Below are 50,696 nucleotides of genomic sequence, written 5' to 3' on the forward strand. Positions count from 1 at the left end.
TTTTTGCAATTTTATTTCGCGTCGGCGCATTTTTCTCGGAAATCCGCCGCTTTGCGCCCTCAAGCACCATTCCAAGGTGGGGAGTTGGCGCCGCAATTCAAGCTCGCGTTAACGATTGAGACGCGCCGACGGTTGGCTTTCGGCCACGAATCCGCGGGTCACACCGACCAAATCTTCACCTTTTGGGCCTATCGCGCCCGCAATGGATACTCGCCCTCCCGTCTCTGATGCCCTTCACGGCGATTCGGGCTCGCTCCCTGATTCGGGAGCGCCCGCCCGCGAGCGCGTCCAGGGGACCGACGGCGACGGGAGCTTCGCATTGCGCGTACGCAGCGCTGTCATGTGGCGCTGGGGAGCGCAGGTGGCGGCGCAGATCATCACCTGGACTTCCACCATCTTGGTGGTCCGTCTGCTCGATCCTTCGGATTACGGCCTGTTCGCGATGACGCAGGTTGTGCTCACCGCACTCGCTTTCCTCAACGGGCAAAGCTTTGCCACCTCGCTGGTCCAGACAGAGCGGATCGACGAACGGCGGATCGGACAGGTGTTCGGCCTGCTGCTGATGGCTAACGGCACGCTTGCCGCAGTGCAATTTCTGTTCGCGCCCTACGCCGCGGCCTATTTCGGCGAACCGATGGTAGCGACCCTGCTCAGGGTGCAGGCGATCATATTCCTCACCATCCCGTTCATCGCCCTGCCGTCCGAATGGCTCGCGCGGCGGCTCGAGTTCCGCAAGCAGGGTCAGGTCAACATGGCGACGGCCGTCGTCGGGGCTGTTCTCGCGCTTACACTGGCGTGGCTCGGATACGGGGTCTGGGCACTGGTCTATGCCCCAATCGCGATGTTCGTCACCCGCGCGATCGGTCTGACGATCGCCTCGGGGCTGCGCATCCGTCCGATCTTCGATCCGCGCGGCGCATGGGACCTCGTGACATTCGGCGGCACGCTGACCCTGTGCCAGCTGTTCTGGATCATCCAGAGCCAGAGCGACATCGTGATTGCCGGTCGCCTGCTGCCGACTCACGACCTCGGCCTCTATTCGGAGGCCCTGTTTCTCACTCTTGTCGTGACCGGCCGTTTTATCCCGCCGATCAACGAGGTCGCGCTCGCCGCCTATTCGGAGCTCCATCGCGCAAGGAAGCCGCTGGGCCCCTACTTCCTGAAGACCGCGCGCATGGTGATGATGGTAACCGCACCGATTTATATCGGGCTATCGCTCACCAGCGACGCGGCGATCCGCACCCTGTTCGGAGAAAAGTGGGTGGAGATGATTCCGGTCGTTCATGGCCTGGCGCTGGTGATGCCGGCCTTTGCCTTGCAGCTGATCTGCTCCCCCGTCACCAATGCCATGGGCCGGCCCCGCATCTATCTCACCACGTCTATCTGCGGTGCGATCATCATGCCGACCGCATTTCTGCTCGCTGTGAACGGCGGCCTGTTCGAAGGCGAAGCCGCGGCAATGCGTCTCGTCCACGCGTGGTGGGTCGCCGCGCCGATGCTCCTGGCCTTTACGCTGGCAATGACCCTGCCGCGCATCATGGTCTCTCCGCTCGCGCTCGCCCGCGAGCTTTTCCCGACCGCGCTGGCCTGCGGCCTGATGGCTTTGGCGGTGCTTACTGTCCAGCGGATCGCCCCGATGGGGGCTGTGTGGCTCGACCTGATCTGGAATGCCGCTGTTGGCGCGATCGTATACGCCGCCACTTTCTGGTTCGGTTTTCGCGCGCTGGTCGAAGAGACATGGGCCATGCTCCGACAGCGCGAGGCCGGCACGCCCGGAATCGCCGTCCACAGCGGCGGGTAAGGCGCCTGCAGAATTTTCGGCGCTCCCGATTTGGGGGTGAGACACGCTTCTGGTATCCTCCACGCCCCAGAGAGAGGAACACATATGTCGCGTACCCTTGCGCTCGCAGCCCTGCCCATGGCCATGATGGCTGCGCCATTGGCCGCAAACACGACAGCAGCCGTAGAACCACCCGCGCCGATTCAGAGCCTGAGCCAGGAATCGATTGCCCCCGACCTATCGAGTCCGGAAACCGAAATTCTTGCGCTGGAGGAAGAGCGCCATCGCCGTATGACCATCCCGGTGACGATCGGCGGATCGGGCCCGTTCAATTTCATGATCGACACGGGCAGCCAGGCGACCGCCGTGACCCATCAGATCAATCAGGGGCTGAGCCTCCCTCGACTCGGGACTGCCACCGTTGTCGGCATGGCCAGTTCGAGGATTGTCGATCTCGTCGAAGTGAACGACCTGATGGTGGGCACCCACACCATTCACAACATCAGCGCGCCGGTGCTCAATCGCGCGCACCTCGGGGCCGACGGCATTATCGGCCTGGACAGCCTGCAGGATTTCCGCGTGCTGATCGATTTCCGCAAGGACACAATCGCTCTTGAAGATGTCACCACGAAATTTTCGAGCCGTGGTTTCGAGATCATCGTCAATGCCCGGCAGAGGCTCGGGCAGCTGCTGATTACCGATGCTGTCGTCGAAGGAGTGCGTGCGACGGTCATCATCGATACCGGCGCACAGGCGAGCCTCGGCAACCTCGCCTTGCAGGAACGCATCAAGGCGCGTCGACGTGAGGAGGTGCTCACGATGGACGTCAACGGTGTGACGATGATGGGCGATCTTGCCTATGTGCGCTCGCTCGAAATCGAGGGCTTGCAGATGAGGAACGTGCCACTGACCTTTGCCGATGCGCCGGCGTTCGAGGCACTGGGGCTGAAAGACCAGCCGGTCCTGTCGCTCGGCATGCAGCATCTCAAGATCTTCGACCGGATCGCAATCGACTTTTCGAACCAGCGCATCCTGTTCGATCTACCTCGGGACGTCGCCCGCGCCCTTCGCCGTGCACGGTCCAGCAATTACTACACACCGATGAGTCGCTGAGGGAAAGCAACCGCGCGACCTTGCCTTAGTCTGGGGCCGCGCCCACATGCACGGGCGCAATGCCGCCCGACACAGCCTCTTCCGACCGGCCCACAAGCCCGCCCGACGCCGAAGGCTGGGCAACGCTCCGGCGGTTTCTTCCCTATCTCTGGCCCGCCGGAAACTGGCCGCTGCGGCGGCGCATCATTTTAGCGCTGATTTTCGTGCTCGGTGCGAAGGCCACGATTCTCGCCCTGCCTTTCGCATACAAAGGAGCCGCCGATGCGATGGCGGGTCCGGTGGCCGACGGGGCAAGCGTGGCGCTCGCACTGGTAGCAGCGTACGGCCTCGGGCGTTTCACCTCGGTGCTGTTCGACAACCTGCGAAACATCGCCTTCGAACGGGTCGGGCAGGCTGCCACGCTCAACCTAGCCGAGGACGTGTTCGGACGTCTCCACCGGCTGAGCCTGCGTTTCCATCTCACGCGTCGGACGGGCGAAGTCACAAAGATCATCGAGCGCGGCACCAAAAGTATCGACTCGATGCTGTATTTCCTGCTGTTCAACATCGCGCCCACTGCGATCGAACTGATCGCGGTCGGGGTTATCTTCTATCTCAATTTCGGATGGGAATTGGTCGCGGCGACCGCCTTTACCGTAGTCACCTATATTCTGGTGACGCGCTGGATCACAGAATGGCGCACCAAGCTTCGGCGCGAGATGAACGATCTCGACGGGCAGGCGCTCCACCGTGCGGTGGATTCGCTCCTCAACTTCGAGACGGTCAAATACTTTAACGCGGAAACGCGCGAGGAAGCGCGGTATGCCGGCGCAGCGCGCGCCTATGCCGAGGCCGCGATAAAGTCGGAGAATTCGCTCGGCCTGCTCAACATTACCCAGTCGCTCATCACCAACCTGCTGATGGCCGGCGCTATGGCCTACACCGTGTGTGGATGGAGCAAGGGCGAATTGACGGTGGGCGACCTCGTTTTCGTCAACACCTACCTGATGCAGCTCTTCCGCCCTCTAGACCTGCTCGGCTGGGTCTATCGTACGATCCGGCAGGGGCTGGTCGATATGGCCGCGATGTTCAAGCTGATGGACACCGATGTCGAGGTGAAGGACGCGCCGGGCGCTCGCCCGCTTGTGGTGAAGCAACCGCATGTCACCTTCGAAAACGTTACCTTCCAGTATGAGGACGGTCGAACGATCCTCGACAATCTCAGCTTCGAAGTCCCCGCAGGATCATCGCTCGCAATCGTCGGACCTTCGGGCGCGGGCAAGAGCACCATCGGGCGGCTGCTGTTCCGCTTCTATGATCCGCAAGGCGGGCGCATCCTGATCGACGGGCAGGATATCCGCGAAGTCACGCAAGACAGCGTCCGGGCCGCAATCGGGATCGTCCCGCAGGATAGCGTGCTGTTCAACGATACGCTGGCCTACAACATCGCCTATGGAGCCGAAGGCGCGAGCGACGAGCAGGTGGAACAGGCAGCAGCGGATGCCGCGCTGATGCCCTTGATCGAGCGTCTGCCCGACCGGTTCCAGACCACGGTCGGAGAGCGCGGCCTCAAGCTTTCCGGTGGCGAGAAGCAGCGTGTGGCAATCGCCCGCACGCTGGTGAAGAACCCCCCGATCCTGCTGCTGGACGAGGCCACCAGCGCGCTCGACACGCGCACCGAGCAGGAAATTCTCGGTACGCTCAAACGCCTCGAACAGGGACGCACGACGATCGCCATCGCGCACCGGCTTTCGACCATCGCCGATGCAGATCGCATTCTCGTGCTCGATCACGGTAGCCTCGCCGAAAGCGGGACCCATGCCGAACTGCTAGCGAAAGGCGGACTCTACACCGAGATGTGGGCGCAGCAAGCAGCCGAACGCCGCGAGGATAGCGAGACCGAGGCGGCGGAGTAGGCGCTACTCGCCGCCTGCGGCATCGACGCTCTCGAGCGACTTGAACAGCCGCGCGGTCGCAAGATCGAGCTTGCTCGCCGGTACGACTTCGACATTGTCGCGAATCCGCTTGAGGCCATCGAGGAACTGGTCGGCATCGCCGACGATAACGATGGTCGCCTTTGCCGGGTCGACATAGGTCTGCGCCGCCAGACTCGCTGATTCGGCATCGACCGCGCCAAGCCGTTCGGCGAAGCGCACCGCTTCTCCCGGCTCGAGCCCCTGCTGGAGCAGGGTCGCGACGATCCTGTTGAATCCGCCGCTCGTCTCGAGCGCGCGGGCATAGCTGCCGGTCATATACAAACGCCGTTTGGCGAGGAGGTCCTCCGAAAGCGGCTCCGCGCCGAGGCGCTCGAATTCGTTGAGGAAGATCTGCGCGACCTCGTCTGCGGTTTCGTTCTTGGTTTGCGCGCTCGCCTGCAGGATCGATTCGTCCTGGCGGTCGGCAAAGCCCGAATAGGCTCCGTAGCTGAGCGAACGCTTGGTCCGCACTTCCTCGAACAGCCGCGCGCTCGATCCGCCACCGAGGACACTGTTGGCGAGCTCGAGCGAATAGAAATCCGCATCGGTGCGTGCCGGGGCGCGAACCGCCGCGATGACGGATGCCTGTCCGGCGTCGGGCATGTCGACGACGATGGTGCGAACCGGTTGCGATTCGCCCGCAGCTTTCTCGGGCACGGCACCGGGAGTAGCCTGCACTTCCCAGCTTCCGAACATACCTTCGGCGAGCGCGATTGCGTCTTCGGAATCGATCCCGCCGCTCACGACGATCTGCATCCGCTCGGGATGGAAATAGGCCGCCCGGTGCTCCATCAGATTCTCGCGGGTGATCGCCGCAAGCGTCTCGGGCGTACCGTCGGGCTGGGTGCCATAGGGAGCATCGCCGTACATCGCCACGCGGGCGACATAGCGCGACAGACTGCCCGGCTCCTTCATGCCGACCTGCAAGCCGTTGATCGCGCGATCGCGCTCGCGAATGAATTCCTCGTGAGGGTAGGTGGCATAGCGCACGATCCGCGCGGCCATCTCGCCCGCTTCATCGAGATTTGCGACCGGTGCGGTGAGGCTGAAACTCGTGCCATCGCTGCCCGCACCGCCGCCGAATGAAGCACCGAGGCTTTCGAAGGTTGCAGCGATCGATTGCGCGTCGATACCGAGCACGCCTTTGTCGGCGAGTGAAGCGGCGAGTTGTGCTATCCCCGCCTTGGCGCGCGGATCGGTCTTGCTCCCACCGGGGAACAGCATCGAGATGGTTGCGATCGGCACTTCGCCGGTCTGCACCGCCACGACGCGAATGCCGTTCGAAAGGGTGCCCTCCACAATCTCCGGAGTCGCAACCTCTGGAGCTGCGCCCGGCCCCGGAGGCGCCATGCGCTCGGCTTCGGGCTTTACCTGCCTGATCGTGCCCTGCGCAGGCGGCAGGGTCCGGAATTCGGGCATGGGAACCGGATTGGCGTATTTCGACGCATCGTCCGGACCGGCGGTGTAGGTGATCGAAACCCGGCGCTGGGGATCGAGATATTTCGAGGCGACACGCCGGACGTCTTCCGCCGTCACCTGCGTGATTTGCTCCAACCGCTTGTCGGCGAACTCGGGATCGCCCGAGGACACAAGCGCCTCGCCAAGCTCGAACGCGCGACCACGCGCCGTTTCGCGGCGGCGCAGCGTGCTGGCGACGATCTCGCTCTTGGCTTCGACCAGTTCTGCTGGCGTGACCGGCTCGTTACGAAGTCGTTCGATTTCCGCCGCGAGCGTTGCTTCGGCTTCGGCCATCTTGTCCTCGCCCGAGACCACCGCATAGGCGGCGATCTGGCCGGCCTCGCGGAACATCAGGACGCTTGCGGCGGTCTGGACCGCCTGCCCGCTGCGCACCAGCGCATTGTTGAACCGGCTGTTGTCGCCGCGATCCATGATCGCTTCGAGCACCTCGAGAGCGGGGGCATCGGGATCGGTCGTCGGAGGAGCCTTCCACACCGCGCCGACCACCGGGAGCGGAACGTTCGGCGCCGTTGCGTTGACCACTCTGGGCGACGAGATTTCAGGCTCGCGCGTCTCGATCGCGAGTTCCACCGGGTTGGCGCGCGGCGGGATGTCACCGAAGTATTCGTCGACCAGCGTACGCAGGCTAGCCATCTCGAAATTGCCCGCGACGATCAGCGTCGCAGTGTCGGGGCCGTAATAGGCTTCGTAGAACGCCCGCGCGTCGTCGAGCGTGGCGCTGTCGAGATCCTCGATGCTGCCGATCCCGGGGCGGCGATGCGGCATGACGTCGTAGGCATTTTCGGGGATCACGAAGCGCTGCAAGCGGCCATAGGGCGGCGCGAGTACGCGCTGGCGCAGTTCTTCCTTCACCACCCCGCGTTCGGTTTCGAACACTTCTTCGTCGACAACGACCTTGGCCATGCGTTCACGGTGGGTCCACAGCATGGTCTCAAGATAGGCTGCAGGAACCTGCTCATAGTAATTCGTACGGTCGACCCAGTTGGACGCATTACGCGTGCCGCCGATATCCGCCGTCAGGCCGTAGATCATGTTGTAGGGCATGTTCTCGGTCTTGCGGCTGAGGATATGCTCGAACAGGTGTGCGAAGCCGCTGCGGCCCTCGGGATCGAGTTTGGAACCAATGTCGTACCACAAGGACGTGGTGACGGTGCTGGTCGTGTCGTCGGGGATGGCGATGACGCGGAGGCCGTTATCGAGCGTCCACATCGTGTATTCGATCTTGGGTGCGCTCAGAGTGGTCGCGCTCGCTTCTGCGTGATCGTCGGCCATAAGCGGCGCGCTCGCAAGAATGGCGGCAGCGGAAGCACCCGCCAGCATCATCTTCCTGATCATGTTCTTCAATCCCCGTTTGAATTCATGCACGCGGGTTAAAGCGTGCCCGTTTTCGATGCTCAAGAGGGGGAACGAGAAAGGCGCTATGAAGTGCCGAAAATTATCGACGCGCGTCTTTGGACAGTTGCCTCAGGATCGAAAGCGCCTCTAAACGGCGGTCCCAGGGCACGAACAGGTGATCGTGATAGAAGCCGGCGATAATGTTGCAGGCGACCCCGGCATCGGCGAGCGCGGAGGATACGGTAGCGGTCAGCCCCACCCCTTCCAACGCAGAATGCACCATCAGCGTGATCCGCGCGAACAACGGCGCATCCTCGACAGGATCGTGCACTGCGGCAACGATTGTAGCGCCTTCGCTCTCGCGGATCAGAGCGAAAGGTTCGCCGATCCAGTCGGCTTTCGCATCCTCCAACGGGACCGAAAGAAACCGGTAGGCTTCGCTGTGGAGCTCGGGCTGCATACCCGCCAGCATGCCTTGAAGGTCGCTGACGGGCTTTTCGCTCACAGGATGTATTTCGAGAGATCGGTGTTGCCGGCCAGTTCGTCGAGCCGTTCGCGGACATAGGCCGCGTCGACCTTCACGGTCTCGCCGGCATGGTCCTCGGCCTCGAAACTGATTTCCTCGAGCAGTTTCTCCATCACGGTCTGCAAGCGCCGTGCGCCGATGTTCTCGACGCTTTCGTTGACCTGCGCGGCGATCTTGGCGACTTCGCGAACGGCTTCTTCGGCGAAATCGAGTTCGACCTTCTCGGTACCGATCAGTGCCTTGTACTGCTGAACGAGGTTGGCTCGGGTCTCCGACAAGATCCGCACGAAGTCCTCTTCGGTCAGAGCGCGCAGATTGACCCGGATCGGCAGGCGACCCTGAAGCTCTGGCAGCATGTCGGAAGGCTTGGCGACATGGAACGCGCCGGACGCGATGAACAGAACGTGGTCGGTCTTCATCGGCCCGTATTTGGTTGCCACGGTCGTGCCTTCGATCAGCGGCAGCAGGTCACGCTGCACGCCCTCGCGGCTCACCGAGCCGCCCCGCACGTCGGAGACCGCGATCTTGTCGATCTCGTCGAGAAAGACGATCCCGTTGGTCTCGGCATTCTGGAGCGCGACGCGGGCAACGTCGTCCTGGTCCATGCGCTTTTCGGCCTCTTCGTCGACCAGCTTGTCCCATGCTTCGGGAACGCGCAGCTTGCGACGCTTGCTCGGAGCCTTGCCCATCGCCTTGCCGAGCATGTCCGATAGATCGATCATGCCGATATTGCCGCCCGCACCGCCCATGTCGAAGGGCATGTTGGGAGCTTCCTGCACTTCGATCTCGACTTCGGTCTCGTTCATCGAATTGTCGACGATTCGCTGGCGGAAACTCTCGCGGGTCGCCTCGGACGCGTTCTGTCCGACAAGCGCGTCGAGCAGGCGCTGCATGGCGGCTTCGCTGGCTGCCTCGCGCACAGCTTCGCGGCGGCGGTCCTTTTCGAGCCGGATCGCTTCCTCGACGAGGTCGCGCGCGATCTGTTCGACATCGCGGCCGACATAGCCGACCTCGGTGAACTTGGTCGCCTCGACCTTGACGAAGGGGGCCTCGGCAAGCTTGGCAAGGCGGCGGCTGATCTCGGTCTTGCCGCAGCCGGTCGGGCCGATCATCAGGATGTTCTTGGGCGTGACTTCGTCGCGCAGTTCCGGGCCGAGCCTCTGGCGGCGCCAACGATTGCGCAGCGCAACGGCCACCGCGCGTTTGGCCTCCTTCTGGCCGATGATGTGTTCGTCCAGCGCAGCGACGATCGCCTTGGGGGTGAGATTTTCCATATCGATCTATTCTCGTCAGACGGTTTCGAGCGTGACGTTGCCGTTGGTGAAAACGCAGATGTCGGCAGCCACGGCCATCGCCTTGCGCGCGATCTGTTCGGCATCGTCCTCGTATTCGGCAAGAGCGCGCGCCGCGGCCAGCGCGTAATTGCCGCCCGAACCGATCGCCGCGATCCCGCCTTCTGGTTCGAGCACATCGCCATTTCCGGTCAGGACCAGAAGGACTTCGCTATCGGCGACGATCATGAGCGCTTCGAGGTTGCGGAGATATTTGTCGGTGCGCCAGTCCTTGGCAAGTTCCACTGCGGCGCGCATCAGTTGGCCGGAATATTGTTCGAGCTTCTTTTCGAGCCGTTCGAAGAGGGTGAAGGCATCGGCAGTCGCGCCCGCGAACCCGGCGATCACCTTCTCGCCATCGCCGATCCTGCGAACCTTGCGCGCGTTGGGCTTCATCACCGTGTTGCCCATCGAGACCTGGCCATCACCCGCGATGACCGTCTTGTCGCCGCGCTTTATGCCGACAATGGTGGTGCCGTGCCACTGGGTCAGGCCGTGGCTCGCCGTATCGTTGCTCATGCGCCGGGATATGGGCGCTGAATGGTGCGGGTCAAGCGCGACCCGGCAGGCTCACTGCCCGCCAGCCGGTCCCGCGCCGCCGACCTGGCCGATATTCCCGAACAGATCTTCGAGGAAACCGCGTTCGCGGCCCAGCGTCGGGGTCTTGTCGCCATCGGGCTGGAGATAGACCACCTGGTCGATCCCTCTGCGATCGACCGCAGCGACATTGCCCGCGTCGTCAAACTTGATCGCCAGCACGTTGTGAGTGCGAATGCGCGGCCGCACGAACGGGCGTCGCCCGGTTACGCTCGAGACGTAATACCAGGTCGGCTCGCCATACTGGCTGGTGAAGGTCGGACGACCGAGCGTGCCTTCGACAGAACGCTGGTTGTCGATGCCCGGCTGGATCGATTGCAGCAGCACCTGATCGACCACATAGCCGCGCGATTCGCGAATCGAGGAGCAGGCTCCAAGCGCCAGTACGGCCCCCGCCAGCAGCGCCGCCTTGGCCGTCTGCTTGCCGACCAGACCCCGAAGAAGTTTCGATTGACCCATGGTACCCGTCAATTCCCGTATTTGCTTATTCGTTGCCGCAGCGGCGCGACATCCTATATCTGTCGCGCACGGCCTTAAGGCGAAGCTTGCAGCCTTGCAACGTCACTCGGGCACCCAGCTGGGGTGAACCGCTTTAATTGCGGCTGAATGACCCCTGCATCAAACCGGAACGCTCGTCCCGATCAAGGGTTGGCTGCACTAGAGACCAAACCGAAAGAACCAGAATCCCGATGTCCTTCCTTTCAAAGCTCCTTGGTACCGCGCCCGATCCGCGCGAAGGCGTAAGGCCGCTATGGCACCGCGTGATCGAACTCGCGCGGGAACCGAGCTTCTACACCGACTGCAAGGTTGCGGATACGGTAGGCGGGCGGTTCGACCTGATCACCGCCGTGCTGTGCACCGTGATCGTGCGCATCGAAGCGAGCGACATGCGGTCCGAAAGTGCCCTCCTGGCCGAGCTCTTCGTCGAGGACATGGACGGGCAGCTGCGCGAATTCGGCGTGAACGATGTGGTGGTCGGCAAGCATGTCGGTCGTCTGATGAGTGTTCTCGGTGGCAGGCTCGGGGCGTATCGCAGCGCTCTTCTCGATAGCGATCGCGAGAAGCTGGTCGCGGCGGTCACCCGCAACGTCAATTTTGCCGAGGACGCCGATGAAGATGCCGGAGCGCAATGCGTTGCCGACAAACTGCTCGCGCTGTCCGACCGGCTTACGGGCTTCAGCGACGAGGAGATGCTGAAAGCGAGCGGGATCTGGTGAGCGCGCCGGAACTCTCTCGCCTCATCAAGCTCCGGCCGCTGCCGGGCGATGCGGTTATCGTCGAGGCCGACGAGGCCGAACGTGCTGCGCTTGCCGGACGCTTCGACATCCCGGCGGTGAACAGCCTCCGCGCCGAGATCGAACTCGATGATGCGGGCAAGGCGATCCGCGCCAGCGGTCATCTCGACGCCGAGATCGTCCAGGCATGCGCAATTTGCGCCGAAGATTTCCCGGTGACGATTTCGGAGCCGATCGACCTGCGCTTCGTGCCCGAAGGCTCGCTTAGCGCAGCCGTGTCCGAAGACGAGGAAATCGAGCTCGAAGCCGACGATTGTGACGAGATCGAATATTCGGGCGACAGCTTCGACCTTGGCGAGGCGGTTGCGCAGACACTGGGTCTCGCGATCGATCCCTACGCCGAAGGGCCGAATGCCGATGCAGCGCGCAAGGCCGCCGGGATTGTCGAGGAAGGCCAGCAGGACGGCCCGCTCGCTGCAGCGCTTTCGGCGCTCAAGAAGGACTGATCACCCTGCCTCGTCGTCCTTGGACGATTTGGCATGCTCGACGATCATCAAGACCAGGCCAAGGAAAACCAGACCGAACCCTGCAAGGTGGACCCACCGGAATTCCTCTCCAAGCAGGATATAGGACAAGGCCAGCGCGGTGAGCGGCATGATCGCCATCGCGCCTGCAGTCAGCGCTCCGGGAGCCTTGCGGACACCATTGTACCACAGCACGGGCGCGAGACCGCCGGTCGCTGCGCCCCAGAACGCCAAGGCAGCGAGCGAAGACACGCTGGCATCGGCCACGTCGAACGGCCGATTGTCGAACATGAGGGCCAGCACGACGAACAGCGGTATCGCCATGAGCGAGGCTGCAAGCGTGGCTTCGAGCGATGTAATCCCGTCGGAAAGCTTGCGCGATAGCAGAGTGTAGGCCGCTTCGAGACACACCGCACCGCTCACCAGTGCCGCTCCGAGAATCACCGCATCGCCTCCGCCGCTGCCACCGCCGCGAAAGAGGTTGATCACTGCGATCCCGAAGACCGCGAGCGCCAAGGCCCCCGCCTTGCGCCAGTTCATCGCCGCGCCGAAAAAGATGACCGCGGCCGTGGCGGTAACGGCCGGCGACGCGCTCATGATCGTCGATCCGATCACGCCGGTGGTAAGGCGCATTCCGAACAACATCGTCGCGGTGAAGCCGACCATCCCGAACGCCGAAATGGCCGCAATTACCTTGAGATCGGACCGCTTGGCATCGGCATAGCGATCGGTCAGCAACCAGACGAACGGGGCCAGCACCACGCTCGCGATCACCATCCGCAAGCACGACGCGGTGAAAATGGAAAAATTCTCGCCGATGATCTTGCTGAGCGGCGTAGCCGTGCCGAAGAGCGCCATCCCCGCCAAGAGCTGGCCTACGGTGCGCGGAGAGGCAGACTGATTGCCGGATGCCATGATACTTCATTCAACGAGACAGACTAAGCGTCGTTCCTGCCGATTACCGCCTTGGTGACCGAAGGACCGACCAGCCGCGACAGCTTGCCGCCACGGCATTGTGCTGCCATGAATCGATGGGGGCAAGCGCAGCGGGATGCGCACAAGGGGGTACATTCGATGACAGGCACGATCCGCTCGGGCGGCTTCTTTCACGTCATGGCCTGGATACTTGCGCTGATGGTTCTGGCCGGCTTCGCGCTGTTCAATCTTCTGATGCCCGAACAGGCAAGCCCGCTGCGTCCCGCGCTGATCGTGCATGCGCTGGTCTTTTTCGGGTGGTATGTCGTGCTTATCATCCAGACCCGGCTGATCGCGCAGAGGAACTATTCGCGGCACAAACAGCTTGGCACCGCCAGCATTGCACTTGCCACCGCGCTCGTGGTGATGGGGACCATCATAACCCGCGAAGCCTATCTTCGAGCCGGATGGTCGATTGCCGGGATGAGCCCGCAAAGCTCAGTCATGTTTCCGTTCACGGATATCCTCTTCTTTTCCGCCGCGTACGGACTGGCGATCGCCAATCGTGGAAACGCACATGCGCACAAGCGGCTGATGCTGGCAGCCGGCCTGGTGATGCTCGATCCCGCTCTGGCGAGGTTCTTCGGTGCCTTGGCCCTTCCGCCACCACTGATCTCGGCGGTCGAATTGGCACTGGTGATCGCGATCATGGTCTACGACCGCAAGACTCTGGGGCGGATACATTGGTCGACGTGGTTCGGAGCCGCCTTGCTCGTTGCGGTGTATCCGGCTGTGTTTATCGTCGCACAGACAGATGCGTGGACCGGAATGGTAACATCGGTGTGGGGTAGCCCGCCAGCGATCTGACGCTGGGCACGCGACGACGCTCAGAACGGAATATCGTCGTCGAGGTCGTCGTAGCCGCCGCCCTGCGATCCGCCACCCGAGCCGCCGCTTCCGCCGCCGCCCTGGTTCCAGCCGCCACCACCGCCGGAGCCACCGCCCTGGCCGCCTCCGCCGTAGTTTCCGCCTCCCCCGCCAGATCCACCACCGGCGCCATCGAGCATGGTCAACGTGCCGTTGAATCCGCGCAGCACGACTTCGGTCGAGTAGCGATCCTGGCCGTTCTGGTCCTGCCACTTGCGGGTCTGGAGCTGGCCTTCGACGAACACTTTCGATCCTTTCTTAAGGTAGCGCTCGACAACGTTGATCAACCCTTCGGAAAAGATCGCGACGGTGTGCCACTCGGTGCGTTCCTGACGTTCGCCGGTGTTGCGATCCTTCCACGTCTCGCTGGTCGCAATCCGCAAATTCGCGACCTTGCCGCCATTCTGGAAGCTGCGGATTTCCGGGTCTGCCCCGAGATTGCCGATCAGCATGACCTTGTTGAGCGAACCCGCCATCGAAACACCTCTCTCGCTTTCATCCGTTCCGGAGCGACTCCGGGGAGCCGCGATTCCCTGATGTCATAGGCAAGCAGGCGCGCAGGTGTAAGCCCGTCCGGGCGTTATCCCCGCCAGTTCGGTGGTATCTTTTTCGAACCTAGCGGCTCGGGTAGCGCAACCGCCCGAGGAACCGGGTGAGGCTTGGCAGTTCTCGGTCCTTGTTCAGGAATTGCGCCTTTACCTTCTCGAATTTCATCACGCCTTCGATCCGGCGGTCGAGGAATTCGTAGGTCTTGGCCTTGCCTTCGCTATCGTCGTTGACGAACACGGCAAGCGTCGCGCTGTAGATCCCGGCGAGGATCGCGCGCTTGGTATAGTGGTTGTAATCGGTCGCAGTGTCGCCGGAGAGCCGCCACATGATATCGGCGGAACGCCAGCCGAGCCGAAATGCCTTCGCCGCGTTCTGCGGCATCGCCATGATCGTCATCGCGCGGCGCACCGCTTCGTCGACATCGGCTACCGCTTCTAGCCGGAACGCGACCAGCGTGCGGATACGCTCGCGGATCTTGAGTTCGGCGAGCCGTTCGGCCGGCCACTCTTTCTCCATCGCCTGGTCGACCGAGGTGATCCAGGCTTCGATCATCTCCATCGCCCCGCCCTTGAAAGCGAGCTTGGCGACATCCGGATCGGCGCCGGCCATTTCCGCGGCGTTCATAAGCGCGGTCTCGTTCCAGCCATCGAAAATGGCCGAAGCGGCAATATCGGGAGCGAGCGCGATGCGCAGCTCGTCCAGCGTCATGTCGGAGAAATCGGGGGTGTCGGTCATATCAGAAAGAAGGCCCGTACTGCTTCTCGGTTCCCTTGCCTTCGCGTTCCTCGTCGGCTTTTTCGAATTCGATGCGAAGCAGCGTGTTGTCGCGCATCAGTTCCATGTAGTCGCGCGCGGATCGTCCGGAGTTGTCGTTTCGGTCCGGATTGGCACCCTGCGCAAGCAGCCGAGCCACCAACTGGTGGTTGCGTTGGTGGACGGCGGAAATCAGCGGCGTTTCGCCCTGACTGTCGGCAACGCCGATGTCCGCGCCCTTCTTGATCAGTTCCTCGACGCCTTCGATAAATCCCAATCGCGTGGCGATCTGGAGCGGGGTGACGCCTTCCTTGTTGCGGATGTTGGGATCGGCGCCGCGCTGAAGCAGGAAACGCACCCACAGCTGATCACGCCGCCGGGTGACAATGTGCAATCCGGTATCGCCGGTCGTGATGTCACGCGCGTTGACCAGCGTCTTGCCCGCGCCGGGATCGTTGAGCATCTCGGTCGCGGTGTCGCCGTCACGATCGTCGACCGCCTTCAGGAACAGGTAGCCTTTCGAATAAAGCTGCGCTGCAGCGGGTGTGACAGCGGCAGGTGCAATCAAGCTTGCCAGAACGGCAAGCCCGACCACGCTGGCAATCGCCCGAACGCGGCCTATCTTGCGCAAAACATAAGCGAGCACGCTTTGATCCTTAGTCATTACCTGTCACACATCGTGTTGTGAGAGCCCCGTTTCAACAGCCCTCTTGGGTGAGCGCCAGTTAGCAGAGCATGAACCACCACGCCAAGCCTTCTCGCCTCCGTTCATTTTCAGCGTTCGTTATCGGCGCGAGCCTGGCCCTTTCCGCTTGCGGTGGCCCGGCGGTGGAAGCTCCACCTGAAGAGCCGCCATTGGCCGGAGCCGACATCGGTGGCGATTTCGAACTGGTGAACAGCGCTGGCGAAACCGTGCGGTGGAGCGATTTTCAGGGTCGGTATCGCACGGTCTATTTCGGCTATACATTCTGCCCCGATTTCTGCCCCAACGACATGAGCCAGCTTGCCCGGGGTTTGAAGAAACTCGCCGAGACCGAGCCGGACAAGGCCGCCAAGATCCAGCCGATCTTCATAACGATCGACCCCGAACGGGATACGCCCGACGTCGTGGGTCAATTCGCCTCGGCCTTTTCCGACGATCTCGTCGGTCTTACGGGAACTCCGGAGCAGGTGAAGGCTGCTGCGGACGCGTTCCGGATCCCCTATTCGCGCGGGCAGGAACTCGACAATGGCCAGTACCTGATGGATCATCCGGTCTACACGATGCTGTTCGGGCCCGCCGGCGAGCCGCTGGCGCTGATCCCCACCGACGAAGGCCCTGACGCTGTGGCGGCGGAACTCGAAAAATGGGTGAATTGAGAGACACCTTCTGGGAGCTCCCGCTGGAGGAGCTCAACCGGGCCGAATGGGAGGCGCTGTGCGATGGCTGCGGGCGCTGCTGCCTGCACAAGATCGAGGACGCGGATACCGGCGAAATCGAAGACACCAACGTCGCTTGCAAACTGCTCGACTGCGAGACCGCGCAGTGCAGCGACTATCGCAACCGCAAGGCCTTTGTGCCCGATTGCCTGCGGCTGACGCTTTCGATTGTCGAAGACGTTCCATGGCTGCCCGAGACCTGCGCCTACCGCGTGCGCGCAGCGGGGCGTTCCCTGCCGAGCTGGCATTATCTCATCGGCGGCGACCGCGAGGCGGTCAAACGGGTCGGTGTGTCGGTCGCCGGTCGGGTGGTGAGCGAGACCAGGGCCGGACCGCTCGAGCATCACGTCGTCGAATGGGGGCCGCCGCAGCCGGACCCGCTGTCCGAAGAGGAAGCGGCGTGATCGACTGGCTCAAGCGCGTGCCCATCGAGCCCGAGATCGAACTCGGCGACACGATCGTCCCGATCGTTCTGCGCCGTCACCGCACTGCGAAGCGCCTGACACTGCGGCTCGCGCCCGACGGCAGCGAAGTACGCATTACGCTTCCCAGGTGGGCCAACGCCAACGAGGCAATCGCCTTCGCCCATGCCCGCTCCGATTGGCTTGCGAGGCAGCATTCGAAAATCCCCGAACGAAAGAGCCTGTATCCGGGCGGAGACCTGACGATCAGGGGCCGCCCAGTCGTGCTCGCATGGGAAGAGAGCGCGCCGCGCCGACCGGTTCTTGAAGATAGCCAACTGAGGGTCGGCGGCCCGGCACACAGTATCGAGGGGCGCATCCGTCGCTGGCTCGAGCGCGAAGCGCTGGCGCTGTTCGAACGGGATACCGAGCATTACTGCCGCACCGCACAGCTCGATCCCGTGCCCGTGGCTCTGTCACGCGCCCAGCGCCGCTGGGGCAGCTGCTCGGACCAACGCCGGATCCGGATCAACTGGCGACTGGTGCAGGCGCCCGATTTCGTCCGCCGCTCGGTGGTTGCCCACGAAGTCACGCATCTCGTGCATTTCGATCACAGCCCGGCGTTCCACGCCTTGCTCGGCAAAATCTACGAAGGCGACATCGCCAAAGCGGACCAATGGCTCAAGCAGAACGGACGGACACTCTACGCCAGCTTCGGTTGATCGACAGCGAAACACTGGCGTGCGCCCCCATGCCGCCCTATATTGCCGCGCATGTCTTCCCTGTCCCGCTTCAACCCGAAAACCGGCTTCGTCGATTTCTGGCACGAATTCCGCAAGCCCAATCCCTTGCGCGTGCCTATCCTCCTCGCATCGATGGTCCCGTTCGGAGTGATCCTTTTCTGGCTGTCTTCGGAAACGGTCTACAAGGATCCCGACCGGCCGACGATCACCTACATCACCACCTTCGATCCTAACCGCACCGATGAAGAGATCATGGCCTCGAACCTCGAGAACCAGGAGATCAAGGAACTGCGCGAAGCCGAAGAGGAACGCCTCGCCGAGCGCAAGCGCAATCTCTACAAGGCGCTGGGCGCAGCGGCCGGGATGGATGTCGACCAGATTGCCGCCGAAGCCGATGCCCGGCGTGCTGCGGAAGAAGCGGCCGAGGAAGAACGGCGGGCGGAGATGTTCGGTCGCACCGGTGACGGCGACCAGGCCGAGTCCGAGGAATCGACGCCATAGCGGTTTCCACTCCAGGCGACCGCGACTGGATGGCCGCGGCGGCGCGCCTCGCGTCGCGCGCGCGCCCGAGCAGCAGGCCCAATCCCGGCGTCGGTGCCCTTTTGGTCCGCGAAGGCCGCGTCTTGGCCCGTGGCTGGACGCAGACCGGAGGCCGACCGCACGCCGAGGCGATGGCTTTCGAGCAATTTGAAGGCGATGCGACAGGTGCGACGCTCTATGTGACGCTCGAACCCTGCGCACACCAGTCGAGCCGTGGCCCTGCCTGCGCGGACACTATCGCCGATGTTCGCCCGGCCCGGGTCGTGATCGGCCAGCACGACCCCGATCCGCGGACCGCAGGAAAGGGCATCGAGAGGCTTCGCGCTGCCGGGATCGCAACCGAAGTGCTTGATGACGTTTCCTCGGCTACCAGCCTTGCCGGCTATCTTTCCGCCAAACGCAGGGGGCGTCCGCACGTCACCCTGAAACTCGCCATATCGCTCGACGGTTGTATCGCCCTCGCCGACGGAACGAGCCAATGGATCACCGGAGAGGTCTCGCGCGCTCATGTCCATGCGCAGCGCGCCCGAAACGATGCGATCCTCGTCGGCGGAGCCACCTGGCGTGCCGACCGACCGCGCCTCGATGTGCGTCTGCCGGGCCTCGAAGCCCGCAGCCCGCAACGTTTCCTGCTGACGCGCGGCGTAAAGCCCGACGGGATCTCGATTATCAATCGACCCGACCAGATCAGCGAGATGGAAAGCATGCAGTATCTCTATGTCGAGGGCGGCAGCGAGACTGCGGCGAGCTTCCTCAAAGCCGATCTGGTCGACGAGTTGCACCTTTACCGCGCCCCGATCCTGATCGGGGACGGTTTGCACGGAATCGGCGGGCTGGAACTTGCCGACCTTGCCTCGGCGCATGACCGCTGGACGCTGACCGAGCGCCGCCAGCTTGGCAGCGACGAATTCACCGCCTATCTGCGGACGCGAAACTAGGAGCAGGCATGTTCACCGGCATCGTTACCGCCATCGGCACAATCAGGAGCACCGACCAGCGCGGGGACCTGCGCGCCCGCATTTCAGCTCCGCTCGATCCCGCCGAGATCGACATCGGCGCTTCGATCGCATGCTCGGGCGTGTGCCTGACAGTGGTCGATCGCGGAGGCGAGACCGACGATGCGTGGTTCGATGTCGACATTTCATCCGAAAGCGTCTCGCGCACCGTGCCGGGCATGTGGAGCGAAGGCCGCAAGCTCAACATCGAACCTTCGCTTAGGGTCGGCGACGAGATCGGCGGCCATATCGTCACCGGCCATGTCGATTCGATCGGCGAGGTCGTGAAGGCCGAGCAGGTGGGCGACAGCTGGCGCCTCGCGATCCGAGCGCGCGCCGAAATGGCTCCCTTCATCGCCGAGAAGGGCTCGATCACGGTCGATGGCGTCTCGCTCACGGTCAACGATGTGCGCGATCGTGAGGACCGGACCTGCGATTTCATGCTCAACATTATCCCGCACACCGGCGCGGTGACGACTCTGGGCGCGCTAAGGGAAGGCGACAAGGTCAATCTCGAGATCGACGTGCTGGCCCGCTACCTCAAGCGGATGCAGGGTCTGGCGGCTGCCGGCTGACCAAACCCTTCGAGCCCCTGGTCAACGCAAGATTAGCACTTGGCCATGAAACAAGATTTCGCTCGTCGGACACGTCTTCGAACATCCTGACAAAGCCCGACTTTCTCGGAACTTCGATTACTCCATGCCTTTGAATAAGGTATGGAAAATCAATTCAATTCGACCGATTCTGTACACGCGATGCCGAGCCGCCGAGCGCGATTGCGCGAGTTCATGCAGCTCAAATCGCAGCGCCGCTCGCTGGTGTTTCTGTCCGGCGCGCTGGGCGTTCTTTGTTTGATTTTCGGAAGCGTCCTATGGTCGGAACGCGCGTCTCCCGACTTCATCAAGCTTGGAGTAGGCAAGGCAAGTGTCGAAGCCCAGCCGATCGCGATGTTCGAAAGCGTTTCGGTTCAATCCGAAGCGGTTGCACCAAAGCCATCACCTTCAGCTTCCGACATGGGGGTGGGCGAAGCGAGCTATTATGGGCCCGGTTTCGAAGGAAATCTGACGGCCAATGGCGAGATCTTCGACCCCGGGCAATTGACAGCTGCTCACCGCACCTTGCCGATGGGCAGCCGTGTGCTGGTGACCAATCCGCGCAACGATGAAAGCGTCGTTGTGCGCATCAACGACCGCGGGCCCTATCACGGCAATCGCGTGATCGACCTGTCCGTAGCCGCAGCGCGGGAGATCGGCCTGATCCAGTCGGGCACCGGACAGGTGCAACTCGCGCTGATCGTTGCCTGAACGAACGCAGGTTTCGGATGCAAGGCTGACGCCCCGGGCGGGGCGGACCTAGCCCGTCACCTCGGCAATCGCGTTCACGAATTTTTCGATATTGCCCATCGTCAGGCCGGCGATGTTGATGCGGCCCGAGCCCGCCATGTAGATGCCGTGGTCTTCGCGCAGCTGCGCAACCTGCTCTTTGCTCACCGGGAGGACCGAGAACAGCCCGTTCTGGGTTCCCAGGGGAGCCAGGTCGACGCTGCCTGCGACACCCGCCTCGGCAAGTGTATCGCGCACCTGGCGCATGCGGTTGCGCATCTGTTCGAGTTCATCCTGCCATTTCAGGGTCAGTTCGCTGTCGCGCAGGATCAGCCGCACCGCCGCCGCACCGTGATCGGGCGGCATCGACCAACTCGCGCGCGCCAAAGCGTTCGCATTCGAAAACGCCTTGTCGAGCGTCTCCTGCCCATCGGCGAGAATGTAGAACGCGCCCACACGGTCGCGATACATCCCGAAATTCTTGTCGCAGCTGTAGCAGATGAAGGCCTCGGGGACTTTCGCCAGCACGCTGCGAAGCCCGGCAACATCTTCGTCCAGTCCATGCCCGAGGCCGTGATAAGCGGTGTCGATGATCGGGAAAATGCCCGTTTCGACGATGGCATCACCGATCACATCCCACTCGGCACTCGAATAATCGATCCCGGTCGGGTTGTGGCAGCAGCCGTGGAGCAGAACGCCCTCGTCCGGTGCTGCGCCGCGAATGGCACTCAGCACTGCCTCGACATTGGCCGTGCCGTCCGGGTTGGCGTGCTCGAACGGCACCATTTCGAGGTCGATGTCGCCCAGGATCTGGGCATGGTTGGGCCAGCTCGGTGTGCCCATGTGCAGCTTCGTCATCCCGGCTTTCTGTGCGAGTGCCACGGCCAGCCGCACAGCACCGGTACCACCCGGCGTCTGCATGCCTGCAAGCCTTCCACCCATCGTCGCGTTTTCACCGAAGATGTAAGGCATCAGCGCGTTGACGAAGCCGATGTCGCCTTCCGGCCCGAGATAACTCTTCGAATCCTGTTCATCGACGAGGATCTGCTCGGCCGCCTTGATCGCGGCAAAAACCGGTGTGTCCCCCTGTCCCGTGCGATAGACGCCGACACCAAGGTCGATCTTGTCGGGCCGGTCATCGGCCGCGTGCATCTTGATCAGCGCAAGCAGCGCGTCGGGCGATTGGGCTTCGAGTCGGTTAAGCATGGTGGGTGTCAGATGCCGCGCGCGGGCCCGCACCGCAACCGCCTTTTGCAAACCAACAATAATTGGCCGCTCTTCGGCGGCTTTCGAACGACCTCAGAAGGGCAACCAGCGCTGCTTCTTCGAGAATTTCATATAGCCCGCATTGACACCCAGACGAACGCCTGCGCCCATGCGGACCGGGATCAGCACGACATCGCCTTTGCGCATGTAGCTCGCATGGAGGCCGCCGATCAGATAGGCTTGGCCCTCGCCTGCGGGATAGCGGGTGAACAGGTCTTCGGTGTCGAACAGGTTGTAGACCAGCACGAAGGTGTTGGCCGCGTTGGCCCCGGCATCGAGCCCGATAGAGGGCCCCGTCCAGTAGACTTTCCGCTCGCCTTCGACCTTGTGATAGAGCGTACCGGAGCCATAGCGAGCGCCGACTATGAAGGCTCCTCCGGCTTCGCGTCCGACAATATATCCGTTCGGTTCGCCCTGATCCTTGAGGAGATCCTGGATGAGCTTGGCCAGCCCTTCGGCACCCTTGCCGAAAACGCCCTCTGCCGCCCCGATCAGATCATCTTCGCCGTAAGTCTGCGAGCTGGCATCGGCCGAAGCAACCGTCTGTCCGTCCATCTGGGCTTGAGCGGCTTCTGTCCCGTCGGCCATCGTGTCGGCCTGCTCCGGCTCCTCCGAATAGATCGAGAATTCGTTGCCGAACCCTTCAGGCCCGCTGGTCTCGACCTCGGCCGGCCCGGGAGTGTCTGCCGGAACCGGCTGCGGACCGGAAAGCGGCGGGGCTACCGTCGGCGACGTGGTTCGATCCGGTTGCGCCAGATCTGCATCGATCACGCCGCTGGACGCACCTTGCTGCTGCGACGTGGCATAGGCTTCGTCAGGATCGAAGGATTCAAGTTCCTGTGCGGCTGCGGGAGCGGCGATGAGTGAAGCCGCGCCGATCACCGCGAAAACTCTGCGCGAAAGGCCGGAAAACCGTCGGGCAATGGTGTTCAATTTCATGGCTTTTTCCCTTCAGCCTCCAGCGGCGCGCGCTCGCAACACTGCACCACACACCAGAATCCTTTATCCTCGGTTCGGCAAGCATTGGCGCGGCGAACCGAATCGAAAACGCGACGAGGCGAATCCGCTTTCTGGTGAAGGCGTTAAGGCTGTCCGGCTGAACCGCAGGCGAACATCGTATGCAGGCGATTGCAGGACGCCATGCGCCGAGGCGTTTTTTGTCGGAAGACACCTTGCCGCGTTGACGATGCCCCATTATAGCGCGCGGCTCACAGCCAAGTCGCGGATTGCGGCGCCATGCGGAGACGTGGGTGAGTGGCTGAAACCAGTCCCCTGCTAAGGGACCATACCGTTTATAGCGGTATCGAGGGTTCGAATCCCTCCGTCTCCGCCATTTTCCTGTTTTCTAACGTCGCTCAGCGTCCAATTAGGCGTTAGAAAACAGATATATCCCAACGCCTTCTGTTTACAGGTGTCGCTCCCTGTGTTCTGATGTTGCCACACAGTTACCGATATTGTGGTGGAACAAGTGGTGGGACTGACAGCCCTTCAGATCAAGAATGCCAAGCCTGGCATGCACTCGGACGGCGCAGGATTGTATCTGTGCGTGAAGGAAGGTGGCACCAAAAGCTGGATCTTTCGCTTTCAGCTTGCCGGTCGCAGACGGGAAATGGGCCTCGGCTCGCTGGATGTTTTGAAGACCGTGGAGGCTCGCGAAGAAGCAGGTAGGCTCAAATCGCTGGTCTCGAGAGGCATTGATCCCATTGAGCAACGAAACGCGGACAAGGAAGCTGCTGCCTCCCAGCAATTGACTGAGGCGATCGAGCGCACACGCTCGGAAATGACATTCCGGAAGGCCGCCGAGCATTACATCGAGAACCGCAAGGCCGGCTGGAGCAACCCCAAGCATGCCCAGCAGTGGGCCAACACGCTCAAGACCTATGCCTATCCTGTCATTGGCGCTCTGCCGGTGGCCGGTGTCCGGGCAGAGCATGTCATCAAGATCCTGCAACCGATCTGGAGCACGAAGTCGGAAACAGCCTCTCGCGTTCGCATGCGGATCGAAGCGGTGCTTAATGCTGCCAAGACGATGGGCTGGCGCGAGGGTGAAAATCCTGCGGTCTACAAAGGCGGACTGGATGCCGTGCTGCCACCGATCAGCAAGGTGCAGAAGGTCCAGCATCATTCGGCGATGCCTTTTTCAGATGCGCCCCGATTCATGGAGCAATTGCGCGAGAAGACCAACATGGGAGCATTCGCGCTTGAGTTCGCTATCCTGACGGCAGCGCGCTCTGGTGAAGTTCGCCATGCGACATGGGATGAGATCGATCTGGAGGCCGGATTATGGACGATCCCTGCTGAACGCATGAAGGCGCGCAAGGAGCATCGAGTGCCGCTGAGCGAGGCAGCGATTGCCTTGCTGGAGAGCGTCCCCCGGCTGGCCAACTCAAATCTGGTCTTTCCAGGTCAGCGAGGAAAGCCGCTATCCGATATGACACTGTCGGCTGTGCTCAAACGAATGGATCTCGCAGAGTTTACCGTGCACGGGTTCCGCTCGACCTTTCGGGACTGGGCCGCCGAGACTACCGACCACTCCGGCGAGGTGGTCGAGATGGCTCTGGCGCACACCATCGGCAGCCGCGTCGAAGCCGCCTACCGGCGCGGTGATCTGCTCGACAAGCGCCGAGCACTGATGGCGGATTGGGCTGATTATCTCGGAGGATACGATGGCTGAAAGCATGCAGGACCGGCTTCGCCGTCGCGTGGAAGAAGAATTTGACCAGCTAAGACGCGACATCGCTTTGCGCAATCGAGAGGCTGTTGTCTTGTATGTGCGGAAAAGGCTTGAAGACTTTCGCAAGATTGGTGGCGCCGATGACATCAAATATGCAGTTTTTGACCTTCTCCTTCGGCTAGATAGATTGAGCGCAGATAGCCTTGTTCGCGACCTCTCCGATGAACAGACGCATTTCATTACTCGGAAGTGGCTCTTGGATAATCGTGATAGTGGCTCAGATGCGGTCGCAGCTGCGATGGACCGGCTGATTGGGGGTGAGCGCTTTCCCAAAACGAAGCGAGGTCCCAAGGAAAGGACTGATCCGTTCTACCGCTTACTCGCGATAGAGACTGCAGAAATTCTGCATGAGGCGGGCCTCCCTCTTTATGCGAATGAGGGCAATACGAGGTTTACCGCAGCCGAGGTGATCGCCGAAGCCATAGGAACTGACGGCGACCGCCCGATTTCGAAAAGTCTGGTAAGAGATTGGATTTCTTCGGACATTAATTCGTAGAAAAGCTGTCCTATCGTAAGCAAATCCGCAAGCGCAGTTTGGTGTCCATGCAGTCACGAAAGGACACCGCCATGCAATCTCTTGCACTCTCGATCGCCGACACCTGTTCAGCGCTAAGCCTGAGCAGGTCCAGCGTTTACAAACTCATAAATGCCTCCAGGCTTCGCACACTCAAGATAGGCACCCGCACGCTTGTCACGATGGAAAGTATCGAGGCGCTCCTGAAGGAGGCAGGACATGCTCAGGCGCGCGGCCATGATTGAAGCCAAAGACCTCCATTTATCCAAGCAAGTGTTGCACTTCTTTCCTGAAGCTGAAGGCGAAGAATCGGTGCATCGCATCGCTTTACTGAAAGCCTGCGATTACGCTGGGATGATACGCTGCAAGCCGATTGGTGAGATAGCGCGACACCACGCAATCGACGCGCAAGATGCGGCATACCACTTCTTCTACAACGCGCACGCTACAGTGCAGCAACTCAAGCTGGCAGTCGCTTATTGCCGCCACCTTGCTCAGGCCGCTTTCATCGCCGAGCACATTGACCCGGAGGTGTGGCAATGACTGACACGCCCACAGATCTATTCCGCGAAATTCACGCGTATCTTAGAAAGTTCATTGCTTACCCGAGCGAACACGCTGCGATAGCGCACGCGCTTTGGATTGCGCATACGCACGCAATGGACGCATGGGAGAGCACGCCGCGTATAGCCTTCCTCTCGCCCGAACCTGGCAGTGGAAAGACACGGGCGCTCGAAATCACCGAGAACCTTGTGCCACGACCTGTTGAAGCGGTGAATGTCACACCAGCTTATCTATTCCGCAAGGTGGCTGACGAGGATGGCAGGCCGACAATTCTGTTTGATGAGATAGACACAGTTTTCGGACCGCGCGCCAAAGACAACGAGGAAATACGTGGGCTGCTCAATGCAGGCCATAGACAGGGCGCTGTAGCTGGCCGCTGCGTTGTGCGCGGAAAGCAAGTGGAGACTGAGGAAATCCCCGCATATTGCGCTGTAGCGCTCGCTGGGTTGGATGATCTGCCCGACACAATCCGCACGCGCTCAATCATCGTCCGAATGCGGCGGCGCGCACCTGATGAACAGGTTGAGCCATATCGACGCAGGCTTCACGCGCATGAAGGCCATGAACTGCGAGACAGGCTGGCGGCATGGGTGGCTGGCAATGGACGCACGCTTCGCAACGCGCTGCCAGAAATGCCGCCAGAGATTGTGGATCGCGACGCTGACGTATGGGAACCATTGTTTGCGATTGCCGACCTAATTGGTGGAAGCTGGCCAGCACAGGTTCGTGTGTCGGCTGTTACGCTTGTTACGCTTGCTAAGGCAGGCACTCCTAGCCTCGGTATCAGACTGCTTTCTGACTTGAGGAAGGTGTTTGAAGATCACGAACAGCTAACCACAACTGACATACTGGATGCCCTGAATTGCATGGATGAAGCCCCTTGGGGCGACATCAGGGGTAAGCCTCTGGATGCGCGCAGGTTGGCACGGCGCTTGGCTAAGTATGATGTAAAGCCAAAGACCATTCGAATGTATCAAGGCTTGGGTGGTAGTAGTAAGACCGCCAAGGGTTATTCGCGCGATGACTTGCATGATGTCTGGCAGCGCTATCTACCTAATGAACCAGCTTTAGGTTCCCCCCACTATGGAAGCGTAACAAGCGTAACAAACGGCACAGCAACCAATGATGACGCGGGCTGGATAGGTGAAAGTCCTGCGCACACGCGCACACGATTGGGCGTGTCGCAAGTCTGAACTTCAGCACGATTGGACAGCATCACCCGACAAACGGGAGCCTTGGTGGCTCGTGCAGCCACACCCACTGTCACAGCCCTTAGCGCCGGGACAGGGGGACAGTATAAATCGCGGGTCCTTTCGTGCCGCTCCCGGGGTGGGTAGTTCGAAGCACGATCATTCAGATGCTTGAGATTTTTCTCAATTCGACAATTAGTCTTGAATGACCGCTAGCGGTGGCCTCTCCATCATCGTCGGAGGTCCGCATATGGGTGGAATGCGGACATCGCGATCTATGATCAGCTTTAGTCTTATAACTCCTCGGCCGAGTTTATGGTCGCGCTATCAAACAGCACTTGCTCGTCATCAGTCGCGTAGGCGGCCAGCACAGAACTACAGGCAAAGTTGTTTTTCAAATCGAGATACAACGTGACGAAGCCACGAGTTTCTGGCTCATGCCAATTTACAAAAAACTGTCCTTCGCCAACCTGGCGCGCACGGTAGTCAAAACCTTCGCCTGATTGCCCTTTGTGAGGGCCTTCAATCCATTCAAAGCTAAGCTTTCCGGAATTGAACTGCACTGTTACCGTGCCCATTCCAGCGTAGGTGTAATTCAGTCGTTTCCCATCGAGCGCCTTTGTCAGCTGTTCGCCCATCCTTTGATCTCCCCAGAGTTCGCACCACTCGAAGCGCGAAGCGTGCCACGGCTATGTTGGCAAAGCAAAACGCAACGTGCGCACCCTCATCCTCTGGGCAGCGTTTGGTAACCGCTACCGCTAGCCCTTAGGTCAGGCTTTGGGTGGAAAGCGGACAATCTGCTCGGAATATTCAGTCAGAGTTTGAGCATCTCCAGCACTCTGGATCGAGGCTTCCCCAAACAGAAACAATTCTCGATCGCCTCCAGGTCTGCCCCATCCACGCCGTTTGTGGCGGCCAAGCTAATTTGCGATCAATCGACTATCTCTCTATCACTGCGTCATATCTGTTTGAAAATCACATGAAAAGGAGCTGCCAATCTTGCCATATTCCGCTCTATTCAGCCCAGAGAATGTACCCAAAAGAAAGAGAAGCAGCATAATCGCTTTTCCTGTTCTCGTTTTCCTCGCCGCCTGTGGCGGTGAGAATCCGGACGCTGGCGAGAATGAATTGAACGACGCCGAAGGAAGCTCAGCCGAGATTGCACAAGATCGTCAAATTCCCGGCAACAGTGATCCGTCTGTAGGTACGAGCTCTGGCGCGGAGCAGAGCAATCCACGTTTAGTTCATGTCCAGATGGTCGCTCCCCAAAATGGCGACAAGGACCTGATCCTGTTTAGTCAGGCAGTGGAAATCAGTGATATGGAACTGCTGCAGCTTTCCAGCAAGCTGACCATGTGGATGCGCGAAGAGCGCCCTCAGTATGGCGCAACCACTTATAATGGCTCAGTTTCGGCGGTAGGCGAGCAGAAACTTGCTCAGCGGCTTGACGAAAAGAAAGCCGAGCTTGAGAAGGAAGGCCATACCGTGGAGATGGTGGAAATACCTATCGAGACCATGTTGGGACGATAGGGCGCAGGTGAAACCTCGATAGTGAGGCGTTCGTGACGCATTTTCGAGCTTTCAAGCGCCATTCCTACTTCGAACCTAGGGTTGGAAGGCAGTCAGACACTTGTGGCTAAGTGCACGCTAAAGTCGACGGTCTATACCTAGCTGGAAATCCAACGTCGTTGTAGGGCTGTTCGTGGGTCGTGACCCGACCAGCCGCTTTCGGCTGGCATCCAACGAAAGCCGCCGGTCCGCTCTCAGGATTGCGTCCTAGTGCTCTATAGGGCCGCTAATTGGGTGGGAAGCGGACAAACTACTCTTAGCATGACACCGTCCTGATCAGATCAGCAGGACTAGAATATCCGGACGCATCTTCTAGCATCCCCTGCGGTATGAAGGAGGTCCTGATCAACTCACTCCGGCTGCGACTTGCAGCCTTCTTCGTGCTGTATTTCTCCCAGGGCCTGCCTTTGGGCCTCCTCGGCCCTGTCGTTTCCGCTTGGTTGGCAGCCAATGGCGCAAGTGCCGGTGACATAGCTCTCGTGGGCACTGCCACTAGCCTGCCGTGGGCACTCAAGTTTCTTCTCGGTTTCGTTATTGACCGCTACACTTTCCTGCCGATGGGACGCCGCCGGATCTGGATCATCGGCGCCCAATCGCTAGTCATGATGGTTCTCATCGTTGGTGCGGTCCTGTCGCCAACTGCCAGCGATATTCATCTTATCGCCGCGCTCGGTTTCTCCATCAACATGTGCACGTCGATCCATGATGTCGCTGTTGATGGCCTCGCCGTTGACATATTGGAGGAAGAGGATCGCCCGAGGGCGAGCGCATGGATGTTCGGCGGTCAAGCACTTGGGGCAGCCGTTGCAGCCGTCGCTGGGGGGCTAGTGGTGACCAACTGGGGGATCAGCCCCGCGCTTCTGGCCATCGCTTTCTGGTTCGCAGGCGCAATGTTCTTCGTGGTGCGGGTCCGCGAGCGCGAAGGCGAGCGAGGTCTCCCTTGGGAATCGGGACAAGCCCATCCTGCCAACGAACAGCACAAGGAAATTCTATGGCGAACAGTTCTTGGCTCTGCATTCAGAGCGCTTGTCGCGCCTGCGAGCCTGTTGTTCCTGCTGGTCGCTTTGGTCAAGGGGTTCCAGATGGGCGTGTTCGGGGGCGCTGCTCCCTTGATCGCCACCGGATCATTGGGCTGGGAAGCAGATGAGTTCGGCGTCCTCGCAGGAGCAGTAACGATCATAGCTGCGCTGTCGGGAATGATTTTGGGCGGCAGGCTGGGGAATCGCTTCGGCCCCGCACGATGCCTCCTCGCGATCCTGACGATATTTCTCGTTCTCGATTTTGTTGCCGTAAGTGGTCTGTTGAATTGGGAATCGCAGGTTGCAGTCATTGGCTTTGCCGTTGCCTGGGTTATCAGCGACGTTTTAATGCTGATCTTCCTGGTCGCTGTCGCAATGTCTTTGTGTGACAAGAGAGCAGGTGCTGCCCAGTTCACCATCTACATGGCCCTAGCAAATCTCGGAACTGTCGCGGGCGCGGCAAGTGTGGGCCTTTCCGACCCGTTGGGTGGACCGCCAATGCTCTTCTCCCTCACACTCTTGGCACATGTGCTTGCCGCATGCGTCATGATACTCTTGATCAAGTCGCAGTTCCGGAAGGCGGGCACTGCGAAGCCTGCCGCAGCGTGAGATGTCACCTTGCCTGAAGTTCTCGGGATTGTCGGATCAATCGCTGACCGGATGTGACTGCGTCTATGCTGGCCAGCCGCTATTGGGCTTGCCTTAAGATAAACAGCCTGTCCGGTGTCAGGCACGCCTCCGGACCTGTCTAGAGTCTGCTGATGGGTGGGAAGCGGTCGTTGCATTTTGGCAAGGTAGAGCTATCCAAGACTGGTGGCGAAGATAGATCTCACCCTCCTGATAGTCGGAACTTTGCTGAGCCTGTTTGGCGCGATCATTTTGATTGATCTTTTTGCTGCTATACCGACCGAGGCCTGTGGGAGCGGCAATTCATCATCTAGCTGTTACCCTTGGGGCTCTGAGGGGCCAGCCGCAGAATATTGGAGATACCAAAGCAAGAGCGTTTATCTTGCGAGCGGCTTCATATTAGCAATGGCGCCGCTTCTTACGACAGCATCGCTTGTTCCAAGTTTCACCCAAGGCCGACCTTTATCCCGCTCTCATCGAATATTTGTGGCGCTAGCGTTCGCAGCGACGCTTACTCTCGCGTTCTCTTGATCCCTACTTCCGCAATTGGGTGGAAAGCAGTCGAATATGGGGCTACTCTGCTACTTGATGCAGAGCGAGCTTTGTTACGAAACCTCCAAGCCGAAAACGGTTGGCTACTTTGTGTTTTCCTCTGCAATCTTCGCCATCGGTTTAAGCAACGTATTGCAGATGGGTGAGCTATCGTTCGTTGGTATCCTTGGCCTGATTTTCTTTGGTGCCTGGCCACCCCTCTTTTTGCTCTTGTTCCTGAGACCGTTCCGATTGCGGGTAGATGTTGATGGGTTCTCTTTGTCGGGAGGGACCACCCGGAAATCGTGGCAACGGGGTTGGCGCGAAGTGGGACCATTCTTTGTCGGTAAGCTTTTCGAGATAGGTCGTTGGCCACTTCCAGCCATCAAGATGATTCAATTTGACCAACCCTTCGAGCAGCGGAGACTCTCAAGAACGGGAGGCTTGCCGATGCTCTGGGCATTCGATGGATCTGTCGACGAGATGGTCGACGAGTTGAATGCATATAGGAAGAAAGCCCTGTCGGCTTAATGTTCGAAATTGGATGGGAAGCGGCCTCAGAAGTCGAAAACTACTCTAGCGTCATCTGCACTCGATCGCTTCACATTGTTTTGTATGGATTCCCGCGAAGGAAATCGAAACCTTCTTCTGAGCCATTTATCAACCGGCAAGCCCGAGGCTTCACCGGCCATGGATTCCAATTCACTCGGTGAAGCGCGATCGTCGAGAGCCTTGAGCCAAAATCGACAAAATATGGTTAGATATTCGTCGTTGGGTGACCGAACTTTCTCGATCAACCCCAGGCAATGACTAAACCGCTGATACGCTTCGGTGCTTCGTCCCTCCAACACACACAATATGGCGTCGGTTGCCACCACATGAGCGTGAAAACCAGGATCGTTCGCATTTGAACGGTCCATCCATTTTCTGGCCTTATCTAGGTTTTGACGATCGAAGAAGTATCCTGCGATCAGATATAGGACAAAACCCCTGATGCCATGTAGCCATTGCATTTGCCGAACATAAGGAAATCCGCAACGTCCGCAATTGGGTCGTCAGCGGTATGTCCGGTTTCGGCTCGTCACTTAGCGAAACGGCCAGTCGACTTTCAGGATGCTGCCTGGAGCGATTCACCGGCAGCTATTGGGTGGGAAGCAGCCTCTTCAGCTTTTCTGACGCTAACGCCCGCCGAAAACCTTCTTGCTGCTTATCATTTGCGATATTGACGGAACCTTACTTCCGCTAGCCGCAACCAGTTCTGGTCCGATTTTCAAACCAATATTAAAGTTACCGGTTCCGTCCGCGGTGTTAATTGCAAAAACGAAAGGCCTCCCGTCAATATCGATCAAAATAGGCGACCCGGAACTACCAGGTCCAGTGTCGCACGCATGACGAATAATCGATTTACTAGTTTTCGCATTTTTAATCTTGCAGTCGATTGCTATCGTTTTTTGGTAGGGATTTTGATTAGACCCAGAATACCCAACAGTATACGAGCGGTACAAGTTCGATATTTCGCTGGATCTGAGCCAAGATGGAGTCGGTTGAGCAAAGTCTAACGGTACAGCGGTTATGGGAGCCGCTTCTTTTAGCCGCAGCAAAGCCCAATCGCGGTGGTCGGGCTGGCTAGCAGAATCTTTCCAGCCGCTAGCTATTTCCTCAAAAGGGCTCGCGAAAAATACTTGAGATCCAGTCGGATTCCTAAGAAGAAAAAGGCAATCTGAAGAGTTGAAAGTCGCCTCAATTACGTGTTTTTCCTTAAATGAGAACCTATAATGGGCAACAGTGACGACCATCCTATTGTTCATGGCGATAAAGCCGGTACTTTCGACGCCCCCCTCATCATTTTTACATTGGATTGACCCAATTCCTCGAAATTGCGTCTCCTCATCCGGCTCAAGGTTATACCGCATATCCTGCTGTTGCTCGCCCGGTTCCAGCACGATCTTCCCAAGTGCCTGAGTTGAAAGGATCGAAATAGCTGATGGTATAGAAAGAGCCAGGACGCGATACTTGGACGGCATATTCTGCTCCGATACCTGAGTTCTGCTCCGATGCTTAAGGTCTCAGTCTTAATAGTATCCGAAGAGCCGAACGGCGGCAAATGGGTCGTTAGCAGACCAGCCGCTTTCGGCTGGCATCCAACGAAAGCTGCCGGTCCGCTCTCAGGATTGCGTCCTAGTGCTCTATAGGGCCGCTAGTGGGTGGAGAGCAGATGGTCTGGTTTTGGAAATGGACACCGAGAAAGCAGACGCGTTCACCTTCAGGCGGTCGTGACTGCAAAAGGCCCGATCATCAACCTCAAACAGCAATCGTATCTCAAGCGTAAAATCTTGTTGTCAAAACGAACGTTTCGATGACGGGGCGATTGATCACAAGCTTTTGCTGATATAGGGAGCGTGAAAATACAATGAAATCAGGCTATTCGATGAGACCCAAAACCCAAATCACTTTAGCTCTCGTTTTGGTCCTAACCGGGTGTGGTGGAGGAGACTCATCCCCTCCGCCGTCAAGTGTGGCGACGCCGACGCCCAGTCCAACGCCGACGCCCAGTCCAACGCCGACGCCAACTACCTTTAGCCTGAGTTACGAACACGCTTTCGGTGTCGATCAGCCCAATCTTAGCGGTCCCGCAGGCCCCATCATCCTAGTATCGGATGGCAATTACTATGGGCTAGCTAGAGCTTCTGACCGACAGTGTCGCCCCATCGCGCCGATCAGTTGTGGAGGCATATTCCGGTATTCGCCTTCCGAGGGCGTGACGGAGTTTTTTAAATTCGGCGAAACCGACACTGATGGCTACTTGCCAACAGGGCAGTTGATTCAGGCTTCCGATGGCTATCTCTATGGAGTTACGCAGAACGGGGGTGCGTTCGGCGGCGGTGGCACGGTGTTCAAGATATCGTTGAATGGAGACTACACTCAGCTTCATTCGTTCGGTAATGGCGAGTTTGACGGGGATACCCCGTCGGGCGGGCTTGTGGAAGCCGCGGATGGCAATTTCTATGGTGTGACCACGTCAGGGGGTGATAACACTTGCTCAGAAATCCCTAGCGGCGTTGGAAATTGCGGCACAATCTTCCGCATGTCGCCCAGCGGTGAAACGCAAATCATGCACTCGTTTGGTGATCCAGCCAAAAGTGACGAGGGCGTATCGCCTGATGGGCCACTCGTTCAAGGGGCTGATGGAAGCCTATACGGGGTTACGCAGGGCCGTGGAGAGAATGGTTTTGGGACCATTTTTAAGATGTCGCTTGATGGAGAGGTTGAGCATTTCTTCTCGTTCGGTCCACGAGGCGACCACCCGGGTGCGCCGCAAGGCGGTCTCATGCGCGCGAGCGATGGCAACATCTACGGCTCGACCAGTGGCGGCGGCCTCGGACTGTGTGGAAGCCGCGGTTGCGGGACGATTTTCCGCATTTCATCTGGCGACGAAGTGACAGTGATCTATACATTTGGCCTGGTCGACGGAACGAGCGACGGGCGAGGCCCGGACGGTTTCTTGACTGAGGGCCGCGATGGAGCGCTTTACGGCTCGACCTTGCGCGGAGGAAGTGTAGATATCAATGGCGGGACGATCTTCCGTGTCACCAAAGCGGGCGAAAAAACGACATTGGCGAGTTTCGGTCCGTTTCTTGACAAGCCGACCCAGCCATATGGAGGACTCGTCGAAGGACCGGACGGCGCTCTTTTTGGAACAACAGAAAGCGGCGGCAATGACCTTTGTCAGGGCGCACGATGCCCGCTTGGCGCCCTCTTTCGATATGGTCCGGAGTGACCCTTCTGATGTGAGATGCCGATAAGCATCGCCATGGGGTTCTCGCGCGTTCCGGCGCGAGAATCTTAATCGTATGGGGCAGGAGCAGCCACTCGATCCATACGAACGCTGCTTCAGTGTTTCACTTCGGAGCTTAACGTACTCGCTTGTCCTTGGGACGCCAGCCACAACTCGCCCCTTTTTAAGACTTTCGTCTGCTTCTGCTGCCGAATTGCTCAAAGCATACCGTCTGATTTCAGCCCAAAATTCACGTCATGAAGGATCGGCGCAAACTACGTCAGCTTTTCAGAAACAAAACGCTCCCTATTAATGGCCGAGATTGGGTCGCTAGCGGAAAGTCCGCTTTCAGCCTGTCACGCACCGAAGCGGTCAGATGGCTTTTTCGAAATGCCAGTCGAAGGCAAGCATTCCTAGGTTGCGGATAAAGACCGCGAGGGTATCGCCTTTCCCTATCGGTTTTCTAGAAAGGTGGCACGGACAGCCAGACGTTTTGCAACAAGAGATGACTGCCCGCACCGCAGTGCCGTCTGCCAGACATTGGTAAATGATCGATCAACCACTTGATTGGAGCAAGCTGAAGCGTTTGGGTCATTGAAGTGGCGGGACAAACGGTGGGACAATTGCCCTAGATTGCGTATTCCAGAGAATATCACTCTAGTTATCAAGAGTTTGGGCTTCTTCTCTGGCTCCCTCCGTCTCCGCCACCCACCCCCGGCACTTTTCACTGGTTTCAGGGCCCACCGCAACGCAATTAGAACAGGCGGGGTTTCGCGGTCCAATCGGTAAGGGTCGCACCAATCCGGCGGCATTCCGAGGTGCCGTCCTAGCCAGGCGAACATCAACTCAGTTTTTCCGAATTTCCCCGCCAAACAGAGAAGAGCAGGGGAATTCCACAGATTCGAGGCCCAAACAGGCGATTTTGGGCGATCCCCGCCCATTTTTTCTGAAGGAAGGTCCTTATTTTGGTGGCTTATGTGCCGGAAAACGGGGCCTCCCTGTTCTTCGCCGGAACAGTGTATTTACTCGGCAAAACAGGGAAAGCCTGTTTCGCCAAATCCAAGCGCCTTGCTTTGCTACGACCATGCCAGCGAGAATGCGATCTTCTTGAACGTCTCCAGGTTGAGATGAAGCGGCTAGCTCCCCGCGAGGATCGCTCGCTGAATTTCAGGCGCGAGGAAAGGGAGCCGCAGGATATTGCGGTCGTAGGGAGAACTGGGAGCGGTATCTAGGACGGCAGCCCGCGTTCTGTAAGCAGCATGGCATGCGCCTTACGCAGCGCGGCGATCGGCACCGGGATCTGGCTGTGGTGGTCGCGAAGTCGCTGACACTATCTTCTGCTTGCTGCCGCGCATTGCGAACCGGATAGGCAGCACGATGGTGAGCGTGTCTGAGGTGCACTCAAGGATCGACTCGTCATCGGCAAGCCGAACCGCAATGCTTGCCGCTCGTGATGCATCAAGTGCGATCTGCAGCCCACGCTCGTTCAGAGAGGCCGAGCGGATCGTATCGACCGGCGAGGCCGACGCGATCGCCATCGCCCGAGGGATGCTTTACGATCCGCGCTGGCCGTGGAGAGCGGCCTACAAGTTGGAAGCGGAGCCGACCTTCCCCCCTCAGTATGAGCGCGCATTTGCGCTGGGCTATCCTGAAATGTTCCATGCGTCGAACTGAGCGGCGAGGGGCTAGAGCCCGAAAACTTTCCTCGCCGTGCCGCCCAGGAATGCGTTTTCTTCGGTCTCCGAAAGACCAAGACTGGCCAGATCGGCGAGGCAATCTGCCGGTGCCAGCATTGGCCAGTTGGTGCCGAACATGACGCGCCCCCTGCCGATCCCCTTCATGAAATCGACGAAAGCCGGGGGAAACCGGCGCGCCACATAGGCCGACGTGTCGACGTAGAAGTTCGGGAATTTGATCGACAAGCTCACGAGTTCGTCGATCCAGGGAAAGCCAAGATGACCGCCGACGATCTTGAGATCCGGAAACTCGAGCAGAACATCCTCAAGATAAGGAATGGGTCGACCGGTTTCCGAGCGCAACAACGGACCGGTATGCCCAATTTGCGTGCATAGCGGCACGCCCAACTCCGCACACGCGGCATAGATTGGATAATATCGTCGATCATTGGGGGGAAGGTCCCACAGCCAAGGGACGATGCGTACCCCAACGAAACCGTATTCGGTAATCCACGTTCGCACCTCGCGAGCGGCGTCTCCAGGCCGGCGGATATCCGCGCTCGCAAGTCCTCTGAAGCGGTCCGGTGCCCGCGCCACCTGATCGGCCACAATCTCGTTGGATATCAGCGGGCCGCTCGGGCCGTACCACGCCGAGAGAAGAGAAAGGTCTATCTCTGCAGCATCCATTGCCGCAATCGTTTCCTCGACACCCTCGGTTTGTGACGGGTCGGTTCTGCCCGTCCAGCGGTTGAGGGTCGCAAGCCACGGGGCAGTCGCCATCTCCGGGGTAAGGATCTGGCTCCAAACATCAATGCGCATGAAAGCTCCTTCCAACCAATGCTTAAGTACTGAAGTATATGCAATCGCGGATCCGTGCAATAGGCATGGCTGATGTCGTCGAAGCAGTCGCGAACCTATTTCCAAATCCAGCGCACCGCAGCTCTTTTGCAGCGGGCTGCAGACGCAGCGCTTCTGGAAGCTGCCGGCGTAACGGCTGCGCAGGCGGCTGTGCTGACGATCGTGGAAACCCTTGGCTCGGCCAAGCAAAAGCAATTGGCGGAGATCCTCCATCAGAACGAATCCGCAATCACCCAGATGGTTGCAAAGCTGGAGGGGCAAGGTTTGGTCGAACGAGCAGTCTCGCCCTACGACCGCCGGATTAAAGAGGTGCGGTGCACGCAGAGTGGTAGGCAGGCTCGGGATGAGGCGGAACGCGCGTTCAATTCAATCAATCTTGATCTTGATGAAGCCCTTGGTGCAGAAAGCCGGGAGTTTCTCGAGCAGTTGCAGCGCATCCGCGCAATCTTCCCAAAAAAATAAGGGAGCGGGTTTGCTCGACCTGAATTCGCATTTCCAACCAGAAGCGGACACAGCCGATTGATGGCGGCTCAGCCCGATCACAGCCATGGCTTTTGCGCCGGGGGGATGCACCTATTGGCGAGCAATTCCGGTAACCGCACTGCAACCAAGAACACGATCGCAAAATTCTCTGTGCTTGCGTCCATAGGCTCCGCTCCAGCATCGGTCAGGCGCGGTCAACGGAACTGCCGATCTTCCACGGGTGGTTAGCAGGTCGTCTATTCTTGGAAAGCGGCCAGCCCAGCAAAGAGCGTCGTCGGACGGGTGAGAAGCGAACACCAGCAGCCAGCTTGCACACTACCTCTCCACCACGTCCTTCGACATCGGCGCAAGTTTCGCGAGGAGTCTGTTCTGTGCCGCGAACGGGACCTTCGCCTCGCGCATCGCCGCTTGCAGGTTCTCGACCAGCGCGTTGAGGTCGGCCTTCGTCACGCCGAGGCCATCATGCGAGGTTCGCATATCGCGACCGGAATAGTCGCATCCGGCATTGAGCAGGTAGCAGAATTGCTCACCCAGCGTCCGTTTCAATCGGACCATATCGTGCGAGACAAATATTTCCGCGATGCGGGGATCGGCTTTACTCAATTCGACAGTGCGATCGGCAATGCGCTGGATGCCCTCACGGCCGCCGAATGCCTGTGCGAGGCGTTCGCCGACAAATGGCTCGGCACCGGCGTTGGCGTTGCTTTGTTCGTATGGATCGACCGGAAACTCGCCGGTTTCGGGATCGCGGACGCGCTCCTCGACGCCGAATTCCTTGTCCCAGTCGACATCCTGCGAAGGCGCCTGCTGCAGGACCAGCATCGCCGCAAGAGTGGTGCAAAACATGCCTATGTCCTCAGAATGCGAGTTGGGCGGAGAACAAGGCACCGCGCTGATTTTCAAACGTGGCGATCGATCCGAGATCGACATAGGCTGCGGTCAATGTGACGTTGTCGGTCACCGCATAGGCGGCGAACAGATCGAACCAGTCGTCTTCACCCAGCCCGAGATTGTCCGGCTTCGAGCGCAATTCGGCTCCGACGACGCCTCGGCGCGAAAACTGGTAGGCAACCGATCCTTCGAATTGCAAGCCGTACCCTTCGCCCGATGCACTACCGAAGCCGAGCAGGCCGTTCTGGTTCGCTTTGGTGTAGCGCGCGGTCGTGCTGACGAGCACGCTCTGGCGCAGGAACAATTTGGTTGCGCTGAGCGTGTAATCGGTCCCTTCATCCTCCGCGGCCCCCACTGCGAACGCCACAGGTCCGTCGAGGCTGCGTTTGTACTGGATTCCGAGGCTGACCTGCGGAACGAGCGTTTCGCCATAGACGAGGTCACCGAACAGCCGGACCTTGGCCCCGAATACGTCCTGATTGAGCGTATATCCTTCTCCTAGGCCGAGCGCAGTTCCGACATCGCGCGTGTCGAGGTTCTGCCGTGCGTAGGACAGCTCCACGCGGTTCTTGATGCCGATCGCGACGCCGTGGCTTTGCCAGCCGTAGTCTGGCAACTCGGCAACAGAGACATGGCCCTGTATCCCGATACCGTCGTCCATCTCGAGGCCGCCGATTGTCGCCCAGGCCGACAAGCCGCCGCCGCTGGCGCCTTCGATCGTCGAGACGCCGTTGGTCAGGACCAGCTTGTCAGCCTCGAACCATTCGAGTTCCTGCGCCTGCGCGGTCGAGCCGCAGGCTAGGCTCGAAAGCAGGATTGCTCCGGGAAAAATCCTCTTCATGCCCGCGCTTTAGGTTGGGCATGGTTAAAGGCCCTTTAAGCCTGTGCCGAGGCTTTCTTAAGGTCTTGGAGCTATCGCGTGCCCCCGTGTTCCGTATCCCCCAACTCCTTGCACTCTGCATCCTCGGCACGTTTCTCGCGATCCCGGCTGCGGTCGGACAATCGACAAGCTTGCGCGTGCAGGTCGTCGACGAACGTGGCGTGCCTGTCCGGAATGCGGTGGTTGAGCTGGAGCCCGCAGGTGGATGGTCCGGCACAGTGCGCTTCCCCTGGCGCATGGCCATGGCGCAGAAGAACGAGACCTTCGTCCCCGGGACGCTCGTGATTGCCAGCGGCAGCACGGTCGCCTTCCCCAATCTCGATCGTGTGCGGCATTCGATCTACAGCTTCTCGAAACCGGCGCGCTTCGAAATCGATCTGTACGGTCGCGACCAGACGCGCTCTCATCGGTTTCCGGTCGCAGGGAGCGTCAAGCTCGGCTGCAACATTCACGACGACATGCGCGGATATATCCGCGTCACCGACACGCCCTTTGCGGGAAAAACCGATGCCAACGGCTACATCACGCTTAACGGGATGCCGTCCGGTACCGGGAAACTCACCGTCTGGCACCCCCTGCTCCGCGCACCGGGCAACGAGACGGTGAGTACGGTATCTGTCCGAGGCAGCGGCAAATCCGAGCGCATCAAGGTTCGGCTGCGATGATCGCGCGTTTGCCGAGAATCGGAAACTTGCGTTTCGGGTCGCTGCAATTGCGGATTGCAGTGCTCTATGCCGCCCTGTTCGCGCTTGTGCTGGCGGTGGTCGTGGCGATGGCAGGGAGTGGGCTTACCCGCTTCGGAGAGGCCAGTGCGACGCGGGACATGCAGGCCAATGCGCGGGTGTTCGACGAAATCCTCGAACTGCGCGCGCGGCAGATGCGCGAATCCGCTGATGTGCTCGCCCACGATTTCGGATTCCGCGAAGCAGTCGCGACCGGGGATCGCGCGACCATCGATAGCGCCCTGGCAAATCTCAGATCGCGATCGGAGGCCGACGCCGCTTTCGTGGTCACCCTGGATGGCGCGTTGCTGGCCGCCGGCGACAATCGGATCGGATCGGCGGAGTCGCTCTGGTACAATCTCGACGACGGTCAGCAACGCGGGATCATCGATATCGGAGAAAGCCTATCGCTCGCGGCCGCCTCGCCGATCGAAGCGCCCGACCTGATAGGCTGGCTGGTCCTGGCGCAACCGTTGGACAAGGCCGAACTCTCGCGCCTTACCGAGCTGGCAGCTATCGACATCGAGGCCAACGTGCTTGGTGCCGCGGCCATGCCCGATTGGATGCGCGATGCTCCAAACGGAAAGGTCCTGAAACATGGATCGGACGAACGTTACCTGTATCACGTTTCCGTGCTTCCCGCCCTCTCGGACGGCGTCTCGCCCCGTCTTGTACTGCGTCACTCGTTGACCGGTTCGCTGGCTGAATATGCAGGGCTGCAATGGTTGTTGATCCTGCTGGCATTGGGAGGCATCCTTCTCGTCGTCGGTCTCAGCTGGCGTGTCGCCAAGACGGTCACCACGCCGCTCCAGAAGCTCGACGAGGCAACCCGGCTCATAGGAGAGGGGCGCGATGTCGAGCTGACGATCGAGACCGACGATGAGATTGGGCGGCTGGCCAAGAGCTTCAACCAGATGGTCTACGCTATCGACGAGCGCGAGCGCGAGATCATCCATGTGGGTCTGCACGACGATCTGACCGGCCTGCCCAATCGAAAGCTATTCGTTGATCATCTCGATCGAAAGCTGGCAAGGCTTCGCGAGAGCGAGCAACTAATGGTGGTCTATGGCGACCTGGACAATTTCAAGGTTGTCAATGACACACTGGGGCATCCCAGCGGGGATGCTCTCCTCATCGATGTGGCGAACAATCTGACCGAGCAGCTACCCGATGCATTGATAGCACGCTTGGGCGGAGATGAGTTCGCTCTCCTTGTCGAAATCGAGAAGGGTGCCGACAACCTCGCTTCGGCAGCCGACCGCATCCAGCGCTGCTTCGAACGCTCAACGCTTCTCGATGGGCAACAGACGAATAGCAGCGCCAGTATCGGAATCGCCGTCGCACCGGCGGACGGTGTCGATGGAACAACGCTGATGAAGAACGCAGACCTTGCGCTATATCGTGCGAAGGCGGACGGTAAGAGCACTTACCACTTCTTCGAACCTTCTCTCGACGAGCAAGCGCGCAAACGTCGCCAGACCGAACTCGATCTACGCCAATCGCTGCGCGACGGCGACTTTGAACTGCACTACCAGCCCCTGTTCAACCTCTCGAAGGAGCGGTTCACGGGGTTCGAGGCGCTGATCCGTTGGAACCATCCGACCAGAGGCCTCGTCAGTCCTCTTGAGTTCATTTCGCTCGCCGAGGAAACCGGTCTGATTGTTCCGATCGGAGTGTGGGTGATCCAAGAGGCGTGCCGTCAGGCCATGCATTGGCCAGAAGAGATGTCGGTCGCGGTCAACATTTCGCCCAAGCAATTCTCGCATCCGGGGCTGGCCAGCACGATCCTGCAGGCATTGGCATCGACGGGCCTCGATCCCCGGAGGCTTGAACTGGAGATCACCGAAAGCATCTTCATCGCCGATGTCGATGCGACGCTGGCGACGCTGCACGGCCTCCGCAATCTGGGTGTCCGCATCGCGCTCGACGATTTCGGAACGGGCTACTCCTCGTTGAGCTATCTACGCTCATTCCCGTTCGACAAGGTCAAGATTGATCGCAGCTTCGTCGAGGATCTTGGGCGAACCGGCAATGCCCACGCAGTGGTTCGAGCGATCACAACCCTGGCCGATGCGCTTGGCATGGATACGCTTGCCGAAGGTGTAGAAGAATCAGAGCAACTCGAAGTACTTCGGCGTGAAGGGTGCCGAAACATACAAGGTTACCTGTTCAGCAAACCCATGAGCGCGATCGCCGTCGATGAGATGTTCGTTCGTTGGGACACAAAGGCGAAGTCCGAGGTGGCTTAATCGTGAGTGAGCCTAGGAATGACAAAGACTTCAGGCGATCAAGTTCCGTGGCGGATCGTCCAGTGTAGGAAACTGGGGCGCCACCAGAACTTCCGTGATTGAGCCGCGTGCGGACCGTTCGATTGGGGTCTTGGCATTGCAAAGCGGGCTCTTAGCGGTCGACAGCGCTACGGTCTAACCGAACTCAATTCCTGATCGGTCGCTCGCTGTCTTCTGCCAGAACTGCTCGGCAAACGAGGTGCCGAACTACGCGTTTGACTTGGCTGTGGCGGGCTACACGAAACTGAACTTCGCCGATCCACGCGTTTCTGGCATTGAGGCGCGAATCGAGTTTTGGCTTGAACTCCTAGAGACTCTCCCCCGGTTTGAATGACCGGGAGACTCCAAAGGTCGGGCTTCCGCTCGCCCTTTTTTGTTGGTGATGCGAGTACGGTAGATGATACAGCTCGCAGCCTCGGCAATGGTCAATTGGGACGTCAATTAGGCAAGCCACGAAGGAACGAAACAATGACGTGGCTGGGACCGGGAATCTGGCGGGGGGATAATCTAAGAGCGTCAAGCGCAGAGAACAGAAATGCGGGAGTGCCTTGTTCGCCCCTGAGCATTATAAAGCAGAGCGTGAACGTCCGAAATTGGGCGTGAAGTGGACGTTTAAGCTATCGTCCGCGACTGAGACGGAAGCAGTCGCGCACACTCGCTAAGAAAGTCACACAATTTCATTGGCCGGTAGCCTTCGATAACGGGTGTGATCATTTAAATATATGGCAGACCAGCTGCGAAATTGGGTATTGAAATAGTTGCCGGAGCATTATCAAGCACAACCTTTGGTATTTTTCGGTCATTTTCGATTTGATAGAGTTTCTGTGTATGATATTTTCGGGGCTTTCATTGGCTCTGAAACCATAGATATAAAAGATAAACCGACCATGTTTGCTATGGGGTTGGTCGAGCTGCGTTCCCGCCTCTCGTGATTCTGGGACAATCGAGATTGATGAAGATTAAGTGAGAGAATGCGCTCGACTTCGCTGTCCGTTTTTAGGCGATGAGTTGCCGAGACTCCTGCGTCAAATCAAACAGTATTAATCGTCGACTATATTGTTGCGTTTTTCACCTTCAAATCGATTCGCATCTTAAGGATCGCATAGGTCTTGACCGTGACCTATTGATATTGGACTGGCGGTGTGTGGATGCGGCCTTTATTTTTTCTTAAGGGTTAACGGAACAAACGGCGGATTTCCGTAGCCTACAGCCCGCATGGCGCAGGCAATCGGATATAACCTCTTGAATTACAACTCAGGGCGTGCTCGCTATTTCCCCTCAGAAAAGACAGGGGAGCGGGGATGTGATACGTTTATGGACAAGCGAGAGTGAGCCACTTCATCGGAAACAGCGTTTCCTTCTCGCTTCTGCGTTGCTGCCTCTTCTTGTGCTAGCGACGCCTGCAGCAGCAAACCCGCTTGCGCTTGCGACCACTTTTTCAGCGCTGCCCATATTGATCTCAGTTCCGGTTTCGAGCAGTTGCTTTCGCTATATCTACGATGAGAATGGCAACAGGCTCACGAGCGTCACGTCGAATGTAAGCACTAGCGGCACTACTTGGGGCAGCGCGACATATGGTTGTGCTGTCTGGGGCGCGTGATGGTTAGCTTGGACCATGCTCGTCACAAGCATATGCAGGTGGGCGGTGCCGGTTTGACAGTCGCCTCGTCCGACCTCCAACAATCGATATTGTATCTCCGACTGCGCCCCATCGTGTGCACCGAGACAGAATTATTTGTGCAGCGCTCGACAAGAGCTTTAGTCCTTAAATCTCTCGGCGGCTTGCTATTCTTCTTCTTGCTACTTGGGCTTTCGGCGCAGCTATTGCCCAGTTCGGCACTTGCACAATCGGAGGAAACCGCTGTTCCCATTGGGTGGGAATCTTTGCCCGGTCCAAGCGGGATCTTTGGATCCGCAGACGAGGCTTGTTTCGCCCAATGGAAAAAGTTTATGGACAATGGCTATTCGCGATATATCGGTAGCTATGCAACGGGCGATGATTGGAAGACCAGGCATTGCCTTTGGACGCAGTGGCAGTACCTTTGCTTGGATGAGAATCCGGGCGCTGGTTTCAAGTGCGGTACGATCTATCCGGACAGGGTACGGGTGGTATGCCCTCAAGATTACATCGCAACGCGCGACGGATATTGTAGGCTATCAGCTGCTGCGGAACGGCCTTGTGATCCTTGCGAGGAAGACGGCAGGACCAACCCGAAGATCGGGAATCCTGTAGTCATATCCACGGGCGCCAAGAGGCTTGAGGCGCTTGATTATTCGTCTGCTGACGGGCTGTTCCAGATCAGCCGGCAGTATCGAAGCTTTCAAGTTGGAAAGCCGATCCAACAAAGCGTGCTTCCACGCGCACTACCAAAGGGATTGGATGGCTACTGGAATTTCTCATTCAATCTCGAGATTCAGCTTGGCGTCTTTGCTGGCTCGCCTTCATCTCCCGATGCAACCGTTGCGATCCTTATGCCGGATGGAACCGGATATGGCTTTGTCCTCCAACCTGATGGTAGGTGGCTGGAGGATCCTGGTGCCGGAGCGGGAAATAGATCGAACAATCTTAAGCTTGAATATGTTGGCACTTTGCCATCCGACCTAGGAACGGTCCGAGATGCGGTTAGTACTTGGAAACTGACCGACCGAGATGACACGGTTTGGACCCTCATGACGCGGGTCGGCCCCAATGGCGGTCACCATAATTTCGGCTGGCCAATTCTGATGGAGGCGAAGAGCGGCTACCAACAAACTTTCACCTATGCAGGCGATAGCAGTCTCTCTACGATCTCCGACAGCTTTGGACGCACGGCGAGCTTCACTTGGGAACAGTTCGAAATAACGACGATTTCGAAGCCGCCTGCAAGTTCGCTACCGACTCCCATCCGCATCAGTTCGATCGATCTGCCAGACGGAACTTTCCTGAATTATGTTCACGAAGAGGTTCCCCCTCCAGATCCGGTCGGTCGATACGGCGGCAGCAAATGGCAGTCGACTTGGGCCGGCGGAAGCGCGCCAGGTAGCGCCAGGTCTGTTATCAGAGTGGTGCTCCCTAAGATGCACAGGCTTAAGTCAGTTGAGCGGCTTTCGGCAACTGATATCCCACTCGATTCAGTGACATATCTCTACGAGCACTCGGTATACGGCAAGAATGTCACAGGCATCGTTGACCATCGTGGCGTGCGAGTGGCCACCTACGACTACGATTCGGCCGGTCGCACGACGTTGACACAGGGTGCCGAGGGCACGAATGCCAAGAGCGTAGCTTACGGGATGAATGGATCGGCCCGAACACGGGTAGTCACCCATGAGTTAGGAAAACCCGAGACCTATACCTTCAGCGAGTTTTCCTCCAACGACAAGGATTACCGGCTAACGGGCGTTACCAGTGACGCAACAGACGAAACCGAAGCGAGGTCGGCCTCTCTTACCTATGGCACGAATACATTTATCGCGAGTACTACCGACGAGGAAGGTCGACTGACGACCGTCACACGCGACGCACGCGGACGCCCAATTAGCTTTACCGAGGCAAGCGGTACTGTGGATGCGCGGACTACCACAATCACTTGGGACACGACCTTTAATGTGCCGACAGCGATTGTCGCACCGGGATTGTCCGAGACGCGGGGATATGACGTCGACGGGCGCCTGACATCACTGACCCTGACCGACGCGACCACCCACTCTCTGCCATATCCGACCAGCGGTCAGACCCGGACCTACACCTTTAGCTGGGATGCCAATGGTCGCCTGCTTTCCGAAAACGGACCATTGCCTGCGAGTGGTAGCGACGACGATCTGACCAGCTATGCCTACGATGCGAGCGGCAACCTGCTTACGTTCACCAATCCGCTCGGCCACGTCACAACCTATGGCGGTTACGATGCCAATGGTCGACCGGGCACGGTGACGGATCCCAACGGTGTCGTAAGCACCTTCGTCTACGATCTTCTCGGGCGGCTGGAGACCGTGACCATCGAGCATCCGACCAATCCGGCGCTCAATGCCACGACTGCAATGACATATGACGAGGTCGGAAACCTCACCCAATTGACATTGCCCGGTACCGCGCCGCTGATCATGGAATATGACGCAGCGAACCGGCTGACAGTGATGCGCTCGGCCAGCGGCGAGCGTTGGGAATACACCTATGACCTGATGGACAACGTCGAGCGCGAGACGGTCAAGCGCACCAATGGCTCCACATCGGTACTGGTTCGCCGCCAGTTCGACGAGCTGGGTCGCCTGCTGCGCGAGACCTTCGGCACCCGTTCGCCTGCCAAGTTTGGCTACGACAAGGTCAACAACCTTCTCCAAATCACCGATCCCAACGGGTTCGCGACCACCTCGTCGGTGGATGCCCTCGACCGTGTCGTGTCGACCGTCGCGCCCGATGGCGGATCAATGGTTTCAACCTATGACGATCAGGACAACGCGCTCACCTTCACGGATCCGATTTCGGTGACGACAGGGTTCGTCTACAACGGATTTGGCGAGGTGATCGAGGAAACATCTCCCGATCGCGGGACGAGCACCTATGTCTACGACGCTTCCGGCCTGATGACGCAGTCCACCGATGGTCGCGGACAGGTCGTATCCTACACCCGCGATTTCCTCGGGCGCGTCACCCGGATGGAGCCGCTTGGCCGCCCTGCTTCTGAAGTGATCGAATATCATTGGGATACAGGTGGCCTCTCGGGTTCCCACGAGATCGGTCGGCTCGCCAAGGTCGTCGATGGCTCGGGCACAACCCTTTTCCGATACGACCATCGCGGCAACCGCACGGCCAAGCAGCAGGCGATCGGCACCAGCGCCACAGCGCTACTGACCTACGAATACGATGTCGCCGACCGGATCACGCAAATCACCTACCCTTCGGGCCGGTTGGTGCGATACGGTTATGACGCGCATGGACGCGTCAACCTCGTCGAGACCAAGGCCGATGCTGCTGCGCCCGTGTGGGACACCCTAGCAAGCGGCCACCAATACGAACCCTTCGGCCAGATCAAGTCGATGGCACTGGGCAATACGCTTGCGGTGACAAACGAGTGGGGAACGGACGGCCGCCTCGCTGCGCGCAGGCTCTATCCCACCTTGGGCGGCAACGATCTTTCGCATCTGGTCTATGGCCGCGATGCGGTCGGGCGGATCGGCGCCATCGCCGACCAGGTGACCCCCGCCAATTCGGTGCTCTACGGCTATGACGAGGTCGGGCGGTTGATCATGGCCGTGTCCGACGGCGCGAGCGCAGCAGGGGAAACCTACACCTACACCGCAGGTACCAACCGGCTCGAAAGCTTCACCGACGCGAGCGGGACGCGCAGCATAACCTATGACGGGCGCGGCAACACGTTGAGCGAGACGCGCCCCGGCGGGATCGCGGTGACCGCGACATATGACGGCTACGGTCGGCTCGCGAGCTACGACCGCACCAATATCGGGGCGCAGAGCTACGCCTATAACGGCCTTGGCGACCGCGTGCGCGTCAACAAACCGACGGGCACGCGGCACTTCGTCTACGATGCCTGGGGCCGGGTGATCGGCGAATATGGCGCATCGGCGCTCGACGTGAAAGCCGAGTTCATCTGGGCGATCCCGCCTGCGGCCAACGACAACTCACCGTTCGGCGGCGGTGATGAAATCGCAGGTTTCACCCCGCTTGCGCTGGTGGCCGAGGACGCCTCGAACCAGCTGGAACTCTACTGGGTCCACGGCAACCATCTCGGCGTGCCGATCGTGACGACCAATGCGCAAGGGCAAGTGGTGAGCCCAGGCAACGACTTCCTGCGCCCCGGCTTTCCCGGCCAATCGCAAGTGCTGAGCGACCTATATTACAACCGCGCCCGCGACTACGACCCGGTCACGGGCCGCTACATCCAGGCGGACCCGATTGGCTTGGCCGGGGATGTGAACCCGTATGTCTATGCCGGGGCGGATCCGGTTAATGCGATTGATCCTCTCGGATTATTCAAAGGCAACCCGGCAGATTTTGCGCCAGTGCGAGCGCCGTCTGCTTTTGCCACGGCGGGTTTCGGTTTGGCGTTCTTGGGGTATGTTTCGAACGAGTTTATTGTTCCTGCTCTGCGCGGGGCACTTTGCCCGACAATGGGGCCGCCGAATAGGAGGCAGTTTGAAGACTATGGAGTTGGCATTGGACCTGACGACGACGATGATCCTTGCGCAGCCCAACTGGCGCTTGATCAAGCTAAATGCCAAACAGTTTGGGAGAGCGCAGCTCCCTCTGACTATGAGGGCTATTCAAAAACGGAAGGGATTCGAGCTTGCAAGCGGTCAGCATTTGACAGGTACAGCGAATGCCAAGCCAGAGGAAAGCCGAGAAGCCCTTTATCGCCAGTGCCCGGCCAGAGTCGTCGGAACCGCAATATACATGGACGTTAAATGCGTATGGTTGATGTATTCGCCAAACTTGATTTTTTGTTCGGCACCCACTCCATCAGGGACAAGGGTGAAATACGTATTTACTCGCCTCGCGCCAATGAAGATGGCACATTTTATTGTGAAGTAGAATTCGACGGCGTCGAGAAATTCAATAGATCGATTACAGGGGATGATGAAATTCATGCTTTGGAATGTGCTGTAGTATACGTCAACGGGATACGGAATAATTCCAAGAATCCTGAATTTTTTTGGTCGAACGGTGACTCAATGTTTGTTGAGCAAGTTGGGTAGTGTGCGGTTTTCAAAAGCATCGAAGCGTGACGATAACTGCACCAGTTTCGGCGGGCAGAGCTACACTTATACCAGCCTCGGCGATCGAGTGCAGGTCGACAAGCTGACGGGCGCGCGGCACTTCGTCTACGATGCATGGGGTCGGGTGGTGGCCGAGTACGGCGCTTCGGCGCTCGACGTGAAGGCCGAGTTCATCTGGGCGATCCCGCCCGCGGCGAACGGCAGCGCGGACACAATCCATCTTCAACACAATCCGCAATGAGAAGGGAAGCACGGAATGCGCGCTGTACTTGGACTAGCACTTTTGGTCGGATCGCTCCTCGCTGTGACAAACCCAGCCCAAGCCCAGCAATGCACCGTTCCCAACACCCTCGTGAACGGACAGGTCGCCGACGCGACCGAGGTGATGGACAATTTCAACGCGGTCGCGGCCTGTGTCGACGACACGCGCGACAATGCCGTCACCCATGAGGGCACGCCCGCTCCCGGCGAAATCGCGGTGTTCGACAGCGCGACTGGGATCACCGGCGGTGATCTTACCGGCGATGTGACCACCTCGGGCGGCACCGCGACGACGCTTTCTACTACTGGTGTTGTGCCTGGTACCTACACCAACGCGACGATCACGGTCGACGAGAAAGGTCGCGTGACCTTCGCAGACAGCGGGGCGCTCGGCGGAGGCGGAGGACAAGGTTCGCTTGCCACCAAGTATGTCGTCGCAAACGCCGGAGACAGCTTCATCGACGTGAAGCTCGATGCCGATGACGGCTACGCGTACCGCATCATGGTCAAGGGCGCACCCACGGCAAGCAGCCGCGTGAGATTCCGGATTTCGGATGACAATGGCCAAACGTACTATGATGCGCCAGGCTATTATAAGTCTTACACTTCAGGTGCCGAGTCTTCGATAGATCTTACCAGCGGTCGCACCATCTTGGCCGGACGTAATACCATCATCACCTTTACAATCGCGGGAATGAACGTCTCGACGCTTGAGGCGTTTGCTGTGGTCGGAGAGGTGTTTGGCGTGGATACTGGGACGAGCAATGTCCTTCGGCATGTTGGCGGCCATAACAATGGCGCCGGAACAGGCAATTTCAACGCTATCCGGATCTTCGTACTGAGCGGCACCATGGATGACTTCGCGGTATACGTTCAGCGCGTGTATTAGCTACGCAATCGGATCAGCGGCATGTTCGCCACATCGAGATTTGGAGCACTATTATGAGTTCGATTGCCCTGGCCATCGAATGGCTCGGCAGTCTTGTTGCCGGGCCTGCAGCAACAACCATTCTGGGCCTTGCGGTGGCCCTCGTAGGGTTTGAGTTGCTCACGGGCAGGATAGCGATCAGGCGAGGTTTCTGCGTTGTGATGGGCGCTTTCGTGCTGATCGGATCAGCTGGCATCGCGCAGACCCTGATTTCCCTTCACCCACAACAGTTGTCGCCGGCGGCACCTCCGGACAAGCAGTTATCCGGCTATGACGCCTCCCCTCGAGACTCACTTGAGGAAGCCGGGCAAATCCCGCCCCAAGTTCAGCGGGGGAATCCATTCGATCCGTACGCGGGGCATCAACAAACCAATTGAGAGGCACATTCTGATTAGTCTGGCTCCGAACTTAAAAGAAGTATCACGTTGTGTATTGTACTTTGGCCAGCGCGATGAGTAGTCTTCTTGCAATTCGTGTAATCGGGCCATGCAATTCGCTGGCATTCCCGCACTTTCCAGGATCCGCATTCGAGGTCGCAAGTGTTTGAAGAACTCCGTCGCGACACGCTGTTTGTAGCGCTGACCCGCCCGCAGATGTTTGCCGGGGTGACGTATACGTTTTTCGTGATCAACGCGATCATCGCGGTCGAGCTGTTCCTAATCTTCAGGGCATGGTGGGTGCTTCTGGTCGCGGTCGGAATCCACGGGCTTGGTATGCTCGCGAGCCTGCGCGATCCGCGGATTTTCGATCTCTGGATCACGCGCGTG

49 protein-coding genes and 1 tRNA gene are annotated in these 50,696 nt (G+C 59.3%); 33 read left to right on the top strand and 17 right to left on the bottom strand.

The features are described 5' to 3' along the window. Nucleotides 1-202 precede the first annotated feature (202 nt). From ACI5KX_RS13810 to ACI5KX_RS13820, 3 genes are all read left to right on the top strand, one after another. Nucleotides 203-1,801 carry a lipopolysaccharide biosynthesis protein gene (locus ACI5KX_RS13810; RefSeq protein WP_406811233.1) on the top strand — a complete coding sequence of 533 codons (1,599 nt, stop codon included), beginning with the start codon at nucleotides 203-205 and terminating at the stop codon, nucleotides 1,799-1,801. Between the two features lie 84 nt (nucleotides 1,802-1,885). Then, nucleotides 1,886-2,893, top strand: a complete 1,008-nt coding sequence (locus tag ACI5KX_RS13815; protein ID WP_406811234.1) for a retroviral-like aspartic protease family protein — start codon at nucleotides 1,886-1,888, stop codon at nucleotides 2,891-2,893. Nucleotides 2,894-2,952: 59 nt separating this feature from the next. Beyond that, on the top strand, nucleotides 2,953-4,788 hold the full coding sequence (locus ACI5KX_RS13820) for an ABCB family ABC transporter ATP-binding protein/permease (RefSeq protein ID WP_406811235.1): 1,836 nt from the start codon (nucleotides 2,953-2,955) through the stop codon (nucleotides 4,786-4,788). Nucleotides 4,789-4,791: 3 nt separating this feature from the next. Here the strand turns inward: ACI5KX_RS13820 and ACI5KX_RS13825 are convergent, their stop codons facing one another. The 5 genes from ACI5KX_RS13825 to ACI5KX_RS13845 all read right to left on the bottom strand — a co-directional run bounded on the left by ACI5KX_RS13825 (nucleotide 4,792) and on the right by ACI5KX_RS13845 (nucleotide 10,575). Continuing rightward, nucleotides 4,792-7,662, bottom strand: a complete 2,871-nt coding sequence (locus ACI5KX_RS13825; RefSeq protein ID WP_406811236.1) for a M16 family metallopeptidase — start codon at nucleotides 7,660-7,662, stop codon at nucleotides 4,792-4,794. Nucleotides 7,663-7,762: 100 nt separating this feature from the next. Beyond that, complete coding sequence (locus ACI5KX_RS13830; RefSeq protein ID WP_406811237.1) at nucleotides 7,763-8,167, bottom strand: ACT domain-containing protein; 405 nt, start codon at nucleotides 8,165-8,167, stop codon at nucleotides 7,763-7,765. Then, entirely contained in the window at nucleotides 8,164-9,462 is a 1,299-nt protein-coding gene (gene hslU / locus ACI5KX_RS13835) for an ATP-dependent protease ATPase subunit HslU (RefSeq protein WP_406811238.1), read from the bottom strand. Before hslU ends, ACI5KX_RS13830 begins: the two co-directional genes overlap by 4 nt. A 15-nt stretch (nucleotides 9,463-9,477) precedes the next feature. After that, a complete protein-coding gene (gene hslV / locus ACI5KX_RS13840; RefSeq protein ID WP_406811239.1) occupies nucleotides 9,478-10,038 on the bottom strand; it encodes an ATP-dependent protease subunit HslV in 561 nt (186 codons plus the stop codon). A gap of 51 nt (nucleotides 10,039-10,089) precedes the next feature. After that, complete coding sequence (locus tag ACI5KX_RS13845; protein ID WP_406811240.1) at nucleotides 10,090-10,575, bottom strand: outer membrane protein assembly factor BamE; 486 nt, start codon at nucleotides 10,573-10,575, stop codon at nucleotides 10,090-10,092. 230 nt (nucleotides 10,576-10,805) lie between these two features. Here ACI5KX_RS13845 and ACI5KX_RS13850 point away from each other — a divergent pair, with 230 nt between their 5' ends. After that, nucleotides 10,806-11,333 carry a ubiquinol-cytochrome C chaperone family protein gene (locus tag ACI5KX_RS13850; protein WP_406811241.1) on the top strand — a complete coding sequence of 176 codons (528 nt, stop codon included), beginning with the start codon at nucleotides 10,806-10,808 and terminating at the stop codon, nucleotides 11,331-11,333. Continuing rightward, nucleotides 11,330-11,857 (top strand): YceD family protein, encoded by a 528-nt coding sequence (locus ACI5KX_RS13855; RefSeq protein WP_406811242.1) that lies wholly within the window; start codon nucleotides 11,330-11,332, stop codon nucleotides 11,855-11,857. Before ACI5KX_RS13850 ends, ACI5KX_RS13855 begins: the two co-directional genes overlap by 4 nt. Here the strand turns inward: ACI5KX_RS13855 and ACI5KX_RS13860 are convergent, their stop codons facing one another. Beyond that, a complete protein-coding gene (locus ACI5KX_RS13860) occupies nucleotides 11,858-12,790 on the bottom strand; it encodes a DMT family transporter (RefSeq protein ID WP_406811243.1) in 933 nt (310 codons plus the stop codon). It lies immediately after the preceding gene. 159 nt (nucleotides 12,791-12,949) lie between these two features. On the opposite strand from ACI5KX_RS13860, the gene ACI5KX_RS13865 reads away from it, so the two are divergent. Continuing rightward, on the top strand, nucleotides 12,950-13,657 hold the full coding sequence (locus ACI5KX_RS13865) for a hypothetical protein (protein WP_406811244.1): 708 nt from the start codon (nucleotides 12,950-12,952) through the stop codon (nucleotides 13,655-13,657). Between the two features lie 20 nt (nucleotides 13,658-13,677). Here ACI5KX_RS13865 and ssb read toward each other — a convergent pair whose 3' ends face one another. The 3 genes from ssb to ACI5KX_RS13880 all read right to left on the bottom strand — a co-directional run bounded on the left by ssb (nucleotide 13,678) and on the right by ACI5KX_RS13880 (nucleotide 15,683). Then, nucleotides 13,678-14,193: a single-stranded DNA-binding protein gene (gene ssb, locus ACI5KX_RS13870; protein ID WP_406811245.1), complete on the bottom strand. Its 516-nt coding sequence runs from the start codon at nucleotides 14,191-14,193 to the stop codon at nucleotides 13,678-13,680. 139 nt (nucleotides 14,194-14,332) lie between these two features. Next, complete coding sequence (locus ACI5KX_RS13875) at nucleotides 14,333-15,001, bottom strand: COQ9 family protein (protein WP_406811246.1); 669 nt, start codon at nucleotides 14,999-15,001, stop codon at nucleotides 14,333-14,335. Nucleotide 15,002: 1 nt separating this feature from the next. Continuing rightward, a complete protein-coding gene (locus tag ACI5KX_RS13880; protein WP_406811247.1) occupies nucleotides 15,003-15,683 on the bottom strand; it encodes an ankyrin repeat domain-containing protein in 681 nt (226 codons plus the stop codon). A 164-nt stretch (nucleotides 15,684-15,847) separates the two neighbouring features. Between ACI5KX_RS13880 and ACI5KX_RS13885 the strand changes: the two genes are divergently transcribed. The 7 genes from ACI5KX_RS13885 to ACI5KX_RS13915 all read left to right on the top strand — a co-directional run bounded on the left by ACI5KX_RS13885 (nucleotide 15,848) and on the right by ACI5KX_RS13915 (nucleotide 20,421). Beyond that, the gene (locus ACI5KX_RS13885) at nucleotides 15,848-16,378 is read left to right on the top strand and encodes an SCO family protein (RefSeq protein WP_406811248.1); all 531 of its coding nucleotides are present in this window, start codon (nucleotides 15,848-15,850) and stop codon (nucleotides 16,376-16,378) included. Beyond that, the gene (locus tag ACI5KX_RS13890; RefSeq protein WP_406811249.1) at nucleotides 16,366-16,842 is read left to right on the top strand and encodes a YcgN family cysteine cluster protein; all 477 of its coding nucleotides are present in this window, start codon (nucleotides 16,366-16,368) and stop codon (nucleotides 16,840-16,842) included. Before ACI5KX_RS13885 ends, ACI5KX_RS13890 begins: the two co-directional genes overlap by 13 nt. Then, entirely contained in the window at nucleotides 16,839-17,561 is a 723-nt protein-coding gene (locus tag ACI5KX_RS13895) for a M48 family metallopeptidase (RefSeq protein WP_406811250.1), read from the top strand. Before ACI5KX_RS13890 ends, ACI5KX_RS13895 begins: the two co-directional genes overlap by 4 nt. 51 nt (nucleotides 17,562-17,612) lie before the next feature. Then, on the top strand, nucleotides 17,613-18,083 hold the full coding sequence (locus tag ACI5KX_RS13900) for a hypothetical protein (RefSeq protein ID WP_406811251.1): 471 nt from the start codon (nucleotides 17,613-17,615) through the stop codon (nucleotides 18,081-18,083). Nucleotides 18,084-18,112: 29 nt separating this feature from the next. After that, nucleotides 18,113-19,060: a bifunctional diaminohydroxyphosphoribosylaminopyrimidine deaminase/5-amino-6-(5-phosphoribosylamino)uracil reductase RibD gene (ribD, locus tag ACI5KX_RS13905; RefSeq protein WP_406811252.1), complete on the top strand. Its 948-nt coding sequence runs from the start codon at nucleotides 18,113-18,115 to the stop codon at nucleotides 19,058-19,060. Nucleotides 19,061-19,068: 8 nt separating this feature from the next. Further along, a complete protein-coding gene (locus tag ACI5KX_RS13910) occupies nucleotides 19,069-19,692 on the top strand; it encodes a riboflavin synthase (RefSeq protein WP_406811253.1) in 624 nt (207 codons plus the stop codon). A gap of 180 nt (nucleotides 19,693-19,872) precedes the next feature. Beyond that, complete coding sequence (locus ACI5KX_RS13915) at nucleotides 19,873-20,421, top strand: septal ring lytic transglycosylase RlpA family protein (RefSeq protein ID WP_406811254.1); 549 nt, start codon at nucleotides 19,873-19,875, stop codon at nucleotides 20,419-20,421. Nucleotides 20,422-20,469: 48 nt separating this feature from the next. Here the strand turns inward: ACI5KX_RS13915 and ACI5KX_RS13920 are convergent, their stop codons facing one another. Together ACI5KX_RS13920 and ACI5KX_RS13925 are read right to left on the bottom strand one after the other, a co-directional pair. Beyond that, nucleotides 20,470-21,645: an aromatic amino acid transaminase gene (locus ACI5KX_RS13920; protein WP_406811255.1), complete on the bottom strand. Its 1,176-nt coding sequence runs from the start codon at nucleotides 21,643-21,645 to the stop codon at nucleotides 20,470-20,472. A gap of 93 nt (nucleotides 21,646-21,738) precedes the next feature. Next, nucleotides 21,739-22,644, bottom strand: coding sequence for a DUF1134 domain-containing protein (locus tag ACI5KX_RS13925; RefSeq protein WP_406811256.1), 906 nt, complete (start codon nucleotides 22,642-22,644; stop codon nucleotides 21,739-21,741). Nucleotides 22,645-22,945: 301 nt separating this feature from the next. Between ACI5KX_RS13925 and ACI5KX_RS13930 the strand changes: the two genes are divergently transcribed. From ACI5KX_RS13930 to ACI5KX_RS13955, 6 genes are all read left to right on the top strand, one after another. Further along, nucleotides 22,946-23,038 (top strand) — tRNA-Ser (locus ACI5KX_RS13930). Nucleotides 23,039-23,176: 138 nt separating this feature from the next. After that, nucleotides 23,177-24,379: a tyrosine-type recombinase/integrase gene (locus tag ACI5KX_RS13935; RefSeq protein WP_406811257.1), complete on the top strand. Its 1,203-nt coding sequence runs from the start codon at nucleotides 23,177-23,179 to the stop codon at nucleotides 24,377-24,379. Then, nucleotides 24,372-24,935 carry a hypothetical protein gene (locus ACI5KX_RS13940; protein ID WP_406811258.1) on the top strand — a complete coding sequence of 188 codons (564 nt, stop codon included), beginning with the start codon at nucleotides 24,372-24,374 and terminating at the stop codon, nucleotides 24,933-24,935. The genes ACI5KX_RS13935 and ACI5KX_RS13940 overlap by 8 nt, the downstream gene beginning before the upstream one ends. 71 nt (nucleotides 24,936-25,006) lie before the next feature. Beyond that, nucleotides 25,007-25,198, top strand: coding sequence for a helix-turn-helix domain-containing protein (locus ACI5KX_RS13945; protein ID WP_406811259.1), 192 nt, complete (start codon nucleotides 25,007-25,009; stop codon nucleotides 25,196-25,198). Continuing rightward, a complete protein-coding gene (locus tag ACI5KX_RS13950; protein ID WP_406811260.1) occupies nucleotides 25,191-25,496 on the top strand; it encodes a hypothetical protein in 306 nt (101 codons plus the stop codon). Before ACI5KX_RS13945 ends, ACI5KX_RS13950 begins: the two co-directional genes overlap by 8 nt. Further along, the gene (locus ACI5KX_RS13955; RefSeq protein ID WP_406811261.1) at nucleotides 25,493-26,710 is read left to right on the top strand and encodes a DUF3631 domain-containing protein; all 1,218 of its coding nucleotides are present in this window, start codon (nucleotides 25,493-25,495) and stop codon (nucleotides 26,708-26,710) included. The genes ACI5KX_RS13950 and ACI5KX_RS13955 overlap by 4 nt, the downstream gene beginning before the upstream one ends. 290 nt (nucleotides 26,711-27,000) lie before the next feature. Here the strand turns inward: ACI5KX_RS13955 and ACI5KX_RS13960 are convergent, their stop codons facing one another. Next, nucleotides 27,001-27,345, bottom strand: coding sequence for a MoaF-related domain-containing protein (locus ACI5KX_RS13960; protein ID WP_406811262.1), 345 nt, complete (start codon nucleotides 27,343-27,345; stop codon nucleotides 27,001-27,003). A gap of 361 nt (nucleotides 27,346-27,706) precedes the next feature. Here ACI5KX_RS13960 and ACI5KX_RS13965 point away from each other — a divergent pair, with 361 nt between their 5' ends. The 3 genes from ACI5KX_RS13965 to ACI5KX_RS13975 all read left to right on the top strand — a co-directional run bounded on the left by ACI5KX_RS13965 (nucleotide 27,707) and on the right by ACI5KX_RS13975 (nucleotide 30,984). Beyond that, the gene (locus tag ACI5KX_RS13965; RefSeq protein ID WP_406811263.1) at nucleotides 27,707-28,237 is read left to right on the top strand and encodes a hypothetical protein; all 531 of its coding nucleotides are present in this window, start codon (nucleotides 27,707-27,709) and stop codon (nucleotides 28,235-28,237) included. A gap of 368 nt (nucleotides 28,238-28,605) precedes the next feature. Further along, nucleotides 28,606-29,904 carry an MFS transporter gene (locus tag ACI5KX_RS13970; RefSeq protein WP_406811264.1) on the top strand — a complete coding sequence of 433 codons (1,299 nt, stop codon included), beginning with the start codon at nucleotides 28,606-28,608 and terminating at the stop codon, nucleotides 29,902-29,904. Nucleotides 29,905-30,510: 606 nt separating this feature from the next. Then, nucleotides 30,511-30,984 carry a hypothetical protein gene (locus tag ACI5KX_RS13975; protein WP_406811265.1) on the top strand — a complete coding sequence of 158 codons (474 nt, stop codon included), beginning with the start codon at nucleotides 30,511-30,513 and terminating at the stop codon, nucleotides 30,982-30,984. A 26-nt stretch (nucleotides 30,985-31,010) separates the two neighbouring features. Here the strand turns inward: ACI5KX_RS13975 and ACI5KX_RS13980 are convergent, their stop codons facing one another. Then, nucleotides 31,011-31,466 carry a hypothetical protein gene (locus ACI5KX_RS13980; RefSeq protein WP_406811266.1) on the bottom strand — a complete coding sequence of 152 codons (456 nt, stop codon included), beginning with the start codon at nucleotides 31,464-31,466 and terminating at the stop codon, nucleotides 31,011-31,013. Between the two features lie 165 nt (nucleotides 31,467-31,631). Next, on the bottom strand, nucleotides 31,632-32,477 hold the full coding sequence (locus tag ACI5KX_RS13985; protein ID WP_406811267.1) for a trypsin-like serine peptidase: 846 nt from the start codon (nucleotides 32,475-32,477) through the stop codon (nucleotides 31,632-31,634). 734 nt (nucleotides 32,478-33,211) lie between these two features. Here ACI5KX_RS13985 and ACI5KX_RS13990 point away from each other — a divergent pair. Further along, nucleotides 33,212-34,231, top strand: a complete 1,020-nt coding sequence (locus ACI5KX_RS13990; protein WP_406811268.1) for a choice-of-anchor tandem repeat GloVer-containing protein — start codon at nucleotides 33,212-33,214, stop codon at nucleotides 34,229-34,231. Nucleotides 34,232-35,665: 1,434 nt separating this feature from the next. Then, entirely contained in the window at nucleotides 35,666-35,902 is a 237-nt protein-coding gene (locus tag ACI5KX_RS13995; protein ID WP_406811269.1) for a hypothetical protein, read from the top strand. 11 nt (nucleotides 35,903-35,913) lie between these two features. On the opposite strand, the gene ACI5KX_RS14000 is transcribed toward ACI5KX_RS13995, so the two are convergent. Beyond that, nucleotides 35,914-36,723, bottom strand: coding sequence for an amidohydrolase family protein (locus tag ACI5KX_RS14000; RefSeq protein ID WP_406811270.1), 810 nt, complete (start codon nucleotides 36,721-36,723; stop codon nucleotides 35,914-35,916). Nucleotides 36,724-36,795: 72 nt separating this feature from the next. Between ACI5KX_RS14000 and ACI5KX_RS14005 the strand changes: the two genes are divergently transcribed. Then, on the top strand, nucleotides 36,796-37,224 hold the full coding sequence (locus ACI5KX_RS14005; RefSeq protein ID WP_406811271.1) for a MarR family winged helix-turn-helix transcriptional regulator: 429 nt from the start codon (nucleotides 36,796-36,798) through the stop codon (nucleotides 37,222-37,224). A 336-nt stretch (nucleotides 37,225-37,560) separates the two neighbouring features. Here ACI5KX_RS14005 and ACI5KX_RS14010 read toward each other — a convergent pair whose 3' ends face one another. Both ACI5KX_RS14010 and ACI5KX_RS14015 read right to left on the bottom strand, forming a co-directional pair. Then, nucleotides 37,561-38,091 carry a group 1 truncated hemoglobin gene (locus tag ACI5KX_RS14010; RefSeq protein WP_406811272.1) on the bottom strand — a complete coding sequence of 177 codons (531 nt, stop codon included), beginning with the start codon at nucleotides 38,089-38,091 and terminating at the stop codon, nucleotides 37,561-37,563. 10 nt (nucleotides 38,092-38,101) lie between these two features. Further along, nucleotides 38,102-38,977 (bottom strand): DUF3034 family protein, encoded by an 876-nt coding sequence (locus tag ACI5KX_RS14015; protein WP_406811273.1) that lies wholly within the window; start codon nucleotides 38,975-38,977, stop codon nucleotides 38,102-38,104. An 86-nt stretch (nucleotides 38,978-39,063) separates the two neighbouring features. Between ACI5KX_RS14015 and ACI5KX_RS14020 the strand changes: the two genes are divergently transcribed. From ACI5KX_RS14020 to ACI5KX_RS14055, 8 genes are all read left to right on the top strand, one after another. Further along, nucleotides 39,064-39,681 carry a methylamine utilization protein gene (locus ACI5KX_RS14020; RefSeq protein WP_406811274.1) on the top strand — a complete coding sequence of 206 codons (618 nt, stop codon included), beginning with the start codon at nucleotides 39,064-39,066 and terminating at the stop codon, nucleotides 39,679-39,681. 26 nt (nucleotides 39,682-39,707) lie between these two features. Next, complete coding sequence (locus tag ACI5KX_RS14025) at nucleotides 39,708-41,987, top strand: putative bifunctional diguanylate cyclase/phosphodiesterase (RefSeq protein WP_406811275.1); 2,280 nt, start codon at nucleotides 39,708-39,710, stop codon at nucleotides 41,985-41,987. A 1,728-nt stretch (nucleotides 41,988-43,715) separates the two neighbouring features. Continuing rightward, nucleotides 43,716-48,428, top strand: coding sequence for an RHS repeat domain-containing protein (locus ACI5KX_RS14030; RefSeq protein WP_406811276.1), 4,713 nt, complete (start codon nucleotides 43,716-43,718; stop codon nucleotides 48,426-48,428). Continuing rightward, nucleotides 48,429-48,719: a DUF6968 family protein gene (locus ACI5KX_RS14035; protein WP_406811277.1), complete on the top strand. Its 291-nt coding sequence runs from the start codon at nucleotides 48,429-48,431 to the stop codon at nucleotides 48,717-48,719. A 1-nt stretch (nucleotide 48,720) separates the two neighbouring features. Continuing rightward, nucleotides 48,721-48,981, top strand: a complete 261-nt coding sequence (locus ACI5KX_RS14040; protein ID WP_406811278.1) for a hypothetical protein — start codon at nucleotides 48,721-48,723, stop codon at nucleotides 48,979-48,981. A 63-nt stretch (nucleotides 48,982-49,044) separates the two neighbouring features. Then, nucleotides 49,045-49,890, top strand: coding sequence for a hypothetical protein (locus ACI5KX_RS14045; RefSeq protein WP_406811279.1), 846 nt, complete (start codon nucleotides 49,045-49,047; stop codon nucleotides 49,888-49,890). Nucleotides 49,891-49,943: 53 nt separating this feature from the next. Then, nucleotides 49,944-50,306, top strand: coding sequence for a TrbC/VirB2 family protein (locus ACI5KX_RS14050; protein ID WP_406811280.1), 363 nt, complete (start codon nucleotides 49,944-49,946; stop codon nucleotides 50,304-50,306). 162 nt (nucleotides 50,307-50,468) lie between these two features. After that, nucleotides 50,469-50,696 (top strand): type IV secretion system protein VirB3 (locus tag ACI5KX_RS14055; protein WP_406811281.1); only part of this gene is annotated, 228 nt, incomplete at its 3' end.

It is taken from the genome of Erythrobacter sp. GH1-10 (assembly GCF_045363165.1).
Classification (GTDB): Bacteria; Pseudomonadota; Alphaproteobacteria; order Sphingomonadales; family Sphingomonadaceae; genus Erythrobacter.

Bases quoted from the DNA above. Each gene is read 5' to 3' on its own strand.
- ACI5KX_RS13810 (WP_406811233.1), top strand. From the start codon at position 203: ATGGATACTCGCCCTCCCGTCTCTGATGCCCTTCACGGCGATTCGGGC.
- ACI5KX_RS13815 (WP_406811234.1), top strand. From the start codon at position 1,886: ATGTCGCGTACCCTTGCGCTCGCAGCCCTGCCCATGGCCATGATGGCT.
- ACI5KX_RS13820 (WP_406811235.1), top strand. From the start codon at position 2,953: ATGCCGCCCGACACAGCCTCTTCCGACCGGCCCACAAGCCCGCCCGAC.
- ACI5KX_RS13825 (WP_406811236.1), bottom strand. From the start codon at position 7,662: ATGATCAGGAAGATGATGCTGGCGGGTGCTTCCGCTGCCGCCATTCTT.
- hslU (WP_406811238.1), bottom strand. From the start codon at position 9,462: ATGGAAAATCTCACCCCCAAGGCGATCGTCGCTGCGCTGGACGAACAC.
- hslV (WP_406811239.1), bottom strand. From the start codon at position 10,038: ATGAGCAACGATACGGCGAGCCACGGCCTGACCCAGTGGCACGGCACC.
- ACI5KX_RS13845 (WP_406811240.1), bottom strand. From the start codon at position 10,575: ATGGGTCAATCGAAACTTCTTCGGGGTCTGGTCGGCAAGCAGACGGCC.
- ACI5KX_RS13850 (WP_406811241.1), top strand. From the start codon at position 10,806: ATGTCCTTCCTTTCAAAGCTCCTTGGTACCGCGCCCGATCCGCGCGAA.
- ACI5KX_RS13860 (WP_406811243.1), bottom strand. From the start codon at position 12,790: ATGGCATCCGGCAATCAGTCTGCCTCTCCGCGCACCGTAGGCCAGCTC.
- ACI5KX_RS13865 (WP_406811244.1), top strand. From the start codon at position 12,950: ATGACAGGCACGATCCGCTCGGGCGGCTTCTTTCACGTCATGGCCTGG.
- ssb (WP_406811245.1), bottom strand. From the start codon at position 14,193: ATGGCGGGTTCGCTCAACAAGGTCATGCTGATCGGCAATCTCGGGGCA.
- ACI5KX_RS13875 (WP_406811246.1), bottom strand. From the start codon at position 15,001: ATGACCGACACCCCCGATTTCTCCGACATGACGCTGGACGAGCTGCGC.
- ACI5KX_RS13880 (WP_406811247.1), bottom strand. From the start codon at position 15,683: ATGACTAAGGATCAAAGCGTGCTCGCTTATGTTTTGCGCAAGATAGGC.
- ACI5KX_RS13890 (WP_406811249.1), top strand. From the start codon at position 16,366: ATGGGTGAATTGAGAGACACCTTCTGGGAGCTCCCGCTGGAGGAGCTC.
- ACI5KX_RS13900 (WP_406811251.1), top strand. From the start codon at position 17,613: ATGTCTTCCCTGTCCCGCTTCAACCCGAAAACCGGCTTCGTCGATTTC.
- ribD (WP_406811252.1), top strand. From the start codon at position 18,113: ATGGCCGCGGCGGCGCGCCTCGCGTCGCGCGCGCGCCCGAGCAGCAGG.
- ACI5KX_RS13910 (WP_406811253.1), top strand. From the start codon at position 19,069: ATGTTCACCGGCATCGTTACCGCCATCGGCACAATCAGGAGCACCGAC.
- ACI5KX_RS13915 (WP_406811254.1), top strand. From the start codon at position 19,873: ATGCCGAGCCGCCGAGCGCGATTGCGCGAGTTCATGCAGCTCAAATCG.
- ACI5KX_RS13920 (WP_406811255.1), bottom strand. From the start codon at position 21,645: ATGCTTAACCGACTCGAAGCCCAATCGCCCGACGCGCTGCTTGCGCTG.
- ACI5KX_RS13925 (WP_406811256.1), bottom strand. From the start codon at position 22,644: ATGAAATTGAACACCATTGCCCGACGGTTTTCCGGCCTTTCGCGCAGA.
- ACI5KX_RS13940 (WP_406811258.1), top strand. From the start codon at position 24,372: ATGGCTGAAAGCATGCAGGACCGGCTTCGCCGTCGCGTGGAAGAAGAA.
- ACI5KX_RS13945 (WP_406811259.1), top strand. From the start codon at position 25,007: ATGCAATCTCTTGCACTCTCGATCGCCGACACCTGTTCAGCGCTAAGC.
- ACI5KX_RS13950 (WP_406811260.1), top strand. From the start codon at position 25,191: ATGATTGAAGCCAAAGACCTCCATTTATCCAAGCAAGTGTTGCACTTC.
- ACI5KX_RS13955 (WP_406811261.1), top strand. From the start codon at position 25,493: ATGACTGACACGCCCACAGATCTATTCCGCGAAATTCACGCGTATCTT.
- ACI5KX_RS13960 (WP_406811262.1), bottom strand. From the start codon at position 27,345: ATGGGCGAACAGCTGACAAAGGCGCTCGATGGGAAACGACTGAATTAC.
- ACI5KX_RS13970 (WP_406811264.1), top strand. From the start codon at position 28,606: ATGAAGGAGGTCCTGATCAACTCACTCCGGCTGCGACTTGCAGCCTTC.
- ACI5KX_RS13975 (WP_406811265.1), top strand. From the start codon at position 30,511: ATGCAGAGCGAGCTTTGTTACGAAACCTCCAAGCCGAAAACGGTTGGC.
- ACI5KX_RS13980 (WP_406811266.1), bottom strand. From the start codon at position 31,466: ATGCAATGGCTACATGGCATCAGGGGTTTTGTCCTATATCTGATCGCA.
- ACI5KX_RS13985 (WP_406811267.1), bottom strand. From the start codon at position 32,477: ATGCCGTCCAAGTATCGCGTCCTGGCTCTTTCTATACCATCAGCTATT.
- ACI5KX_RS13995 (WP_406811269.1), top strand. From the start codon at position 35,666: ATGCTTGCCGCTCGTGATGCATCAAGTGCGATCTGCAGCCCACGCTCG.
- ACI5KX_RS14000 (WP_406811270.1), bottom strand. From the start codon at position 36,723: ATGCGCATTGATGTTTGGAGCCAGATCCTTACCCCGGAGATGGCGACT.
- ACI5KX_RS14005 (WP_406811271.1), top strand. From the start codon at position 36,796: ATGTCGTCGAAGCAGTCGCGAACCTATTTCCAAATCCAGCGCACCGCA.
- ACI5KX_RS14010 (WP_406811272.1), bottom strand. From the start codon at position 38,091: ATGTTTTGCACCACTCTTGCGGCGATGCTGGTCCTGCAGCAGGCGCCT.
- ACI5KX_RS14015 (WP_406811273.1), bottom strand. From the start codon at position 38,977: ATGAAGAGGATTTTTCCCGGAGCAATCCTGCTTTCGAGCCTAGCCTGC.
- ACI5KX_RS14035 (WP_406811277.1), top strand. From the start codon at position 48,429: ATGCGTATGGTTGATGTATTCGCCAAACTTGATTTTTTGTTCGGCACC.
- ACI5KX_RS14050 (WP_406811280.1), top strand. From the start codon at position 49,944: ATGAGTTCGATTGCCCTGGCCATCGAATGGCTCGGCAGTCTTGTTGCC.